46 protein-coding genes (2 of these 46 cut by a window edge) are annotated in these 57,671 nt (G+C 35.9%); 29 read left to right on the top strand and 17 right to left on the bottom strand.

From position 1 onward, the window contains the following. The 7 genes from sufB to AAC601_RS08135 all read left to right on the top strand — a co-directional run. Positions 1-187: the end of a Fe-S cluster assembly protein SufB gene (sufB, locus tag AAC601_RS08165; RefSeq protein WP_303268640.1), read on the top strand. Its footprint begins 1,259 nt before the window's first position; 187 of the gene's 1,446 nt are visible here — the last part of the coding sequence; its start codon lies off the left edge, out of view; its stop codon occupies positions 185-187. A gap of 71 nt (positions 188-258) precedes the next feature. Then, on the top strand, positions 259-1,014 hold the full coding sequence (sufC, locus tag AAC601_RS08160; protein ID WP_303268638.1) for a Fe-S cluster assembly ATPase SufC: 756 nt from the start codon (positions 259-261) through the stop codon (positions 1,012-1,014). Positions 1,015-1,032: 18 nt separating this feature from the next. After that, positions 1,033-2,358 (top strand): Fe-S cluster assembly protein SufD, encoded by a 1,326-nt coding sequence (sufD, locus tag AAC601_RS08155; protein ID WP_303268636.1) that lies wholly within the window; start codon positions 1,033-1,035, stop codon positions 2,356-2,358. Positions 2,359-2,702: 344 nt separating this feature from the next. Continuing rightward, the gene (locus AAC601_RS08150; protein ID WP_303268634.1) at positions 2,703-3,941 is read left to right on the top strand and encodes a cysteine desulfurase; all 1,239 of its coding nucleotides are present in this window, start codon (positions 2,703-2,705) and stop codon (positions 3,939-3,941) included. Positions 3,942-3,951: 10 nt separating this feature from the next. Beyond that, complete coding sequence (locus tag AAC601_RS08145; RefSeq protein ID WP_303268633.1) at positions 3,952-4,395, top strand: SufE family protein; 444 nt, start codon at positions 3,952-3,954, stop codon at positions 4,393-4,395. Between the two features lie 11 nt (positions 4,396-4,406). Further along, positions 4,407-4,748: an SUF system Fe-S cluster assembly protein gene (locus AAC601_RS08140; protein WP_303268631.1), complete on the top strand. Its 342-nt coding sequence runs from the start codon at positions 4,407-4,409 to the stop codon at positions 4,746-4,748. A gap of 195 nt (positions 4,749-4,943) precedes the next feature. Next, complete coding sequence (locus AAC601_RS08135) at positions 4,944-5,360, top strand: BrxA/BrxB family bacilliredoxin (RefSeq protein ID WP_303268629.1); 417 nt, start codon at positions 4,944-4,946, stop codon at positions 5,358-5,360. A 173-nt stretch (positions 5,361-5,533) separates the two neighbouring features. On the opposite strand, the gene AAC601_RS08130 is transcribed toward AAC601_RS08135, so the two are convergent. Then, a complete protein-coding gene (locus tag AAC601_RS08130; RefSeq protein WP_303268627.1) occupies positions 5,534-7,177 on the bottom strand; it encodes an amidase family protein in 1,644 nt (547 codons plus the stop codon). Positions 7,178-7,567: 390 nt separating this feature from the next. On the opposite strand from AAC601_RS08130, the gene AAC601_RS08125 reads away from it, so the two are divergent. Both AAC601_RS08125 and AAC601_RS08120 read left to right on the top strand, forming a co-directional pair. Continuing rightward, complete coding sequence (locus AAC601_RS08125; RefSeq protein WP_303268626.1) at positions 7,568-8,023, top strand: nuclear transport factor 2 family protein; 456 nt, start codon at positions 7,568-7,570, stop codon at positions 8,021-8,023. A 204-nt stretch (positions 8,024-8,227) separates the two neighbouring features. Then, entirely contained in the window at positions 8,228-10,051 is a 1,824-nt protein-coding gene (locus AAC601_RS08120) for a DEAD/DEAH box helicase (RefSeq protein ID WP_303268625.1), read from the top strand. A gap of 85 nt (positions 10,052-10,136) precedes the next feature. On the opposite strand, the gene AAC601_RS08115 is transcribed toward AAC601_RS08120, so the two are convergent. Then, on the bottom strand, positions 10,137-10,976 hold the full coding sequence (locus AAC601_RS08115) for a hypothetical protein (RefSeq protein ID WP_340152980.1): 840 nt from the start codon (positions 10,974-10,976) through the stop codon (positions 10,137-10,139). Between the two features lie 235 nt (positions 10,977-11,211). Here AAC601_RS08115 and AAC601_RS08110 point away from each other — a divergent pair, with 235 nt between their 5' ends. Beyond that, positions 11,212-12,702: a Gfo/Idh/MocA family oxidoreductase gene (locus AAC601_RS08110; protein WP_303268621.1), complete on the top strand. Its 1,491-nt coding sequence runs from the start codon at positions 11,212-11,214 to the stop codon at positions 12,700-12,702. Positions 12,703-12,937: 235 nt separating this feature from the next. Then, complete coding sequence (locus tag AAC601_RS08105) at positions 12,938-13,750, top strand: DUF1080 domain-containing protein (protein ID WP_303268619.1); 813 nt, start codon at positions 12,938-12,940, stop codon at positions 13,748-13,750. A 63-nt stretch (positions 13,751-13,813) separates the two neighbouring features. Here AAC601_RS08105 and AAC601_RS08100 read toward each other — a convergent pair whose 3' ends face one another. The 3 genes from AAC601_RS08100 to AAC601_RS08090 form a co-directional block, all read right to left on the bottom strand. Further along, the gene (locus AAC601_RS08100; protein WP_340152979.1) at positions 13,814-14,713 is read right to left on the bottom strand and encodes a sugar phosphate isomerase/epimerase; all 900 of its coding nucleotides are present in this window, start codon (positions 14,711-14,713) and stop codon (positions 13,814-13,816) included. Between the two features lie 73 nt (positions 14,714-14,786). Next, complete coding sequence (gene mscL / locus AAC601_RS08095) at positions 14,787-15,209, bottom strand: large-conductance mechanosensitive channel protein MscL (RefSeq protein WP_303268615.1); 423 nt, start codon at positions 15,207-15,209, stop codon at positions 14,787-14,789. Between the two features lie 197 nt (positions 15,210-15,406). Further along, complete coding sequence (locus AAC601_RS08090) at positions 15,407-15,952, bottom strand: DUF2911 domain-containing protein (RefSeq protein WP_303268613.1); 546 nt, start codon at positions 15,950-15,952, stop codon at positions 15,407-15,409. Between the two features lie 216 nt (positions 15,953-16,168). On the opposite strand from AAC601_RS08090, the gene AAC601_RS08085 reads away from it, so the two are divergent. Both AAC601_RS08085 and AAC601_RS08080 read left to right on the top strand, forming a co-directional pair. Further along, on the top strand, positions 16,169-16,651 hold the full coding sequence (locus tag AAC601_RS08085; RefSeq protein WP_303268611.1) for a dCMP deaminase family protein: 483 nt from the start codon (positions 16,169-16,171) through the stop codon (positions 16,649-16,651). A gap of 96 nt (positions 16,652-16,747) precedes the next feature. Next, positions 16,748-17,218: a lipocalin family protein gene (locus AAC601_RS08080; RefSeq protein WP_303268610.1), complete on the top strand. Its 471-nt coding sequence runs from the start codon at positions 16,748-16,750 to the stop codon at positions 17,216-17,218. Between the two features lie 27 nt (positions 17,219-17,245). On the opposite strand, the gene murB is transcribed toward AAC601_RS08080, so the two are convergent. Next, the gene (murB, locus tag AAC601_RS08075; RefSeq protein ID WP_340152978.1) at positions 17,246-18,271 is read right to left on the bottom strand and encodes a UDP-N-acetylmuramate dehydrogenase; all 1,026 of its coding nucleotides are present in this window, start codon (positions 18,269-18,271) and stop codon (positions 17,246-17,248) included. Between the two features lie 114 nt (positions 18,272-18,385). Here murB and AAC601_RS08070 point away from each other — a divergent pair, with 114 nt between their 5' ends. Continuing rightward, complete coding sequence (locus AAC601_RS08070) at positions 18,386-19,192, top strand: tetratricopeptide repeat protein (RefSeq protein ID WP_340152977.1); 807 nt, start codon at positions 18,386-18,388, stop codon at positions 19,190-19,192. Between the two features lie 9 nt (positions 19,193-19,201). Here the strand turns inward: AAC601_RS08070 and xseB are convergent, their stop codons facing one another. From xseB to dnaG, 5 genes are all read right to left on the bottom strand, one after another. Beyond that, positions 19,202-19,405: an exodeoxyribonuclease VII small subunit gene (xseB, locus tag AAC601_RS08065; protein ID WP_303268607.1), complete on the bottom strand. Its 204-nt coding sequence runs from the start codon at positions 19,403-19,405 to the stop codon at positions 19,202-19,204. Positions 19,406-19,510: 105 nt separating this feature from the next. Next, complete coding sequence (gene surE, locus AAC601_RS08060) at positions 19,511-20,293, bottom strand: 5'/3'-nucleotidase SurE (protein WP_303268606.1); 783 nt, start codon at positions 20,291-20,293, stop codon at positions 19,511-19,513. A 13-nt stretch (positions 20,294-20,306) separates the two neighbouring features. Beyond that, positions 20,307-20,999, bottom strand: a complete 693-nt coding sequence (locus tag AAC601_RS08055) for a hypothetical protein (protein ID WP_303268605.1) — start codon at positions 20,997-20,999, stop codon at positions 20,307-20,309. Then, a complete protein-coding gene (locus AAC601_RS08050; protein ID WP_303268604.1) occupies positions 20,938-22,161 on the bottom strand; it encodes a bifunctional 3,4-dihydroxy-2-butanone-4-phosphate synthase/GTP cyclohydrolase II in 1,224 nt (407 codons plus the stop codon). Before AAC601_RS08050 ends, AAC601_RS08055 begins: the two co-directional genes overlap by 62 nt. A 93-nt stretch (positions 22,162-22,254) precedes the next feature. Next, a complete protein-coding gene (dnaG, locus tag AAC601_RS08045; protein ID WP_303268603.1) occupies positions 22,255-24,177 on the bottom strand; it encodes a DNA primase in 1,923 nt (640 codons plus the stop codon). Positions 24,178-24,314: 137 nt separating this feature from the next. Here dnaG and AAC601_RS08040 point away from each other — a divergent pair, with 137 nt between their 5' ends. The 9 genes from AAC601_RS08040 (at position 24,315) to AAC601_RS08000 (ending at position 40,216) form a co-directional block, all read left to right on the top strand. Continuing rightward, positions 24,315-25,409 (top strand): Mrp/NBP35 family ATP-binding protein, encoded by a 1,095-nt coding sequence (locus AAC601_RS08040; RefSeq protein WP_303268601.1) that lies wholly within the window; start codon positions 24,315-24,317, stop codon positions 25,407-25,409. Between the two features lie 12 nt (positions 25,410-25,421). Beyond that, entirely contained in the window at positions 25,422-25,697 is a 276-nt protein-coding gene (locus AAC601_RS08035; protein ID WP_303268599.1) for a NifU family protein, read from the top strand. A 117-nt stretch (positions 25,698-25,814) separates the two neighbouring features. After that, positions 25,815-28,766, top strand: a complete 2,952-nt coding sequence (locus AAC601_RS08030) for a M43 family zinc metalloprotease (protein ID WP_303268598.1) — start codon at positions 25,815-25,817, stop codon at positions 28,764-28,766. Between the two features lie 103 nt (positions 28,767-28,869). Beyond that, positions 28,870-31,554, top strand: coding sequence for a D-alanine--D-alanine ligase (locus AAC601_RS08025; protein ID WP_340152976.1), 2,685 nt, complete (start codon positions 28,870-28,872; stop codon positions 31,552-31,554). Continuing rightward, entirely contained in the window at positions 31,551-32,339 is a 789-nt protein-coding gene (locus AAC601_RS08020) for a PASTA domain-containing protein (protein ID WP_303268596.1), read from the top strand. Before AAC601_RS08025 ends, AAC601_RS08020 begins: the two co-directional genes overlap by 4 nt. Further along, on the top strand, positions 32,336-34,261 hold the full coding sequence (locus AAC601_RS08015) for a T9SS type A sorting domain-containing protein (RefSeq protein WP_303268595.1): 1,926 nt from the start codon (positions 32,336-32,338) through the stop codon (positions 34,259-34,261). The genes AAC601_RS08020 and AAC601_RS08015 overlap by 4 nt, the downstream gene beginning before the upstream one ends. Positions 34,262-34,350: 89 nt before the next feature. Beyond that, positions 34,351-34,755, top strand: coding sequence for a hypothetical protein (locus AAC601_RS08010; protein WP_303268594.1), 405 nt, complete (start codon positions 34,351-34,353; stop codon positions 34,753-34,755). A 47-nt stretch (positions 34,756-34,802) separates the two neighbouring features. Beyond that, complete coding sequence (locus AAC601_RS08005; RefSeq protein ID WP_340152975.1) at positions 34,803-39,122, top strand: CusA/CzcA family heavy metal efflux RND transporter; 4,320 nt, start codon at positions 34,803-34,805, stop codon at positions 39,120-39,122. Continuing rightward, entirely contained in the window at positions 39,119-40,216 is a 1,098-nt protein-coding gene (locus tag AAC601_RS08000; RefSeq protein WP_303268592.1) for an efflux RND transporter periplasmic adaptor subunit, read from the top strand. Before AAC601_RS08005 ends, AAC601_RS08000 begins: the two co-directional genes overlap by 4 nt. Before the next feature lie 183 nt (positions 40,217-40,399). Here AAC601_RS08000 and rlmF read toward each other — a convergent pair whose 3' ends face one another. Both rlmF and AAC601_RS07990 read right to left on the bottom strand, forming a co-directional pair. Further along, complete coding sequence (gene rlmF, locus AAC601_RS07995; protein ID WP_303268591.1) at positions 40,400-41,329, bottom strand: 23S rRNA (adenine(1618)-N(6))-methyltransferase RlmF; 930 nt, start codon at positions 41,327-41,329, stop codon at positions 40,400-40,402. Positions 41,330-41,629: 300 nt separating this feature from the next. Continuing rightward, positions 41,630-45,019, bottom strand: a complete 3,390-nt coding sequence (locus AAC601_RS07990) for a methylmalonyl-CoA mutase family protein (protein ID WP_340152974.1) — start codon at positions 45,017-45,019, stop codon at positions 41,630-41,632. A gap of 542 nt (positions 45,020-45,561) precedes the next feature. On the opposite strand from AAC601_RS07990, the gene AAC601_RS07985 reads away from it, so the two are divergent. Then, positions 45,562-47,790 carry a helix-turn-helix domain-containing protein gene (locus AAC601_RS07985; protein WP_340152973.1) on the top strand — a complete coding sequence of 743 codons (2,229 nt, stop codon included), beginning with the start codon at positions 45,562-45,564 and terminating at the stop codon, positions 47,788-47,790. A 203-nt stretch (positions 47,791-47,993) separates the two neighbouring features. On the opposite strand, the gene miaA is transcribed toward AAC601_RS07985, so the two are convergent. Next, positions 47,994-48,905, bottom strand: a complete 912-nt coding sequence (gene miaA, locus AAC601_RS07980) for a tRNA (adenosine(37)-N6)-dimethylallyltransferase MiaA (protein WP_303268588.1) — start codon at positions 48,903-48,905, stop codon at positions 47,994-47,996. Between the two features lie 55 nt (positions 48,906-48,960). On the opposite strand from miaA, the gene AAC601_RS07975 reads away from it, so the two are divergent. The 5 genes from AAC601_RS07975 to AAC601_RS07955 all read left to right on the top strand — a co-directional run bounded on the left by AAC601_RS07975 (position 48,961) and on the right by AAC601_RS07955 (position 55,317). Then, positions 48,961-52,239: a PAS domain S-box protein gene (locus AAC601_RS07975; RefSeq protein WP_303268586.1), complete on the top strand. Its 3,279-nt coding sequence runs from the start codon at positions 48,961-48,963 to the stop codon at positions 52,237-52,239. Position 52,240: 1 nt separating this feature from the next. Then, the gene (locus AAC601_RS07970; RefSeq protein ID WP_303268584.1) at positions 52,241-52,618 is read left to right on the top strand and encodes a response regulator; all 378 of its coding nucleotides are present in this window, start codon (positions 52,241-52,243) and stop codon (positions 52,616-52,618) included. Between the two features lie 89 nt (positions 52,619-52,707). Beyond that, positions 52,708-52,983 carry a hypothetical protein gene (locus AAC601_RS07965; RefSeq protein WP_303268583.1) on the top strand — a complete coding sequence of 92 codons (276 nt, stop codon included), beginning with the start codon at positions 52,708-52,710 and terminating at the stop codon, positions 52,981-52,983. Next, positions 52,980-53,741, top strand: coding sequence for an MBL fold metallo-hydrolase (locus AAC601_RS07960; RefSeq protein ID WP_303268582.1), 762 nt, complete (start codon positions 52,980-52,982; stop codon positions 53,739-53,741). The genes AAC601_RS07965 and AAC601_RS07960 overlap by 4 nt, the downstream gene beginning before the upstream one ends. Position 53,742: 1 nt before the next feature. Continuing rightward, entirely contained in the window at positions 53,743-55,317 is a 1,575-nt protein-coding gene (locus tag AAC601_RS07955) for an NFACT RNA binding domain-containing protein (RefSeq protein WP_340152972.1), read from the top strand. 152 nt (positions 55,318-55,469) lie between these two features. Here AAC601_RS07955 and AAC601_RS07950 read toward each other — a convergent pair whose 3' ends face one another. The 3 genes from AAC601_RS07950 to AAC601_RS07940 form a co-directional block, all read right to left on the bottom strand. Continuing rightward, positions 55,470-55,976, bottom strand: coding sequence for a hypothetical protein (locus AAC601_RS07950; protein WP_303268578.1), 507 nt, complete (start codon positions 55,974-55,976; stop codon positions 55,470-55,472). A gap of 241 nt (positions 55,977-56,217) precedes the next feature. After that, a complete protein-coding gene (locus tag AAC601_RS07945; RefSeq protein ID WP_340152971.1) occupies positions 56,218-56,724 on the bottom strand; it encodes a hypothetical protein in 507 nt (168 codons plus the stop codon). A 201-nt stretch (positions 56,725-56,925) separates the two neighbouring features. Continuing rightward, positions 56,926-57,671 carry the final stretch of a UvrD-helicase domain-containing protein gene (locus tag AAC601_RS07940; RefSeq protein ID WP_303268576.1) on the bottom strand. The gene runs 1,525 nt beyond the window's last position, so 746 of the gene's 2,271 nt are visible here — the last part of the coding sequence; its start codon lies off the right edge, out of view — the gene reads right to left on this strand; it ends in the stop codon at positions 56,926-56,928.

The following is a 57,671-nucleotide window of genomic DNA, read 5'->3' as shown; positions in this document are numbered from 1 at the left end:
GGCGACCACCTCTAAAATTGGCGAGGATCAGATATTCTACTGCCAGCAAAGAGGAATTGATGAAGAAAGTGCCGTTGCATTAATCGTTAATGGTTATTGTAAAGAAGTATTAAATAATCTGCCAATGGAGTTCGCAGTTGAGGCACAGAAATTACTCGCCTTGACATTGGAAGGTTCTGTTGGTTAATTCAAGCATTTTTAACGAGTGCAACAAAAAAAGAAAAGAAGAATAAATTTTTGAAATAAGCATATATCACAATGTTATCAATTAAAGATTTACATGCCTCGATTGAAGGCAAAGAAATATTAAAGGGAATCAATCTGGAAGTTAAGCCAGGTGAAGTCCATGCTATTATGGGGCCAAACGGCTCTGGAAAAAGTACCTTAGCTTCCGTATTAGCAGGAAGAGAAGACTATACAGTAGATTCTGGTGAAATCACATTCAACGGAAAAGATTTACTAGAATTGGAAGCAGACGAGAGAGCAAAAGAAGGTGTTTTCTTGGCCTTTCAGTACCCTATTGAAATACCAGGAGTAACTACTACCAACTTCATGAAAACGGCTTTAAATAAAATTCGTGAGCACAAAGGTTTGGAACCATTAGATGCTGTTTCTTTCCTAGGTCAGATGAAGGAAAAAATGAAATTGGTAGAAATCGACCAGTCGTTATTGAGTAGATCATTAAATGAAGGTTTTTCTGGTGGTGAAAAGAAAAGAAATGAAATATTTCAAATGGCCATGTTAGAGCCAACTCTTTCTGTCTTGGATGAAACAGATTCAGGTTTGGATATTGATGCCTTAAGAATAGTAGCAAATGGTGTCAATAAATTGAAAAATGATGATAATGCAACTATAGTAGTAACACACTATCAGAGACTATTGGATTATATCGTTCCTGATTTCGTACATGTTTTATTCAATGGAAAAATTGTTAAAACAGGTGGAAAAGAGTTAGCGCATGACCTTGAAGCAAAAGGTTACGATTGGATCAAGGAAGAAGCAGGAGTTGCATAATTTTAATCAGCAATACATATGAGTAAATTGATTAAAGAAGATATAGATAAATTTTTCGTAGAGCAATTTGAGTCTTTTGAAAACTCCTTAAATGGAGAAAGTAAAAAACCATTGCACGCGAAAAGGAAAACTGCAATTGATAATTTCAAAACAGTGGGATTTCCTCATGCAAAACATGAAGAATATAAGTACAGTAATGTAGCTAAGATATTTGGCAAGCTTTTTAATGTTGAAAATCTGTCAGATGATAGCTTTTCCTTAAGTATAGACGAAGCTTCAAAGTACTTTATACCTGACTTGGATGCAATACGTTTGGTATTTGTTAATGGTGTATTAGATAATAAATTATCTGATCTAGAGACCCTTCCGAAAGGTGTCCATATTCAAGCTATCAAGACAGCTGCTGATGACTATGCTGAAGATTTTGAAAAGCATTTCAATACACATGAAATAGAAGGTGCAGATAATTTTTCTGAATTAAATACTGCATTCACAAATGGCGGAATTTTTGTTAAAATTGATGCCAATGCTGTGGTGGAAACACCAATTGCATGCTATTACTTTAATGATGCGAAAAATGCCGATGTTATCAGTCAGCCAAGAAATCTGGTAATTGCAGAGAAGAACAGTGAAGCCTCATTGATTGAGTCTTATATCACTTTGGGTGAGAACACTAGTTTTACTAACGTGGTGACTGAAATTGTTGTAGAAGACGACTGTAATTTCAACTATTACAAATACCAGAACGAATCAGATCAGGCTATTCAGATTGGTGCTACGATGGTGCATCAATTAGGAAAATCTGTTTTCAATGGAGTAACTTTAAGTTTGAACGGTGCAATGCTTCGTAATAACTTAAGTATTGCCATCCATAAAGAGCATTCAGAAACAAATATGTTCGGATTGTATTTGTTAGATGGTAAAACACATGTTGATAATCACACAGTAGTCGACCATAAAGTAGCTAATTGTGACAGTAACGAAATGTACAAAGGCATTTTGGATGGTCACTCAAGAGGTGTTTTCAACGGTAAAATCTTTGTAAGACAAGATGCTCAGAAAACCAATGCATTTCAGTCAAACCGAAATGTAGTGCTTTCTGATGACGCTGAGGTAGATACAAAGCCACAATTAGAGATTTGGGCGGATGATGTGCAATGTTCACATGGTGCCACAGTAGGCCAGTTAGATTTAGACCAATTATTTTACTTGAGAGCTCGAGGAATTGATAAGCAAACAGCAAAATCAATGTTATTGAATGCTTTTGCTTCTGATGTTCTGAGCAATATTAAAATCGAAGCTTTCAGAACACTAATTGAAAATAAAATTAACGAACGACTATAACTTTCAATAGCGAGAACAAACCTATCGTATCCCCGTGAGGATTATAGGGATGTTTTAAAAGATTGGATTATAACATTTTAAGTCAAGGAAATTTGCTTGACACATTTTTCGCTAAAGCGAAAAATCTTTTGTTTTCTTTTGTCTCTTTTGTGATAAGAATTTGCTAACGAGCATATTTACTAACAAATATTTTTTTAAACCACAAAAGAAACAAGAGAACACAATAGAAAATAACCAAGGTTATTTTTTTAGGATTGTAGTGGGATGAGGCTTCAAAACTTAACTGAACAACTTGGTAGTATTATTCCTTAAAGGATAATAGTAGATGAATAAATATAGTTAATATGAGCACAGCAGTAGCGCCAAATTTGGATATTCAAAAAATAAGAAAAGATTTTCCTATCCTTGAGCAAAAGGTAAACGGAAAACCTTTGATATATTTTGATAATGCTGCCACTACTCAAAAGCCAAACTCTGTAATCAATGCGATTTCGGAGTATTATAGTGGCTATAATGCCAATATTCATAGAGGATTGCATTCATTAGCTGAAAAAGCTACTACGGCCTTTGAAGACACGAGAACGGTTTTTCAAAAATTCATCAATGCTGCAGAGGTAGAAGAAGTAATTTTTACCAAAGGGACCACTGATGGTATTAATTTAATTGCTAATGCTTACGGAAGAAAATTTCTTCAAGCAGGTGATGAGATTTTGATCACTGCTATGGAGCACCATTCTAATATTGTGCCTTGGCAAATGATAGCTGAAGAAAGGGGTGCTGTATTAAAGGTCGTTCCTGTAAACAGTAAAGGAGAAATTTCACTTGATGAGGTGGAGAAATTAATTACTGATAAAACTAAAATTGTATCAGTAGTTTATGCTTCCAATTCGCTAGGGACAGTAAATCCAGTGAAGGAAATAGCAGCATTAGCACATGCTAAAAATGCTGTGATGGTTGTGGATGGGGCTCAGGCTTCTTCTCATTGCGTGGTTGATGTGCAAGATTTAGATTGTGATTTCTATGCTACTTCAGGTCATAAAATGTACGGACCGACCGGATGTGGTATTTTATATGGCAAGAGAGCCCTTTTGGAAAAAATGACTCCCTACCAAGGTGGTGGCGAGATGATTAATAATGTGAGTTTTGAGAAAACCACTTATAACGATATCCCCTATAAATTTGAAGCAGGAACACCCAACATTGCCGATGTAGTTGCATTAAAATATGCAGCAGAATATATTGACAATATTGGAAAAGATAACATCATGGCGCATGAGCAAGCTTTAACGCAACATGCTCATGATCGACTATCAGAAGTACCAGGAATAAATTTCTACGGGACAGCAGATAATAAAGTAAGTGTAGTTTCATTCACGATCGCCAATGTGCATCCTTACGATGCAGGTATGATGCTAGATGCAAAGGGCATTGCTGTGAGAACTGGGCATCATTGTACGCAGCCTTTAATGGATCATTTCGGCATAGAAGGAACAATTAGGGCTTCATTCTCTGTTTACAATACGATAGAAGAAATAGATTTTTTTGCAGACTCATTGAAAGATATAGTTGCAAAATTTAGCTAAAAATTAGTCAATGGCTGATAATACAATCAACACAAGACAAGACGAGATTATAGAGAAATTCTCCATGCTAGACGGAGATATGGAGATGATGATCGGCTATTTGATGGAGCTGGGTGAAAAGCTACCTGAAATGCCGGAATCATTAAAAACAGAAAATAATATAGTGAAAGGTTGCCAATCTAAGGTATGGTTAACTGCCGATGAAAATGATGGTAAACTACAGTTTCAAGCTGACAGTAACACCGCCATTACAAAAGGATTGGTAAGTCTGTTGGTTTCTGTTTTAAACCAAGGGAAAATAGAAGATATTTTAAATGCTGATTTATATTTTGTTCATAAAATCGGCATGAATCGCTTCATCGGCACGCAGCGATCAAATGGATTCTTAGCTATGATAAAGCAAATTAAAATGTTTGCCTTGGCCTATAAAACTAAATTAGAAAACGAAGCTTAAATTGATGCATTATGGCAGAAGAAACACAATTTGAAAAGAAATCAGAAGTACCCAATTTAAGAGATAAAGTACTAGAGGCTATAAAATCAGTTTATGATCCTGAGATTCCTGTAGACATATACGAATTAGGATTGATTTATGAAGTGAATGTATATCCAGTAAATAATGTATATATCTTGATGACCTTAACTTCTCCCTCCTGCCCTGCCGCTGAAGAAATTCCTAGCGAGGTAGAGATGAAGGTGAGATCAATTGAAGGAGTAAGCGATGTGAAAGTGGAACTAACTTTTGACCCACCTTATTCACAGGAAATGATGAGTGAAGCCGCTAAGCTGGAATTGGGGTTTATGTAGCCCCCTAACCCACAATGGAGGAATTGGAATCAAGAATCTAGAATTAAGACTTTGAATATTAGTGATTTTAAAGAAAGAACCTGGAGTCTTGAAGAAAAATAAAAGAAGAATAAATAGTTGTTAAAATAAATGATTAAAAAATGCCTAGACATTATCAGTCTTACATCTTTAATCTAAAATCTAAAATCTAAATATATGTATCCTGAAGAATTAGTAGCACCAATGCGTGCAGATTTAACTGAAGTTGGTTTTGAAGAATTGAAAACAGCTGATCAGGTGGCTGAGCACCTAAAAGACCATAAAGGAACTTCTTTAATGGTTATCAATTCAGTATGCGGTTGTGCTGCTGGAGCGGCTAGACCGGGTGTTAAATGGGCTGTACAACAAAGTCCTAAAAAGCCTAATAATTTGACTACTGTTTTCGCTGGTGTTGACCAAGAAGCAGTGGCTAAAGCTAGAGAGTTAACGGCTCCTTATCCACCATCTTCTCCTTCTATCGCTTTATTTAAAGACGGTGAATTGGTTCATTTCGTAGAAAGACACCATATTGAAGGACGAACTGCTGAAATGATTGGAAATCATTTGGTGCAAGTATTTGAAGAGTATTGTTAAGAGACGCTTGATTCTAGAATCTAGAATCAAGATAAATGAAAAAGGTTGCTGGTAATCCAGCAACCTTTTTTTGTGTGGAGAAGTCGTAAAATCAAAGTACAATATCAATTTAACTTCGATCCTAGCTCCTTCCGTCATCCCTGCGAAGGCAGGAATGATGATCTTATCTAACATTACCGATAATCAGCTGGAATCTCCCGTGCTTTAGTTTTCTTTTCAAAAGTATAGGCTAATTTCAATAACTTTTCCTCTGAAAATGGCTCAGCAATAAAAGTAATCCCTTTTGGCTGGCCACTTTTCTCATAACCCATGGGAACTGTCAAGGCTGGATGATGAGCTACAGCAGCGTAACCTGCACTCCAGTTATTGATAGATAAAATAGCATCTAAATTGTTTTCATTGATCATTGTCTCAAAATACTTTCTTCCTTCACTCATTAAGCGTATTTTCAAGCTATCAAATTCCTGCACTGAAGTAGAATCATTTACAATTCCTTCAAATCTGGCTTGCCCATAAGGAATTCTGGTTGCTGTATCTTCTAAGTTAAAATCAATAATATCCTTAACTGACTGGTATTCTATGCTAGGGCCTGAATATTTTTCAAAATAGTGAAGCAAATCTGCTTTCATATCTAAATTCAGTAAAGTCAAAAAGCCTGATAAATTCACTTCTGGTGCTTCAACTTCAACCAATTCTGCACCTAATTCTTCGAGTTGTTTTATATTAGATTTATATAAAGAATCCTGCAAAAAATCTTTCATCACTCCAAGTCTCATACCTTTCAAATCACTCTTACCAAATGATTTCCAATAATCCTTATTAGGAGAATTACCTACTGTCACCTGGTCTTCAGCATCCTCACCTACTAGTGCTGAAAGCAAAATTGCATTATCCATTACATTTCTAGTCATCGGGCCAGGAGTATCTAAAGTGCTGGAAATTGGCACTATTCCTCCTCTGCTCAACAAACCAACTGTTGGCTTTAGTCCTACAATGGAGTTTGAACTTGACGGAGATAAAATAGAACCGGAAGTTTCTGTCCCAATGGCTCCAGCAGCATAGTTTGCTGCTATAGAAGATCCACTACCTGAACTGGAACCGCCTGTATCAAACTCCCCTCTTCCATAAGGATTCAAAGTTTGACCACCGATTGCATTGTACCCATTAGGACAACCGTCACATAGAAAGTTTGCCCATTCACTTAAACTTGATTTACCTAAAATAATGGCTCCGCTATTTTCTAAACGGCTGACTATATGTGCATCATCGGTATAATTATTCCGTAAAGCAACTGCTCCAGCAGTAGTAGGAATTCCTTCAAAATTGATATTATCTTTTAATAAAATAGGCATTCCAAAGATTGGATGATCCTCATCAGATCTCTTTTCATCTTTGGAAATTGCTTCCTCAACTACCTTAGGATTAATTGAAATAATATTGTTTAAGGTTCTCAAACTGTCATTTTCAAAAAGTACTATTCGATACAGATACCATTGTGCCAGCTCTTTATAGCTAAGTTTCCCTTCTGATACTGCATTTTGAATGCTCAACATATCCTGCTCTAATATCACAGGCGTTAAACGCTTATAATCCTCATCGCCAAAATCACTAATTTGAGGTTCTATTTGCTTCCATAAGTCATTTCGGTCACTCACTTTTGACTGAATCAATTTGTATCGCATCTGCTGAGACTCATGATCAGCATTTTTAGCTATAATGGCAGTTTCATCATAAGGAACCCAAGTAGCTATCTTCGTTTCTTGCTTTTCACTGCAAGCCCAAAGTCCTAAAATCAGTAAGTAAAATAATTTTCTCATGTTGTGATTTTTTGTTGTTTAATTAGATCAATCTACAATATAACCAATTTGAAAGGCTTTCAGATAGGATCATTTCAATTTTACAGGATTGGTTAGATAAATATAAAAGGCATAGTTGACAACAAGAGTAATTTATTGAGCAAATGCATATGATTAGTTCATTTACAGCAGCACCACTTTTACACACTGAAATAATAGTCATCATAATAGCGATGCAATTCATTCCTCTGAATTAAATCTGAAAATGTCCAAAATAAAGTAATCCATGTCGTAACTCATTGAGGCTATAATTAGTCAATGCAAAAAAACTTAATACCCATTTGCTAAAAATAAAAGCTTCAATTGATTATACTTGTATGAAGATCTCTAACATCATTTGAACTTATTTTAATGAAAACTACCTTAATTCTAATTCTTGGATTGACTTTCTATTTTCCATTAAACATTAACGCACAAAAAGCAGAAGGTGATAAGCAGTTAGAACAAATGCTACACACCTTTATGGATGGGGCTTCAAAAAATGATTCACTTATTCATGCTAATTTTTGGGCGGAAGATCTGATCTATACTAGTTCCAATGGAACTAGATTTGGTAAAAAACAAATTATGGATGGTTTCAAACCGAATGAACAAACCCAAACTGAAAACTCTACAACGCGTTATACAGCCGAGGACATCATTGTTCAGCGATATGAAAATATGGCCATTGTAGCTTTCAAAATGAAAGCAGATAGTGAGACTAGCGTTCAGTATTACTTAAACAGTGGTACTTTTCTCAAGCGAAATGGAAAATGGCAGGTAGTAAATTGGCATGCTACCATAAGTGGACAACCCATAAAAAAATAAAAATATCAAATTCAGACTCGCAAATATTATCTTGACACAAAATAATATTTGGTTATTTTTAATAAAGTAGTGGTTTATCAAAAATTTATTTCTACCTTTGCATCACAATTACAATCCTAGGCTACTCGAAAGGTTCGAAAATGGCTTGGGTTAAGCCAGGGAATAATCGAGAGTCGCTTTAATGCAATAGGCTGCTAAGCAGTCATGTCACAACATATCCCTGATATTGTATTAAATTTTTTACAACAACGCATGTTAACATTCGAAGAATTAGGCCTTAAGCCTGAAATCCTTAAAGCTATTTTAGAAATAGGCTTTGTGGAACCAACTGCCATTCAGCAGAAAACTATTCCACATTTATTAAATACTAAGCAAGATCTTATTGCCTTAGCTCAAACAGGTTCTGGGAAAACTGCTGCCTTTGGATTACCTGTCATCAATCAAATTGATGGTGATTCTAAAAAGACACAATCATTGGTATTATGTCCAACTCGTGAGTTGGCCATTCAAATTGCTAATGACTTTAACGCATATACCAAATACACCAAAAAACTAGATGTATTACCGGTTTATGGTGGTTCAAGCATTGAAACTCAAATAAAAGCCTTAAACAAAGGTGCACAGATCGTAGTGGGTACACCTGGACGAGTTGTGGATTTGATCAAAAGAAAGAAATTAAAATTAGAAGACATTGAATGGGTAGTTTTAGATGAAGCCGATGAAATGTTGAATATGGGTTTTAAAGATGATTTAGATTTCATTTTATCTCATACGCCTGACCAAAGACAAACCCTATTATTCTCTGCGACTATGTCGAAAGAGGTTTTAAGGATTTCCAACAACTACATGAACAGTCCTGAAGAAATTTCATCAGGAAAAAGAAATCAAGGTGCTGATAAAGTAGAACACTTTTACTTTGTCGTAAATGGAAGGGACAAGTATTTAGCTTTAAAGAGAATTGCGGATATTAACCCTAATATTTACGGAATTATTTTCTGTAGAACCAAAAGAGAAACACAAGAAATTTCTGACCAATTAATGGCGGATGGCTATAATGCTGACTGTTTGCATGGTGATTTATCACAAGCGCAAAGAGATGCAGTAATGGGGCGTTACAGGAAAAAGAATTTACAAATGTTGGTTGCCACTGATGTAGCTGCCAGAGGTTTGGATGTAAATGAAATCACGCACGTCATCAATTATAATATCCCTGATGATTTGGAAACTTATACGCACCGAAGTGGTCGTACAGGCAGAGCTGGAAAAGCGGGTATTTCAATGGCCATTATTGGCCCAAGAGACATCAATAAAATCAAGCAATTAGAAAAGATTTTAGGTAAAACTTTCACCAAATCTGAAGTTCCTGCTGGTAATGCAGTAATTGAAAAGCAGTTGATGGCTTTTATTGAAAAAGTAAAAGCTTCTGAGGTAGACGAAAAACAAATGGAGCCTTTTATCGAAAGTATTAGTGCGGAATTTGAAGATCTAAGCCGCGAAGACTTAATCAAGAAATTCGTTTCTTTAGAATTCAATAAGTTTTTAGATTACTACAAGAATTCTGCAGACTTAAATCAAAAGGCCAAAGCAGGAAGAGATTCTGATAGAGGCGAACGAGGCGGCAGCAGAGGAGATAGCAGACGAAAAGACGGTAATTTCAATAAATTATTCTTGAACATAGGTGAAAAGGATAATTTGAATGCTGGTACTTTATTGGGCTGGATCAACGGTTTACAGAGCGTTCCAAACGGAATTGAATTTGGTAAAATTGATGTTCAAAGAAGTTTTACTTTCATGGAAGTAGAAAGCCAGCATGAGCAAACTATTTTAGAGGCTTTGAACAAAAGTGATTTTGATGGACGAAAAGTGGTGGCAGAACCGAAAACAGGTGGTGGACCAAGAAAATCAAGCAGACCTGAAGGTAAAAGAAATAGTGGAGGCGGAAGTGGATTCAAGAAAAGAAGTGGCGATAGAAAACCAGGTGGAAGAGCTAGAGTGAAAGCTGGTTCTGGTGGTGGAAGAAGAAGATAGTAGTTTGAAGTAACGCTATTTCAGGACTAGACATTAAAATCAAAAAAGCCTTTCTGCAGCGATGTAGAAAGGCTTTTTTGTTTCGTTATTCACAAGAATAAGCTAAATCAATGATCAATGTCTTAAGTGATTCTTCCTCTTCTAAACTATACCACTGTTGTATATATTCAGTAATATAACCAGCTTCATTAATAGAATATTCATGATAAACTTCCAGATAAGGGGTACCATCTTTTAAAACCCTTTCAGATAGATTAGCTAATCGAGAATCCATTAGCATAGTATAATAAATATCCCTATCAGAAAACGCAGCCAAAATAAATTCGGAATTCTGATTGTTCGGCCTACCATCTAAGTAAGTAAAGTAGTCAGTATATGCTAAAGTAACGATCTTCTTAAGTAACTCGTCCTCAAATTCCAAAGTGAAGTTTTCGACTAAATTATAGCTTCCTGACCCTGAATTTAATATCTGTAGTAACTCATTATCCATCTCCCGATTATATAGTATTCCCGAACTGATCTTGCCCTCACTATATTCAATTTCTAAATCTGTTTCCCTTTCACCTTCCGAGTAGCCGACAGTTTCAATTTTTCTTATTCTGCCCATACTATCATATGAATAATAATAAATTGTTTGTCTAGAAGTATGGTAATATTCTGTCAATAAATTTAGATCATTGAAAACTAGACTATCTGTGTACACTGAAGTATCATTTTCCAGACTGATCTCTTTGAATATAACTTCTGTTGGAATACAATCAACTGCTCCAGCAACCTCTCGAACAGACTCAAAGGGGTCAATATCCGTTTCATTTTCTAATTCATCATCTTGATCCGTTTCAACTATTTCATCCTCCTTGCATGAAAATATCAAAATTGAAAAAAACAACCCAAAAATCAAGTAGCTTGTGCATTTGTACATCATATAAACAATCAACTTTTAAAAGATATAGGTTACATTAAAAGATAATTACCACTTATCCTAAAACGAAGCTAAGTGTAAAAATTACACTATCTTTTTTACCAAATTAACTCCTGTATTTCAGGTAGTTAACCTCTATTTAAGTTTAAAGACCTCACCTTTAACCAAAAATTCTTATGTTTTATTCAAGAGATTTCCTAATTTCATTCCACTTAAACTCTTAAAAACACTATTTCATATGGACGACATGAATAAAGACAATCATTTAAACAGGCGAAAATTCTTGCGTAATATGGGTCTGGCGGCTGCTGGCATCACTATAGTGCCAAGCAATGTGATCGCAGGCTTAGGACACACAGCACCTAGTGACAAATTGAATATCGCAGGTATCGGTGTGGGCGGCATGGGACGTACTAATTTAAGAAATATGAATTCCCAAAACATTGTGGCTTTAGCTGATGTGGACTGGAAGTATGCTGATAAAACTTTCAAAGACTATCCTAAGGCTAAGAAGTACAAAGATTACCGCAAGATGTTAGAAGAAATGGACAAGGATATTGATGCAGTGATGATCAGTACACCTGACCATACGCATTACGTTTCTGCAAAAGATTCAATGAATGCCGGAAAACATATCTACCTTCAAAAACCCCTTACACATTCAGTGTACGAATCAAGAAAGCTACGCGAATTAGCAGATAAAACCGGTGTGGCCACTCAAATGGGTAACCAGGGAAATTCATCTGATGACATGAGGAAAGTTTGTGAATGGATATGGAATGGTGAAATTGGTGAGGTAACAAAAGTAGATGCCTGGACGGACAGACCAATCTGGCCTCAAGGATTAGAAAGACCAAAAGAGAAAATGGAGGTGCCAAGCACATTAGATTGGGATCTTTTCTTAGGCCCAGCTGCTGAAAGACCTTATCATGAAGCATATACTCCTTGGAATTGGAGAGCTTGGTGGGATTTCGGAACGGGTGCATTAGGAGACATGGCTTGTCATATTATGGATCCTGTTTATAAGGCATTAGAATTAGGATACCCTTATGCATTTGAGGCTACATCTTCACAAGTTAATACAGAAAGCGCCCCAATGGCAGAAAAAGTGACTTACTACTTTGGTGAGCGACCAAAAAAAGGGAAAATCAATATGCCGGGAGTAGAATTTACCTGGTACGATGGAGGATTAAAACCTGACAGGCCTGAGGGCTTGAAAGACGGATGGTATCCTGGTGATCAAATGGGCTGGGGTGGAGCCATTTTCTATGGTACTAAAGGAACATTAATTTGCGGTACTTACGCCATGGAACCATTTATTATCGGCAGAGAAGATAATCCACCACCTGTAACCAATGAATTAAGGAGAATTCCAAAAGCAATGGAAGGTGGACACGAAATGGACTTTGTTAGAGCTTCTAAGGAGAATAAAAAATCCAGAGTAGAATGTAGCTCTAATTTTGCTTATGCTGGCCCATTGAATGAGGTGGTTGTATCTGGAAATTTAGCTGTTAGACTTCAGGATTTAAGAAGAAAGCTTGACTGGGATGCTGAAAATATGAGAATCACCAATATTGGAGATGACGAAGAAATCAGGGTCGTAAGCACTGATAGTTTCACTGTTGTTGATGGTAATCCTAGATTTGATACAAAATATCAAACCATAAATGCTAAAAAAGCAGCGGAAGACTATATCAAGAGGCCTTATAGAAAAGGGTGGAATTATTGATTGATAATTAGTAATTAGAGAATTAATAATTGAATTAAGCTGTTAGGTCATGACCTCAGCCCCCACTGTTTCGGTGTTTTCACCGAAACTTTGGCAGTTCACGGCTTAAAATAGCGTTGCAAAGGCTTGCAGGAGAAAACATCTGCAAGAGGTATGTAGTATCTTGAACCAACTGGTTTTAACATAGTAACAAAACATAAACAATTTTAATCATAAAACTCAAAATCATAGAACAATGAAGAAATCAATTTTTATAGGCTGTTTGGCGATGTTTGCGATTTACGCATGCGACAGCAGCAAAAAATCAAGCAGTGAAGAAGAAAGTGACAGCACAGCTATTGAAGAAGTTGTAGAAGAAGTGGCAGAAAAAATTACAGGTCCTAACACTTTGACTGCAAAGGAAAAAGAAGATGGATGGAAGCTTCTATTTGATGGCAAAACCACAGATGGTTGGCGTGGATATAAAAAAGAAACTTTCCCTGCTGCATGGAATATAGATAAAAACTCACTTCATATCCAAGGTTCTGGTAGGGGTGAAGCTGGAGCACAGGACGGTGGAGATATAGTATATGACAAAGAATTTGCTGATTTCCACTTAAAATTAGAATGGATGGTGGATAGCGCTGCTAATTCTGGAATATTATATCGTGGAAAAGAAGAGTACGATTACATCTGGAAAACCGCTCCTGAAATGCAAGTTTTAGATAACAAACACCATCCTGATGCGAAGCTAGGCAAGAATGGCAACAGACAAGCAGGATCATTATATGATCTTATTGCGGCAGATCCGCAAAATTTCAAAGGTCATGGAACTTGGAATAAGGCCGAGGTTATAGCAAAAGGAAACAACATAGTTCACATCCAAAATGGTGATACTGTTGTACAGTACACGATCGGATCTGAAGAAATGAAAAGCTTAATAGCCAACAGCAAATGGGCTGACATAGGAAATGAAAATTGGGGTGATATTGCTCCAAAGGGATATTTTGCCCTTCAAGATCATGGTGATGATGTGTGGTTCAGAAATATTAAGATTAAGGAAATGTAAGTAGTTGGATGAAGGATGATGGATGAAGGGTGAAAACCTAATACATCCATCATCCAACACCCATCACCCATCTCTCTTAATACCCTTCAAATATTCATAGCTTTTAGTGATTTCTATGAACGGCTTTCCGCTTTTAGTTTGGTCTTGCTCAACAAAAAACTGTTTTAAGCCAGCTTTTGATGCATGATTAAAAATTCTTTGCCAATCAATTACTCCTTCCCCAACAGCAGAGAAAAATTGCTCCTCTCCTTCTCCCATATCTTTCACATGCCATAATGGAAATCTACCCTCGTTATTTTTAAAGTATTCCACAGGATCTACTCCTGCCCGTGCTGTCCAATACAAATCCAATTCGAATTTTACCAAATTCACATCACATTGGGACAACAATAAATCATAAGGGATATTACCATCAAGTGCCTGAAATTCAAAATCATGATTATGATAGGCCATTTGCAAGCCGTACTCCCTGGCTGTTTCCCCACAGGAATTCAACAAATCTGACAACTTTTTATAATCATCAATGCTTTCACGCTCAGAATCAAAAAGATATGCACAAGCAATATGACTTTGCCCTAGTTCTGCAGCATCAGCTACTGTTCTTTCCCAATCATTCGTCATAGTACCAACATTCTCAGGCATAGCCCAACCCGTTAGCACGTGACTACTCTTTGCTTTCAAACCAAGATCATCAATTATTGACTTAACTTCCTTAATACTATTACCGAAATACTTACCATCAGAATAATTAAAAAATTCAAGATTTTTATATCCGATTTTAGAAACTTTTTCTATAGTACCCTTAAAGTCTTCCTCCAGTGCTTCTCTCAGAGTATATAATTGAAGCCCAGCTTCACTAGCAACTCCTTGAATTTTAGGGCTACAAGAAGAAAGAATTGAAGATGGAATAAATGCAAGTGCAGAGGCCATACCTGCATGTTGTATAAATTTTCGTCTGTCCATAGTGTTATAGTTTTGATATTGGAATTTAGCAATAATTGTACATACATGGAAATAAGAATGCTAAAAACAACACCTATTTCTTTTCCTTCAACAAATCCCTGATTTCTGCCAACAGTTCAATATTACGAGGAGTGGAAACAGTCCCATCCTGCTCATTCTCTGATTTTTTCCTCAGCTTGTTAAACATCCTTACAACTAAATAAATACAAAAGGCGATGATCAGAAAATCTATGGTGACTTGAATCAGATTTCCGTAATTAATGGTAATGGCAGCACTTAATATATTGCCATTTCCATCCAACTTAGCCTCCTTAAAAACATAAGCTAAATCCTGAAAATTTATTTTTCCAATGAAGATACTTAGTACTGGCATAATTAGATCAGCCACGATGGAATTCACAACTTTAGTAAATGCAGAGCCAATGATAATACCAACTGCCATATCAAAAACATTTCCTTTTATGGCAAATTCTTTAAATTCTTTGAAGAAAGTCATAGTATAGTAAGTTTGTGAAACTAATTGAATTTTCAAATTACTGTTAAAGCAAAAAAGCTACAAGGATTATTTTCCTCATAGCTTCCTTCTCATAGAAAGAGTAAGTTTTCTCTTGTGTAAAATCCGAAATAATTGCTTAAGTCCTTGGATAAAAGACATCTAAATTTAAGCAAACCACTGATAAAAATACGCGTGTCCTAAAATTCGATCGGAATACTTACCATTGTGTTCGCCCAAATCATCTGAAGACTTACCTCACCCTCAACTTGATCAAACCTGATGGTAAAAGGTTCAAACAATTGGTCGGATTTACTTACTGGCACTTCAAATCTCAATAGATCTTTTTCTTCATCATATTTATATGCCCCCCATTGACCTACGTCTTTGTTTAAAATTATAGTCCAGCTTTTAGCTCCTGGAATCGTAAATACAGAGTAGGTCCCCGCTGGAACAACTTCACCAGCCATGTTTATTGTGTCAGTAACTGTGATTTCAGTAGCTTCATTAGCCCCAGTTCTCCAAACTTTACCTAATGGAGCAAGTTCTGATGTAGCTGTAAAAGACTCTCTTCCTCTAAGATGTGGTCTTCCATAAGTTACTTTTACATAAGTATCCTCAAAAGAGTAAGTCACCATTCCCAAAGGGCTTGGCTTTTGTTTTAAAGCTTCTTGAGCCTGCGCATCAAAACTTAATAAAACAAGCATTGCAAAGCAAGCAAAGATTGTTGAGATGATTTTTTTCATAATTTCAAGTGTTTAGAAATATTTTAAATTGCCACATACCCCCTAGGGATCCCTAGGGGAGAATAGTCAAAGTTAAAAAACCTAATTAAACAACCTTCAAAAATACGTTCTATTCATTTCGGTTGTTAGACAGGATTAATAACTATTAGCTGTTTTTATTTGAAAGCAATTTACAATTTTATTAATCATCGCACTATATTCCATTATATTTGTTTCATGGAAAAACCACAATTTGACGATATTTTCATGGAGTTAGCCGTAAACTTGGCCAAACGTTCTCATTGTATCAAAAGGCATGTTGGAGCTGTCCTAACCAAAGAAACTAGAATTATCTCCATTGGATATAATGGCCCTCCAGCCGGCACACATAATTGTGATGAAGAATTCCCGGGAAAGGGCTGCGGACTAGATTCTAAAGGAAGCTGCATGTTGGCCATTCACGCTGAACAAAATGCTATTATGTATGCAGTTAAAAATAATGCCTCTGTGGAGAACTCAACACTTTACGTGACCCTTTCTCCTTGCTTGGCATGCGCACGAATTATCTATAGCATGGGTATTACAAAAGTGATTTTTCTTAATTCCTATGCTGAATACAAAGGTTTGGATCGAGATGAGGGATTAGACTTTCTGGAAAAATTCGGAGTAGAAGTGGCGAAGTATCAGGGTAACTTGGAGAATGTAACACATATGATTTAAAAAATCATAAATTTTAAATATTCCATACCTATTCTTTGTGAAAGTTATTTTCTTAAGAGAATATACTTACTTTTGTTCTTAAACAAAATATTAAAAATGAAAAATTTCAAATTACTAGTAGTATTATTTATTGGATTGTTTATCCTTCAAGGATGTAACAAAGAAGATGACGAAAATTTGTCTAACACAGCGGACTTAATTGGATTATGGACCTCCACAGAGGTGGAAATAACATTTTTAGTAGATGGTCAACCGTATACTGATAATGATTTAGCACCGCAGTTTGAGGGACAAGGTCAGACGTTGGTCTTCCGAGAAGATAATACCTTTACATCAAATGAAGGTACTGCTGATGAAGATAAAGGAACTTGGTCTTTGAACGCTGAAGGTAGCATCATCACATTCAATAGTGATAGTGGAGAAAGTTACGAATACGAAATTCTATCATCCTCGGATAGTCAACTGAAAATCAAATACGAACAAGATATCACAGCTTTAGCAGCATTTTTTGGTGTGGAAGTTCAAGAAGAGTTTATCCTTGAAGGTGAAGTAATCTTAGTGAAATAAATAGCACTTTAGTATAATTTCAAATACTTAAACAAAATTCACCTCAGGACTCAGTTCAACACCAAATTTGTTTTGAACTGAGTCCTGAATTTTTTTGGCCAAATTCATAATATCTTTTCCTGTTCCATTACCATAATTCACTAGTACCAAAGCTTGCTTTTGGTGCACTCCTACCCCATTTTCACTATAACCTTTCCATCCTGCTTTTTCAATTAGCCAGCCGGCTGCTAATTTAATTTGACCATTATCCAATCCATAGGAAGGCAATTCAGGGAATTCTTCAATTAATTTATTAAACTGTTGGAAATTAATAACAGGATTTTTAAAAAAGCTACCCGAATTACCAATCTTAGCAGGATCTGGGAGTTTTGACTGTCTTATTTCGATCACTGATTCACTTACATCCTGAATGGAAGGACTTTTGATACCTTTCTCTTTCAAAACATCTTGAATAATTCCATAGGACATTTGCAATCTGTGAAAACCGTATCTATCCAATTTAAAACTAACGGAACTTATAAAATACTGTCCTCTATACTTATGCTTAAACACGCTTTCCCGATATCCAAAATCACAATCAGCAGCAGTAAAAACTTCTATCTCAGCAGTTTGAAGATTAACTGCCTCCAGTGAATGAAATGCATCCTTTATTTCAACTCCATAAGCACCAATATTCTGCATGGGTGCCGCTCCCACTGTGCCCGGTATTAATGACAAATTTTCTAATCCTCCCCAGTTCTTCTTCAGTGTATAAAGTACAAATTCATGCCAATTCTCGCCTCCACCACATTTCACAACAACTGATTGATCCTCTTCTTCTAGAATTTCAATACCAGTAATACAATTCAGAATTACCAAACCATGAAAATCTTCGACTATCAGGACGTTACTCCCACCCCCCAAAATAAGATGCTTATTATCTCGCCACTCCTTACACTTTAGCAGTTCTTGAAATTCTTCAGTTGTATTTATTTTAATAAATAAATCTGCTTTAATATTAAATCCAAAAGTGTTGTAAGCCTTTAATGATTGCGCTTTTAAAAATTTCAACATACTGCTATGTGTGGACGGTATTAATCTAAATGTATCAAATAATATAAATTAAATGTACAATTTTTTAATTAAATACTATTTTATTAGTTTAGTGATCTAAGCGATAAAATTACAATGAAAAATTTATTCATCATAAGTATAGTCATATTCATTTTCACAGCTTGCACTGATCACAAAGAATTAGGTAGCCAATTATTTGAAGAAGGTAATTATGAGCTTGCCATAACACATTTTGAAGAAGTGCTGGAACTTGATCCACGAAATGAAATGATGCTTTATAATGCTGGGAGATGTTATGAGGAGATGGGACTATATGAAAAAGCGATTGAGAAATATGATAAAAGCATTTACTACCAAAGAGATTTAACCATTGCCTACTTAGGAAGAGGAAGGTCATATTTCAAAAGTGAAAATTACAAAAGTGCAGTGATAGATTTTAAAAATGCACTTTACTACGATGAGAAAAATGAAGATGCACTTTATTACGGTGGGCTCAGCTTAATGAAAGATTCGATTTACAGCAAGGCACAAAAAGCATTTACTGAGTTATTGGAGATGAACCCGGATCATTATAAAGCTAGATACAATAGAGGTGTCCTTTATGCCATTCAAGCCAATACTTTATTCGCTTTATCAGACTTCAATAATTTAATACGAAATAAAAAACTACTTAAAAACGCCTACTTTAACAGAGGAATGATCTATCAGTACATGAACAACTATGACGGTGCAATACATGACTTTTCCAAAGCACTTGACCTTGGCTTAGAGAACGAAAACATTTATTTAAAAAGAGGAGAATGCTACTCAAGTATTCAACAAACTCAGAATGCCTGTAAGGATTACGAAGAAATGGCGAAATACAACAAGTCAAAGGCAAAAGAATATCTAATGAAATATTGCAATCTAGTCAATCTCTAGGATAAAGCGCTACTCTTCTAAATCGCTAAAGGCAATGTCAACTTCCTTTTCAGCTCCTTTAAGCATAGATTTACAATTCTTTAACAAATTCATTGATTCCTTGACTAATTCAGTCAACTGGTCAATTGGAATTTCTTCATTCTCCACTTTCTTCAAAATATCCTCTAGTTTTTGGAGGGATTCTTCATATCCCAATTTTTTGCTTTTCGCCATGACAATGTAGAATCTAAATTAACAGTAAATATAATCTCAAATTTGACAGCTAGTTAGCTGATGACTAACCTAACGCTTCATTATAAACATCACAATCAACCCTTTCTAATCAATTTCAATATCCCATTCATCATTTAACATACTAATGGTATGATGTGCAGTCAAATCAAATTGACAAGGGACTACAGAAACAAAATTATTAGCAATAGCCCATTCGTCATTATCTTCTCCTTTGTCAAAGTTCACAAAATTCCCTGCCATCCAAAAATACCTTCTGCCATTAGGATCGAACCTCTGGTCGAACTCCTCTTCCCATTTCGCTCTTGCTTGACGACAAATTTTTATTCCCTGAATTTTCTGATTTCGCTTGGGTGGAAAATTCACATTTAAAGTGGTGTATTTAGGCAAGCCGGTCGCTAGAACTTGTTTCGCAATCGCTTTAACATATTCAAGAGCGTGCTCAAATTCCGCATCCTGTGCATAATCACACAAGGAAAAACCGATTGAAGGACAGCCTTCAATGGCCCCTTCAATAGCTGCCGACATAGTTCCAGAATAGAGTACACTAATTGATGTGTTACTGCCATGATTAATTCCACTAACAATTAAATCTGGTGTTCGATCTTTCAAAACATGATGTTTCGCTAGTTTTACACAATCGGCTGGAGTACCGGAAGACTCATAGGCTAAAATATCATCCCCAAAAATATCAGTTCTATCTAATCTTAAAGTGTTTCCAATTGTAATCGCATGTCCCATACCTGACTGCGGGCTGTTAGGAGCTACAACAACAACTTCCCCCAACTCCTTCATGCACTCCACTAAATGACGAATACCTTTACTCGTTACTCCGTCATCATTACTTACTAAAATCAATGGTTTCTCCATAATAAATTATCGATTATCTCGATGAAACTAATTCGTTATAATAATTCATAATAATAACCAAGTCACCTTGCCTATCTACCTTCAATCGTTTGTCCTTTATATAGTCTTTCATCTGCGGCTCCAGTTTTCCAAAAAATGGCATCAGGTCCTTTTTCTTTTCAGAGAATTTATGAATTTCACCATCATCTGTTAACAAAAAATAATCATAGGTTAATATTTCTCTTCTTCCAAACCCTCCTCTCGTCCTATACATTGGATTACCAAACCTATTATTATTCTCTATGGTTACATACTCTCTGGCCATCAAGGTGATTTTTCCCTCTTCTAAAATCTCAAAGAAAACAGGCGTCTTTACCCTACCCTTCAATTCATAAGGAATGGAATAAATCAATCGCACACGTTTAAAGAACTGGCAATGAATTTTAAAGAAAAGAATTTTCTGAGATGTAAAAGTTTTGACGGTCTTACTTGTAGTATATTGTACTAAATTTGATTCAAAATCATATTGTATTTTTCCTTGTAACGTATCCTCAGAATCCAAAACAATAAAGCCTGGATGCCACATTTCTTGCGGTAAATTTTGACTTAAGGATGTCGAGGAAAAGAGGAATAATGATATAGTACAAAAAACAACAACCTTCACATTAACTGTTTTTAAGAATGCTATGTCCCATTTTGTCTCGCTTGGTTCGTAAATAGTTTTCATTGTGTTTATTTGGTGGAATCTCTAAAGCAACATTCTCCACAATTTCCAAGCCATAACCAAGCAAGCCAGCTCTTTTTGTTGGATTATTTGAAACTAATCTGATTTTTCTAACACCTAATTTCCGTAATATCTGGGCACCGACCCCGTAATCTCTTTCATCCATCTTAAAACCTAAAGCCACATTAGCCTCTACTGTATCCATGCCCTGTTCTTGTAGTTTATAGGCTTTTAATTTATTCATCAAACCAATTCCTCTTCCCTCTTGATTCATATACACAATAACTCCTTTTCCTTCCTTCTCAATCATCTCCATCGCCTGATGTAGCTGTGGGCCACAATCACACCTACAAGAGCCAAAAATATCACCTGTTAAACAAGAAGAGTGTACGCGGACCAAAACAGGCTCATCTTCTTCCCATTCTCCCTTTACTAAAGCCAAATGGTTATCTTTAGTAGTGGTTTGTTCAAAGGCTATTAATTTGAAATCACCAAAATCAGTCGGCATTTCAACGTCTACCTTTTCCTCAACCAATGACTCATTATCTAACCTATATTCGATTAAATCTTTAATAGCAACTAACTTCAAGTTAAATTTATCAGCTACCACTCTCAAATCGGGTAAGCGAGCCATGGTCCCATCTTCGTTCATTATTTCCACCAAAACTCCACCTGGGATTAGTCCTGCCAATCTAGAAAAATCGACTGCCGCTTCAGTATGACCAGTTCTTCTTAATACCCCACCTTGTCGTGCTTTGAGAGGAAAAATATGGCCTGGTTTACCTAGTACCTCTGGTTTTGTATCTGGATTTACTAAGGCCTGGATTGTTTTAGAACGATCGCTAGCTGAAATCCCAGTAGTTGTTCCCTGTCCAATCAAATCAACTGAAACTGTAAAAGGAGTTTCGAATTGCGCAGTATTTTTGCCTACCATCAATTCTAATCCAAGCTCATTACATCTATCTTCCGGAAGTGACGCACAAATCAATCCTCTTCCGTGTTTGGACATAAAATTAATAATTTCAGGGGTTACCTTTTCAGCAGCACAAATGAAATCACCTTCATTTTCTCTATCTTCATCATCTACAACAATGATAATTTCCCCGTTTTTGATCGCTTCAATAGCCGATTCTATAGTATCTAAATGGATTCTTTCTGATGACATAAATCTTTGAAAAATAATAAATCACAAAGGTAGCCATTATTTCATGATTACCCGACAAAAATTAAACGAATGCGTTCTGCAAGTGTTTGAATATTATTTCACAACCACCATACCCAATAGATTACCAATCTCCATTTTTGCTTGATTAAGTTGCATTAAATATTGCAGAATAACATGCTCATCGTCTTGAGATTCAATATTTTTCAATTCTTCGGTATTTTTTTCCATCAAATGCAGTATCGATCTATGTTTCAATCGCAATACATGAGTATAGATAGAGTCATTTAGTATATGACGTTCATGGGAAGTGAATATTTCAAACTTTTTCTCCCAGTTTTCACTCAATTCATATCTATCAGTGTAAAGAGAGAAAATCACTTTCCTTACTGCTTCTGAACCGTTCTTAATAAAGTGAGACTCGTTTAAAACCACCCCTTCCTTTAAATGGGCTACAAAATCCTTTAGTATTTCAGCATAAACAGGATGAATGAACTCAGTGTCAGCCAGTTCTTGAAGCAAATAATCGATTACTAATTTATCTTCTCCTAATGGTAACTCAGCATAGGTTAATAACAAACGAATACTTTCCTTTTCTTGCAGCGCAGCTACTTCAAAAGGACTATATTGCTTTTGTATTTGTTCGGGCGCCTGATTAAAGCTTTCGCTCAAATAGTTTGCTTGGCGCTTGGTGATATCCCCCTTGCTCTGTTTGTCACGAAGAATTACTTTATTTTGCTCAGCAATTAAAATACCCTCATCTATTTCGAGTATATCGCTACATTCTTTAATATAAATTGCTCTCTTTACAGGGTCGGGAATCTTAGAGATAGAGCGCACAATATCTTGAATAGTCTCTGCTTTTCTAATTGGATCCTTCTTTGTCTCTTCTAACAACAAATCGGATTTAAAGCGGATGAAATCCTTTGCATTTTGATCTAGGAAAGCTTTAAAGGCCTCATCCCCCATTTTTTGGGAATAACTGTCCGGGTCTTCACCATCAGGAAAAATGACAACTTTAACATTCAGCCCACCCTCCAAAATTAAATCAATCCCACGCATAGCAGCTTTTAATCCTGCCGCATCACCATCAAATAAGACCGTCACATTTTGGGCATATCTTCCAATGAGCTTTATTTGCTGAGTGGTTAATGATGTTCCAGAAGACGCTACAACATTTTCAACACCCGATTGATGTAGCGAGATTACATCAGTATATCCTTCTACTAAATAGCAATTTTCTTCATCTCTTATGCTTTTTTTCGCTTGGGAAATTCCATACAACACCTCACTTTTGTGATATACATCCGTTTCCGGGGAATTGATATACTTCGGTTGCTTTTTATCATTTATTAGTATTCTGGCCCCAAAAGCAATGGGTTTTCCAGAAATGGAATGAATAGGGAAGATTACACGGTTACGGAATCTATCGTAGGTCTTGTCTTCTTTTTTAATAATCAAACCTGCTTTTTCCAAAATCTCTTCACTGTGCCCTGCTTTTTGGGCTGCTTTTATTAGACCATCCCATTGATCTAAAGTGAAGCCTAAATCAAACTTGTCAATTGTTGCATTGGAAAATCCACGTTCTTTGAAGTAGCTTAAACCTATAGATTTACCATCTGGGTGATTATGCAATAAATCCTTAAAATATTCTGAAGCAAAATTTAAAACAATATATAAGCTCTCTCTTTCATTAAATGCTTCTTCCTGCTCAGGTGAAGATTCTGTCTCCTCAATCTCTATGGAATATTTATCAGCCAATTGCCGAATGGCTTCAGGGAAATTAAGGCCTTCCAACTCCATTATAAACTGTATAGAATCTCCTGCTTTACCGCACCCAAAGCATTTATATATTCCTTTGTTTGGAGCAACAGAAAATGAAGGGGTTTTCTCCTCGTGAAAGGGACAGCAAGCCCACAGATTTTGTCCCTTCTTTTTAAGCGGTACATAATCGCCAACTACCTCCTCTATTTCTGCTCTGTCTTGAACATCTTGTATCGTTTTCGGACTTAAACCCACTGATTTTTAATATTTTTTAGTGTTTATTTAAACTAATTCCAACTAATTTCCTTAATGAATTGTTAGCTAAATTGATAAAGTTTAACTTGCATCAAATTCAAAGTAAAAGTAAGATTTTTTAATTACAAAAGATATATATGGCTGTTACTAAAGATAGCATTATTAAAGCACTAAGCACAGTGGATGATCCAGATTTTAAGAAAGATTTGGTGACTCTTAATATGATCAAAGATGTTAGCATTGATGGAAATGCCGTTTATTTTACGGTAGTGTTAACTACACCTGCCTGTCCATTGAAAGAAGTAATAAAAAATGATTGTATCAATGCAATCCACAAACTTGTGAATGCTGATTTACAAGTGTTTCCAAATATGACTTCTGACGTTACTTCTACTAGAAGCAGTGCTCCCTTATTACCAAACGTGAAAAATATCATCGCTATTGGATCAGGTAAAGGTGGGGTCGGAAAATCAACTGTAACAGCAAATTTGGCCGTTTCTTTAGCTCAAGAAGGTGCAAAAGTAGGTTTAATCGATGCCGATATTTTTGGCCCATCAATCCCAACAATGTTTAATTGCGAGGCAGAACAGCCAGAAGTTAGGCAAGTAGACGGTAAAAATATAATTGTTCCAATTGAGCAGTATGGCATAAAACTTATTTCAATTGGATTTTTAACTCCGCCAGATAATGCAGTGGTTTGGAGAGGGCCAATGGCAAGTTCAGCATTAAAGCAATTTATTGGCGACACGGACTGGGGTGAGTTGGACTATTTGTTAATTGATTTACCTCCAGGAACAAGTGACATACATTTGACCCTGGTTCAGACTATTCCAGTAACAGGTGCAGTTGTAGTGACCACACCTCAAAAAGTAGCTTTAGCAGATGCCAAAAAAGCAATTGGAATGTTCAAGCAACCTCAGATAAATGTACCTATTTTAGGGCTAGTTGAAAATATGGCTTATTTTACACCTGCAGAACTTCCAGATAATAAATACTTTATATTTGGAGAAGGGGGTGGCTACAAGATGAGTGAAGAATATAAAATTCCTTTTTTAGGTCAGATGCCATTGGTGCAATCAATACGTGAAAGTGGAGACTCAGGCTATCCAACTGCAATGAAAGATGGGCCATCAGCCGATGCTTTTAAAGAATTGGCTCAAAAACTAGCCCGACAGGTTGCAATTAGAAATGCAGGCATGGAGGGGACCAAAATAGTAGAAATGACGAGATGAAATCAATAAATTATGGATGTTTTAGATAGAATAGAGAAAGCATTAGATTCCATTAGGCCTTATTTAGAAGCTGATGGTGGTAACGTGAAAATTTTAGATTTAAATGAGGGACTCTTGCGGCTGGAATTGTTAGGTGCTTGTGGCAACTGTCCTATGTCCACGATGACATTAAAAGCAGGCGTGGAAGAGGCAGTTAAAAAAGCAGTACCGGAAGTAACAGCAGTTGAGGCTATAAACATCACTTCTGCAGATGACCCAAACGCTGAACTACCAGAAACAATGCGTTAATATTATTTTGAATTAACATTAAATTCAAAAGAAAATTATGCACTGAATTAAGTTATAACGTAATCCTTGGTTTTAATTTAGAGTCTAATTAAATTTAGACAAAACTACTTAGACCCAATGAAAAAACTATACCACTCTTATTTCAAATTAACCATTGGGAGTGGTATTTTTATTTTATTTCAATTAATCAACATGCCACTGCTATCTGCCCAAGAAAGATGTGCAGTTCCAAAAATTTTAGAGGAGAGAGAAAAAAAATATCCAGAACTCAATACCGAGAATTTTGAAAACTGGATAGCTAATCAGAAAATCGCACTAGATGTCAGTTCTCAAAGGCAACAAAATGTAGTCCAAGTTCCAGTCGTATTTCATATTATTCATAATGGAGAACCTGTGGGTGTAGGAGGAAATCTACTTAAAAGCAGAATAGATCGTCAACTCGAAATTTTAAATGAAGACTTTAATCGGCTGAATGTAGATGCAAGTGAGACCTTAGAGCAATTTCAGGACCTTGCTACTTCATTCGAAATTGAATTTATATATGCCAAACAAAGTCCCGATGGCTTTGAAACTAACGGAATTGTGAGGGTACCTGGTAGTCAAGCAAGTTACAGCTACCAAGAAAGGGCTGTACTAAGTTCAGAAAGTTATTGGCCCGCAGAAGATTACCTTAATATTTGGATTGCGGACTTAGCTGGAGGTAGCTTAGGTTGGGCAGAATTTCCAGTCTCAAATCTTGCAGGCTTAGATGCGGCTAGTAATAACCGATTAATTGATGGTGTAAGCATCGATTATGTGTACTTTGGTGAAAACCCGGACAGCCCTAGTTTTGAAAGTAAAGGAAGAACTGCAACTCATGAAATGGGCCACTTTTTTGGTTTACGCCATATTTGGGGTGATGGAGGATGCTCTATCGATGATTTCTGTGAAGATACCCCTCCTTCAAATAGTTCGAGTTCAGGATGTAACCTTAGCAAGACCACATGCGGGAATTTGGATATGGTTCAAAATTTCATGGACTATACTAATGATGCATGCATGAATATTTTTACTTTGGATCAAAAATCCAGAGTCCGAACTGTAGTAGAAAACAGCCCAAGACGGAAAAGCCTTACTGAATCAAAAGGGTTGGAGGAACCTCCAATCTTCAATCGTGATTTGGGCCTGTCGGAATTAAATTCTCAATTTAACGGAAGTTGCAGCGGCAACTTCAACCCCCAAATAATCATTAAGAACCAGGGAATATTTCCAGTTGAGGATTTTACAGTTCAATTGTTTATTGATGGGGTTTTGGAAGAAACATTGGAATACAATGAAACCTTGGAAAGTGGTGAAGAAAAAATTGTCTACTTTTCTTTACTAAATTTTGAGGATACTGGGCAGTATTCTCTATTTTACAGAGTAAATTTGGAGGGAAGCTTTGAAGATGAGCGGCTTGAAAACAACCAAAAAATAGAATATTATCAAAAACTGGAGGCCGCAAGTCTCCCTTACGAAAAGAAATTTCAAAATAACATTATCCCTTGGTTTGTAAGAAACCCAGATAGCGAGGAGACCTGGCAGCTATTTGACGCAGGCTTAGGAATACCTTTCTTTGATAACCGTCAAAATTTTGGTGAAATTGACCAAATTGTTTCCCCAATTTTTGATTTCACCACTATTGATGTGCCTGAACTTAGCTTCATTTTTGCACAAGTAGGTGATTCCATTCCAAACAAAATTAGTATATACGCATCCTATGATTGTGGACGAACTTTCAATGACCTAATCTTCACCAATAGCATAACGGATATATCTACAGCCTATGAAATTGACTCTCTTTTCACACCAAAACACCGTCTAGATTGGGACACCTTAAAAATTGATCTTAACAGACTTAAAAATGAAGAATCTGTCAGTTTTAGCATTGTAGCTGAAAACAGATTATCTAATAATTTTTACATCAGCGAGTTCAAAGTTGAAGAGTCTAGCAAAAAGAATAAAGAAATAGAAATTATAAAATGGGACGACATTAATCCACTTTTCTGCGATGAGATATTGGCAGGGAAATTGACTGTCAAAAATGTTGGCAGAGAAAACATTAATAATTACAAAATCGAAATACGAAATCAAGATGAGATCGTAAAAGAATATATTTTGAATAATGAAGTTCTAATTTCCGGGCAGGAAAGCATAGTGGATATATTGATTGCACAGCCAGAGCAAAATATTGGAGAATATGAAGTTCGGGCCATTACTAACGACTTGGAAGAAGAAGTTGTTAATACATTCTATTTGCCTTTTGAGAATAATTGTTTTGAAGAATTGCCTCCTTTGAGATTAAGTTTAAAGGATAATAATAATGACAATTGGTTTGATTTTAATCCTGATAAAGATGCTGGATGGACGTACAGTAGTAACAATCTTGCCGTAAACAGTAATTCTTCTGCAATTACGAAAGAAGATTCTGAAGATTGGTTGATAAGTCCTCTTATGGATGTAAGCAATACCAATTATCTAGGCCTTATTTTCGATATATCCTATAGAAAAGCATTTAGACAAGCAGAAAAATTTGAGATATACATTTCAGATATCAATGGGAAAAATTTCAATACTTTAATTTATAGTAAATCAGGAGATTCCTTAGCTACATCTTTCGGTAATGATGTTTCGAATCAATTAATATGGAGAAATGAATTTATTGATCTATCGCCTTATGTATTTAGAGAAAAAATTCGTTTAGCATTCAAAGTAACTCATGACAATGGACATAATTTGTATTTAAAAAACATTACCTTCTTTGTAGGTCAGTCTCCCCCACCTCCGTATCCTAACACTGCCAAGCCTTTTGTGATTTATCCCAATCCTGCTAAAAACGACCTAAATTTACATTTAAATCTGGACGTTGCGGAAGAAGGTTTTTTCCAGATTTTGGATATGAGAGGAAAGGTAATGTTAGAATTTACTGAACCAAAAATCTTAAACCAATATATCAACTTTAATATTTCACAATTGGCAGACGGCATGTATATATTGAGACTCAATACCAAAAGAATGACAGCTAGTGAAAGGTTTATCATCCAAAAATAAGGCGCTAAATAAGAAAACATCAAAATTAAATTCACTATTCGTAAATCATGAGGTAAATTCTTAATTGATATGTTATTTTTACATTTCAGTAAAACAACATTAAATGAGAATTGGAATTTTTTTTGGAGGTCAATCACGAGAACGAGAAATCTCTTTTGCGGGTGGTAGGACCGTCTATGACAACCTTAACAAATCAGTATTTACTGCCGTTCCTATTTTTATAGATAGCAAAGGTCATTTCATTTTGTTAGATTGGCAGTACATATATAAAGGCACAATCAGAGATTTTTATCCTCCAGTAAATTCTTTACCAAAATCCGAACTCCCGATTCAAATTTATGCTGAATCTTTAAGAAATATTTCAAATGAGCAATGGGATAAGCTTATCTCTGAGGTTGGTCGAAAAATAAATCCATCCGATTTTCATAAATACATAGACTTTGCCTTTCTATCTCTCCATGGGCCCTATGGAGAAGATGGTAATATTCAAGGGATTTTAGAGTGGTATGGTATCCCATTCAGTGGCGCAGGGATTTTGCCTTCCTCAATTGGAATCAGTAAGATTGCTCAAAGGCAATTTCTACAGCAAGCTGGATTCGAAGGGCCTAAAAGTATTATTTTAAACAAAGCAGATTGGGATATTCAACCACATGAAATCATTTTTCAAAAACTGAAAGATGACATTGGCCTTCCATTGGTAATTAAAGCACCTCACCAAGGATCTTCCATTGGCGTCAGTATACTTGATGAAGATAATTTATCACGCTTTGAGAGATTGATTCAAAAAAGCTTCTTTGAGCTAGAAATAACGACTTCAGATTGGGCTCAATATAGCCACGAAGATAAAGTAGGTTTCATAGTTAAATTGGTAGATATTCGAGAAGGAATCGGTCTTCCAGTAATCATAGAAGAAGAAATTATTTACACACCTAACGAACTGCTTCAGTATTTAAACAATAGCATATCATCAAAAAAGGAAAGAATATTACTAAAAGCTATTGATTCTGAAGATTCCTTATTAATTGAATCTTTTATTGAAGGGAAAGAATTTTCTTGCATCGTTATTCAAGATGAGAATGGTCGTCCCATAGCCCTACCTCCAACAGAGATTAGAAAAGGAAAAGATGTTTTTGACTATCGATCCAAATATTTACCCGGTATCAGCAGAAAAATCACTCCTATCAACGCTCCTCAAGATATTATAGAGAAAATCAGAACGAAATGCTCAGACTTATTTAAAGCACTACAAATAGATGTATATGCAAGAATAGATGGCTTCATTACGGATTCAGGAAAGGTGTTTTTAAACGATCCTAATACTACTTCAGGCATGCTTCCTTCTTCATTTTTCTTTCATCAGGCTGCAGAAATCGGACTCAACCCCTCTCAGTTTTTAAGTTATATAATAAGGACTTCATTACAGGCGAGATTAAAGACCGGAAAGCATCATTTTGAACTTCAAAAAATGATTAAACAGTTAGACAAAGCTCTGGAAGGATTGAAAAATGAAGCACAAAAGAAAATCAATGTAGGGGTTATTATGGGTGGCTTTTCTACTGAAAGACATATATCAGTAGAAAGTGGTCGAAATATATATGAAAAACTTTCCTCTTCAGAAAAATATTTACCGATCCCAATATTCCTAAGTGGAAATGAAGATCAGCATGAACTTTATGTGTTGCCAATAAATATAATGTTGAAAGACAATGCGGATGACATAAAGGATAAAATTAAAGATTATCATATTCATCCCATTATTGCCCAAATCAAATTTGAAAGTAATGAAGTCACTGAAAAATATGTAGCTTCAAGCGTAACGGAATTCCAAAAAATATCATATCAAGATTTACCAGAATTGATAGACGTGGCTTTCATAGCTTTACATGGAAGACCGGGAGAAGATGGTGCGGTACAAGCTAAATTAGAGAAATTAAACATCCCATATAATGGATCTGATGTAGAAAGCTCAAAAATTACGATCAACAAATACGACACCAATGAAATCTTGAGGAATGCTGGGATATTAGTTGCTGACCATCGTTTGGTTTATGAAGAAAAATGGCACAGCAATCACACGACTGAACTTGAGGCCATAGAAAAGCAGCTTAGGTATCCATTAATTGCTAAACCAGCAGATGATGGTTGTAGTTCAGCAGTTAAGAAAATAAAAAATAGAACTGAATTAGAAGCTTTTGCAGGCATGATGTTCAGACCAAAGGCTGATTTTATTGAAGACCTAGCTAATATCTTAAAATTAAAGAAGAACGAAGAGTTTCCACAAAAGAATTTCTTTCTACTTGAAGAACTTATTGAAAAGAAAGACGCTAAATATTTCCTGGAAATCACTGGAGGACTATTAACGCATTTTCAACAAGATGGAAGTATAGAATATGAAATATTTGAGCCGTCAGAAGCGTTAGCAGGTGGTGAAGTCTTAAGTTTAGAAGAAAAATTCTTGGCTGGTGAAGGGCAAAACATAACACCAGCGAGATATACTCCAGAGCATGAACATTACAAAATAGTAGCTGAGCAAGTAAAAAATACATTAAAGAAAACAGCAGAGGTACTTAATATCACAGGTTATGCGCGTATTGATGCTTTTGTAAGAGTTTATGAGGATTTAAGTGCAGAAACTATTATTATTGAAGTTAACTCGTTGCCGGGCATGACTCCGGCAACTTGTATTTTTCATCAAACAGCAATCAATGGCTACAAGCCCTATGATTTTATTGATAAAATACTGTCTTTTGGAACTGAAAAAATGAAAAAACAAACAATAGCAAAATGAAGCTAAAAGCTAATTCTTTAAAAGATCTATTTCTGCACCTGGGCCTGATCGTGGGCATAGGTTTTGTCATCATATTAACTTTTTTCTATATCTATTTACCTGTTACTACTCATCATGGTGAAAGTATTACCGTGCCTAAACTTGAAGGAGTTCATTTGGATGAATTAGATGAATTTTTACTAGAAAGGGATTTAAGATTTGAAGTCACAGCAGATTCAGGCTTTTCAACGGAATATCCACCTTTGACCGTATTAAGTCAAAATCCTAAAGAAGGAAAGAAGGTGAAAGAAAATAGAAAGATTTACGTTTCTCTGAATGCGACTAGTCCACCAAATGTGAAAATGCCGAAATTAGTTGATGGCTCTTTGAAAAATGCTCAAATGGTATTGGAAAGCTATGGCCTTTTGTTAGGTAAAATCACTTATGAACCGCACGAATTTCAAAATGCAGTTTTAAAACAAAAGGTAGATGGAGAAGAAATTGCAGCCGGTGCAGATATTCCTAAAGGCTCAACAATAGATTTGGTAATTGGTAATGGTAACGGAAGGCCATTCTCTATGCCCGAGTTGGTTGGGAATAATAAAGAGGACGCTGAATTTATCATTATTGGAAGCGGATTGCAGTTAGGTAAAGTAAGAACGAGAGAGGATGATGAAAAAGCAGGGGGAATAGTCCTCCAACAATATCCAGAATCAGGGACTTCAGTTAGGACTGGAAATACTGTTGATATTTGGGTAGTTGCTCCCAAAAACAAAGACGAAATATTGACACCTGATGAGATATGAAACTCAACTGGCTGCAAAATTTTTATATCATTGGTCTTGTTTTCTTTTCATTCATGAGTGCAAATGCTCAAATAAGCGAAAAGGCAGTTCCTCATTATGAAAGTCAAAACACCCCTTCTCTAGAGCAAAGAATAATTGAAATAGATACTATTTCCTTGCCGTTCTGGGATGATTTTTCAAATCATAGTAGTTTTCCTGATAGTAGCCTTTGGATAAATAGTCAAAATGTATTTGTAAATAGCGGCTATACCTACTTGCCCCCTTCCAATAAGGTGGCAAGTTTGGACGGTTTTGATGGCCAAGGGTTGGCCTACAATACTGATGCTGGAGACAATGGTGTAGGTGATAGCCTTGTATCTCAACCTATTGATCTCTCAAATTTCACCCTAAATTCAAACGTTAACCTAAGCTTTTTCTGGCAAGAAGGATTTGGGGGATTTGCACCCGACAACCAAGACTCCCTGAAGTTAAGCTTTAAGAATAGTGAAGGAAAATGGATTCAAGTACATGGATTTAGCGGCAATGCAAGAATTGAACCTTCATTATTCTCTCAACATTTTGAAAGAGTAAATGATAGTAGTTTTTTTCATTCTGGTTTTCAATTCAAGTTTGAAGTCTCAGGCAACTTGGCTGGTGACTTTGATGTTTGGAATTTAGATTACATTTATTTAAATGAGGGAAATACACCCGTTAATACTCAGGATAATGCCTACGATTCTTACGAAGACCGAACCTTCTCACGAAAAGCAAGTACTCCTTTTAAGGATTATAACGCCATACCACTCCATCATTTAGAAGCTGAATGGTTGGATGAAAACCTTCAAACTTCAGAATTCATTTACAACAACCTTTGGGCTGGAAACGCGAACAATTTTTCTTTTGGGACAGAGTTTTTCAGTGTAGTATTCGACACTTTAAAGCCTAATGTAATAATCGATTCCTTGGATGTGAATGGAGTATTTTTAACTGATTTACAAGATACCGCAAGATTCACTTTTCAAGCACGAAATAAAACTGACTTTATCAATTATTTATTGACAGAAAAAGAAACTGAGGATTCAGTCTATCTAAATTTCCAATTTAATTTAGGAACAAATGACAGTCTCTTTTTTGAAACCATAGACGGTGTTGCCAGATACTATCCAGACCTTAGTTTTAGGCAGAATGATACCATCTCAACCATTATCCCTCTCCATGACTATTACGCCTATGATGACGGAACTGCAGAGTCTAGAGTTCAGTTGAATTCAAGGAATTTTTTACTAGCTCAAGGGTATGAAATGATCGGAGAGCAAATACTGACAGGAATTGACATTTATACACCCAATATAGCTCAAAATGCATCTACACAAAATATCACACTATTAGTTTGGAACAATCTTAGCACTAGTACAGACGATATTTTACGGGCTCAAAATGTCCTTCTAAACCAAAGTACTGCAATCAATCAGTTTCAACGATTTGAATTTGATAGACCGGTCATGTTAAGAGGAGATTTTTACATTGGGTACAGAGAAGAAAATGACGATCCACTTTCAATCGGTTTTGATAAAAATACGAATAGTGCTAATAATCTTTTTTATAATCGAAGCGGCTCGTGGGAACCCAATACTGTTTTACAAGGTAGTGTGATGATTAGGCCGGTTTTCAATAAATCAAGAATTACAGTGTCAAATAAGAAACCATTAGATAATGAATGGAATATTAAGGTCTACCCAAATCCAAATAGAGGTAAATTAAAATTTACTGACAGCTGGGATGAGATTAAAATCTATGATCTACAAGGTCGTCTACAATTCCAATCTAACAATTTCAATCAGAAAGGTGAGTTAGATATCAGTGCACTATCCGATAATTTGTACTTGGTCCAAATTAGAAAAGGAAATATGATGTCGACTTTAAAACTTTTTTTGGACAAATGAGTACATAAAGTGAAGAGTGAAAGTTTATTTAGACAACGAACCGCATGAAGAATTGCTAAGTTTGTCTAATTCTTTTACACCTTTTAAAAATGAAAAAGTTTGTTAGCATATCGCTCATTAGTATTGCAGTAAGTATTTTACTGTTGCACAGCTTTGTACCACATCACCACAGCAGTGAAAAATTTGATATTCAAGAAATTATAGAAAAGGAACCGATTCAGTCTCCACTAGATTTATTAAAAGTCGGTTTTCATATTAATTTAGGTGCTAATCATCTCGATAATTATCAAAACAACAATTCAGCATCAGCTAAACACGCTAATCAAAGAAGCCTGAGTAGTAATGATATATTGTTCTTCATTCCTGCAATTACTGATTTTGATTTCTCACAAGTTGGAAATGATATATTAACACAAGTTCAGGTTGACGATGAAGTTATTCAAACTTTATTCAACAGTAGCTTCTCTTACCGCGGTCCCCCTTCCCTTATTTAAGAATTCGTTTACATTTATTTTATTCTTAAATAATCAAATAACATTTCATGTTTCAAAAAATTATTTCTTTCTCCATAAAGAACAAATTGATAGTGTTCTTTGGAGTAATCGCTTTAATTGGTGGCGGTATATATTCCATGAGTCAGCTGTCCGTTAATGCTGTTCCAGACATCACCAATAATCAAGTACAGGTAGTTACAGTAAGTCCATCATTATCAGCACAGGAGGTGGAGCAATTTATCACCTACCCCATTGAAATATCAATGGCAAATATCCCAATGGTTGAGGAGATTCGCTCTATTTCAAAATATGGGCTCTCTGTTGTTACCATTGTTTTTGAAGAAAGCGTACCCATTTTGGATACGCGGCAATATGTGCAAGAGCAAATCAATATTGTTGGCGGTGAAATCCCAGCGAAGTTAGGAGCTCCCGAACTTATGCCGATCACGACAGGCTTAGGTGAAATTTATCAATACACCTTAGAAGTAGATGAAGCTCATAAAGGAGAATACTCTGCTATGGAGCTTCGTACTATTCAGGATTGGATAGTGAAACGACAACTCTCAGGAATTAAAGGAATTGTAGAAGTAAGTTCCTTTGGAGGTTTTCATAAGCAATATGAAGTGGCGGTCAATCCTACCTTAATGGCTCAACATCAAGTGACTTTTCAGGAGGTGACTATTGCGTTGCAAGCTAACAATGAAAACTCAGGAGGAAGCTACATTGAAAAAAATCAGAATGCCTACTATGTGAGAACCGAAGGTATGATGATAGATTTAGAAGATATCCGCAATACATTGGTCAAAGCTGATTCGAAATCGCCAGTTCTAGTAAAAGACATTGCAACGGTACAATTTGGCAATGCCAAACGCTTTGGTGCCATGACGAAAGATGGACAAGGAGAAGCAGTTGGCGGCATTACACTCATGTTAAAAGGAGCAAATTCATCCCAAACATTAGATCTTGTAAATCAGCGAGTAGAAGAAGTACAGAAATCATTACCAGAGGGGGTTCAAATCAAACCCTATCTAGACCGCTCTGATTTAGTGGGCAGAGCAATCAATACCGTAAAAACCAATTTATTGGAAGGTGGGGTCATTGTAATTTTAGTACTTATTCTCCTTTTAGGAAACTTCAGAGCAGGTTTGATTGTAGCTTCCATTATTCCACTATCCTTGCTATTTGCTTTCATCATGATGAACATTTTTGATGTGTCTGCTAATCTGATGTCATTGGGAGCCATCGATTTCGGAATAGTGGTAGATGGAGCGGTGATTATTGTAGAAAGTATTCTCCATATTCTCTTCACTGTCCATATTGGCAAGCAACTGAGTCAATCGGAAATAGATGATATTGTAATCGATGCTTCTCAAAAAATCTATAAATCTGCTGCCTTTGGTGTTTTAATTATCTTGGTTGTTTTCTTACCCATTTTATCCTTAACAGGAATCGAAGGGAAAACTTTTAGACCTATGGCACAAACCGTCAGTTTTGCCATTTTAGGTGCCATGATTCTTTCTATGACCTACGTACCCATGATGACGGCTTTATTCTTAAAGAAGAATATTAAGGAAAAAGTCACTTTTGCAGATAAGGTGATGAACAAATTCAAAGCTGCCTATAAACCTGTTTTGAATTCATCATTGAAAAACCCTAAAGTAACGATTTCACTTTCAGTGGTTTTATTGGCAATTGCCTTATTTATCTTCAGCAGAATGGGGTCTGAATTTATTCCACAATTGGAAGAAGGCGATTTGGCCATGCAAATGACATTACCTCCCGGTTCTTCATTGGAACAAAGTATTGCAACAAGTACGAAAGCTGAAAAGATTTTATTAGATAATTTCCCTGAAGTCAAGTCAGTGGTTTCTAAAATAGGTACTGCTGAAGTACCGACAGATCCTATGTCGATTGAATTGGCTGATATTATGATTATCCTCAAACCAAAAGATGAATGGACGACTGCGGATGATCGCTTTGATTTGATTGAAAAAATGGAAGAAAAATTAGCTGTCATTCCTACTGCTATTTTTGAATTTACTCAGCCCATTCAATTAAGGTTCAATGAATTAATTACAGGTGCGAAATCCGATATAGCCGTGAAAATATACGGTGAAGATTTGGCTAAACTGGCAGATTATGGTCAACAGGCATCTGATATTATAAAAGAAGTACCTGGAGCTGCGGATGTAAAAGTAGAGCAAACGGAAGGATTAGCACAATGGGTAATCAGCTACAATAGAAAAAAAGCAGTTCAATATGGTGTTTCCATTGAAGAATTGAACAGCATCATAAGAGCTGCATATGCAGGTGAAAATGCAGGATTCATATTTGAAGGAGAGAGGAAATTTGAATTGGTAGTTAGATTAAAGGAATCATTCAGAAATTCAATCAATTTGGATAAGCTGACTATTAAAAGTCAAAACGGTCAACTTGTCCCTTTATCAGAAGTAGCTAATTGGAAATATCAAGAAGGCCCATTGCAAATTTCCCGAGATGACACCCGTAGAAGAGTGGTGGTGGGCACTAACGTCAGAGATCGTGATATTGCGGGACTTGTGAAAGAAATAGAATCCAATTTGGATAGTAAATTGAAAATGGATCCCGGCTATTCAATAAAATATGGAGGGCAGTTCGAGACGCTAGAAAAAGCCAGCAAAAGGTTAGCTATTGCTGTTCCTGTTGCACTTCTACTTATTTTCATCTTACTCTATTTCGCATTTGGGAAAGTAAAATATGCCTTGCTAATCTATTCTGCGGTTCCTCTGTCCGCGATTGGTGGTGTATTGGCCTTATGGCTCCGAGACATGCCTTTTAGTATTTCAGCTGGGGTGGGATTTATTGCACTTTTTGGTGTAGCCGTATTGAATGGAATCGTTTTAATCAGTCATTTGAATGATTTAAAAGAAGAAAAGGATATGGATTTATTACAGCTGATTAAGCTTGGAAGTACCGACCGATTAAGACCGGTATTAATGACCGCCTTGGTTGCTTCCTTAGGATTTCTCCCAATGGCACTTTCTACTTCAAGTGGAGCTGAAGTACAGAAACCTTTGGCTTCTGTGGTGATTGGAGGTTTAATTACTGCTACCTTTCTAACCTTGGTGGTTTTGCCGTCTCTATATTATTTGATGAATAAAAATAAAGGTAAATCAGGTTCCAAAGTAGCTACTATGCTGGTATTGATACTGTTTAGCTTTTTCGGCTTTCATCAAAATGCAAAGGCTCAAGATCAAAATCATGAGCCTAAAACATTAAAGATGATGATTCAAAACGCAATGGAACAAAACCCGCAAATTCAAAATGAAAAATTGAGAATTGAACAAGCAGAAACATTTAAAGCACAAGCTTTTCAGATCCCATCAACTAATATCAATTATCAAAGAGGGCAAATAGATGGGCCTGAAATAGACTATAGTTGGAATATCCAACAATCCCTAGGAAATATTCCTGCTAATTTCAGAAGGCAAAAGATGGCAACTGCACAAATTGATTTGGCACAGCAAGAATATCATTTAGCTAAAAAAGAAATGTCTAGTGAAATTCGAAAAGCATGGAACGAATGGGTCTTTAGCTTAAAGCAAGTAGATTTTCTGACAGCGCAAGCAGAACTTCTAAAGAAAAGTATGAGCCAAGCTGAAGAAATGGTCGAGAAAGGAGAAAGCGGAAAACTGGAAACTTTAAGTCTATCAGGACAATTAATGACTATTGAAAATGAATTAATCAAAAGCCGGAAAATGCTAAATGATAATATTCATACACTTAAGCAATTATGCTTTTGCGATCAATTACCTGATTCTGCCTCGGGCTACAGTCGTTACGATTGGACTTCTTCATTAGATTCTTTGACTTTAGACCCTGCTTTTACCCAAAGAAACGCGCAACAACTTTTAGCTGCAGAGAACAATATCAAAGTGGGTAAAGCTCAGTATTTTCCCAATGCTTATATTGCTTATGTGAACCAAAGTTTACAAAATGTAACAGGTTATCAGAGCGTGCAAGTAGGCATTAGCATCCCCATAGTTTACAATGGAGTAAAAGGAAAGATTAAGGAATTGAAAATCGAAAAAGACATTCAAGAATCCACTTTGGATTGGGAAAATAATGAAAGGAACCAAAGGTTAATAAGCGCTAAGAAGGACTATGAAAATTATACTGCGCTCATTGACAAAAGCGCTTCCATGATGGAGGAACTGGATGAATTAGAATCATCCTCGGCTGATGCACTCCAAATTGGGGAACTGAATTTTTATGAATTTGTGCAGAATTTAACAGCACTTTATAATATTCAAAAAACCAACCTAGAACTTCAAAAAGAAATTGCCAATATTTCAATTGAATTACAATATTTAACAGAAAGAAAATGAAAATAATCAATATATTAATCATATCATCCTTACTAGCTTTTGGGGCTTGTAGCGGATCAGAAGAAACTGTTGCTGATGGGCAACAAGACACTAAAAATGAAATTTCCCTATCTGAAAGCCAGATAAAGAACACCAATCTAAAGGTAGCAAAATTAGAAAAAGCTCCATTGGACAAAAAAATAACGACATTTGGCGCTTTAGCTGTTGCACCGGAAGATATTGCAGAATTACATCTAGTGCATCGAGCTTTTATAGAAGGTACTAAAATTTTACCTGGTGAGGCCGTTCAGAAAGGTCAGGTCTTGGCCAGCTTTTCACATCCCGACATACTTACATTACAAAGCAATTATTTAGCAGCTGTTAATAACCTAAAGCAATTGGAGGCCGATTATCAAAGGAAAAAAACCTTGGTAGAAGATCAATCTATCTCACTCAAAAGTTTTCAGGCAGCTGAAGCTAAATATTTTGAAGAAAAAGTCAACATCGATGCTAAAAAGAGCATGCTTCAAAAATTAGGGATTAATATAGCCAACTTACAAAAAGGAAATTTGCAGAATGTTTTACGCTTGAGAGCACCCTTTAATGGCGTGATTACGGAAGTGAATATTAGTAATGGAATGATGGTTGAACCAAAAGAGAGTCTTTTTGAGCTGATCAATTTGGATGAAATGCATTTGGAATTCAATATTTTCCCGAAAGATGTAGATCAACTGAAAGAAGGACAAAGAGTGACGTTTAAGCTCCCAGAGGGAAATAAATGGTATGAAAGTTCCTTGCATTTCATTAATAAAAAGGTCAACGACAATAGTGTTTTAGCACATGCTGATTTGCCTGAAGCAGTAAATCTTCCATTAGGTGCGCAACTTGAAGTAGAGGTTCACATTACAACAGATAGTCTGATACTGATACCAAAAAAAGGAATCCTGCGAAAGGGGAAGGAAACCTATATTTTTGTTGAAACTTCTCAGGGAAGCTTTCAAAAAAAGCAAGTGCAGGTAGCAAATGAAAATGAAGAATTTATAGGAATTGATCCAAAAGATTTAGATCAAAGTAAAAAGTATGTGGTTGAAGGCGCGTATTATTTAAACCAATAAATGAGTAGACAAAAACTATAATGATTTGAGGCACTAGAACGCCAATATTAAAGCTCTTAAGCCTCAAATCTTGTTTTTTATACGAAGACAACATCCCAAAGCAATTAAAAAGCAGCGCTAAATTTTTAAAAAATAGGTTTTAGTTTCAACGAAGCGAAGGTTTAAGATGCTTGGCCAAAGAACCTAGCTTCTAGTTCTCATAGGAGATAAAAAGGTCCAAGCCACTATCCTACTCGTTTTATTTCCATGGCTCATTTCAATCGTTTCAATCTCCTTGGCACCAGCTTGTTTGATGGCTTCATAAATACGTTTCAGATTTGAAGATTTTGAGACTAAGGTGGTAAACCAACGAACAGAATGAGAATGGTATTTACTTTGAACAGCCATATTCGTAATAAACTTTAATTCTCCTCCTTCAGTCCACAACTCATTACTCTTACCCCCAAAATTTAAAGTGGGCTTCTCCCCTTTTCTATATTTTTTGAGGTTTTTCAGCTTTCTGGTGGTTCCTTTTTCAGCTTCTTCAGCTGAGCTATGAAAAGGCGGATTGCAAATACTCACATCATAGTATTCATGCTTTTTGACAATGCCTTTAAATATATCTGAAGATTTGTACTGCTTCCTAATTTCGACTTTCCCTTCCAGCTTAGGATTCTCAGCAATGATTTTTTCTGCTGAAGCAGCCGCTTTGGGATCAATTTCTGAAGCCACAAAATTCCAACCAAATTGCTGTGAACCCAAAATCGGATAAATACAACTGGCTCCTGTTCCGATATCAAGGCATCGTATTAAATTGCCCTTTACCTCAACTCCTTTCCTTTTTTTAGTGAGGAATTCATCTATATGAAATAGGTAATCTGCTCTTCCCGGAATAGGTGGACATAAATATCCATCTGGAATATCCCAATATTTCAAGTCATAATGCTGGAGCAACAAAGCTTTATTCAAAGCCATCACTGCCTTAGGGTCAGCAAAATCAATCGTTTGACTATCATATTGATTGGTGAAAGTAAAAGCTTCTAATTCCGGAAGCGTCTTGGCTAAACTTTCCAGATCATATCTTTTATTAAATGGATTATTTGGGTGTAGGCTGGGCTTTTGTGGAGTGGGCATTTGTGATCTTTAATGAATTTATGACAAAGATAGGCTTAATTAATGGAGGATCTACTTAAAAGCCTTTTTGAATATCTACATGCAAATCTTTTGTTCTGCTTAGTAAAATGCTGGAGGCATATAGTATTCAACACTCGTGTGACACGAGCGCTAGCAAAGGGAAACTTCGTTTCAAAAAGACAAGTTTCCCTTCCTTAATGGAATGACTCCCCGATGAAGTTTTGTTTTCAAAAAAAAGCACGACTCTCACCGTGCTTTTCTTTTATCTATAATCTAGGTTCTAGACTCTAATATCTAAACCTACATATTGCGTCTATACTGCCCACCAACTTCAAACATCGCATTCGTAATCTGACCTAAAGAACAGAATTTAGTGGCTTCCATCAGTTCAGCAAAAAGGTTTTCGTTTTTGATGGCTGCATCTTGCAATCTATCCAGACTCTCTTTGGCTTCTTTCTCAAATCGGTCATTTAATAACTCCAATGTCTCAATTTGATACTCTTTCTCTTCCTTGGTCGCTCTGATTACTTCACCAGGCGTTACGGTAGGCGAACCTTTAGAATTCAAGAAAGTATTTACGCCAATGATAGGGAATTCACCCGTATGCTTCAGCATTTCATAATGTAAGCTTTCTTCCTGGATCTTGCCTCGCTGATACATGGTTTCCATGGCGCCTAAAACGCCTCCTCTTTCTGTAATTCTATCAAATTCAGTCAAAACCGCTTCTTCCACAAGATCAGTCAACTCTTCAATGATGAAAGACCCTTGAATTGGATTTTCGTTCTTCGCTAAACCTAACTCCTTATTGATGATCAACTGAATCGCCATTGCTCTTCTTACTGAGTTTTCAGTTGGTGTAGTAATCGCTTCATCATAAGCATTGGTATGCAGAGAGTTACAGTTATCGTATATCGCATAAAGCGCCTGTAAAGTCGTTCTGATATCATTGAAATCAATCTCTTGGGCGTGCAGCGATCTACCTGAAGTCTGGATGTGGTATTTCAACATCTGTGCTCTGGAATTTGCTCCATATTTCTGCTTTAAGGCTTTTGACCAGATTCTTCTGGCTACTCTACCGATCACTGCATATTCAGGATCAATACCATTTGAGAAGAAGAAAGATAAGTTTGGACCAAATTTATTGATATCCATTCCTCTGCTCAAGTAGTATTCTACATAAGTAAACCCATTCGCCAAAGTAAAGGCTAACTGTGTAATCGGGTTCGCTCCTGCTTCTGCAATGTGATATCCTGATATCGATACCGAATAGAAATTTCTAACCTGATTTTCAATAAAATATTCCTGCACATCTCCCATCAATCGCAAAGCAAATTCGGTCGAGAAGATACAGGTATTTTGCGCCTGATCTTCTTTCAAGATATCAGCTTGAACGGTACCACGAACTACCGCCATGGTATCTTTCTTAATCTTTTCGTAAGTGTCTCTAGGTAAAACTTGGTCACCGGTTACACCTAGCAACATCAAACCTAAGCCATTATGGCCTTCTGGAATTTCTCCTCTATACTGAGGCTGAGTAGATCCCTTTTCTTTAAAAATCTTGTCGATTTTTTTCTTTACTTCGGCTTCCATGCCATTTTCTTTGATGTATTTTTCACATTGCTGATCGACAGCAGCATTCATGAAAAATCCAAGCAACATAGGTGCCGGGCCATTGATGGTCATCGACACAGAAGTCATGGCATGCGCCAGATCGAAACCAGAGTATAATTTCTTGGCATCATCCAAACAGCAAATACTAACCCCTGAATTCCCGATTTTCCCATAGATATCTGGTCTGTAATCCGGATCATTTCCGTAAAGCGTTACCGAGTCAAAGGCAGTAGATAAACGCTTAGCGGGCATCTCCATACTTACATAATGGAAACGCTTATTGGTACGCTCCGGTCCACCTTCGCCAGCAAACATTCTCGTAGGATCCTCCCCTTCTCTTTTGAAAGGGTAAATTCCTGCGGTATACGGAAATTCGCCAGGTACATTTTCCTGTAAATTCCATCTTAATAAATCTCCCCAGCTTTTATATTTTGGTAGAGATACTTTTGGAATTAGAGAATGAGATAATGACTCTGTATGCGTATCTATATTAATTTCTTTATCTCTCACTTTGAAAGTATAAACCGGGTCTTTGTAAGTTTGTACTTTAGCTGCCCATTCTTCAATCAAGAGCTTATTCTTCGGATCAAAATTCAACTCTTCTTTGGCATAGGCCTCTTCGAGTCCTTTGATTAAACGGTCTTTATCTTCTATATCCGAATCTTGTAAAGTCTCTATAGATTTACGATATCCATATAATTTGTCCGCAACTGCTGCTTGCTCTTCTACCCACTCATCGTAACCTCTGTTATTTTCTGAAATCTCAGATAAGTAACGCGTTCTTTTTGGTGGAATAATGAATACCTTTTCAGACATTTCATCCGTGATTTCAAAAGTAGATTTCAAATCAGCACCTGATTTTTCGGTTACTTTGGCCATCAATTCCTTATAAAGTGAATTCATTCCTGGATCGTTGAATTGAGAAGCAATGGTGCCATAAACCGGCATATCGTCTGGTTTCGATTCCCACAATCCATGGTTACGCTGATACTGCTTTTTAACATCTCTCAATGCATCCAAAGCTCCTCTTTTATCAAACTTATTAAGGGCAATAACGTCGGCAAAATCCAACATATCAATTTTCTCCAGCTGAGTGGCAGCACCGTATTCTGGAGTCATCACATAAAGTGAAGCATCAGAATAATCCAAGATCTGCGTATCCGACTGGCCAATTCCTGAAGTTTCTAAAATGATGAGATCAAAATTAGCTGCCTTCAAGATCGAAACTGCATCTTTCACATATTTAGAAATTGACAAATTACTTTGACGAGTTGCCAATGAACGCATATAAACTCTATCATTGTTTATAGCATTCATCCGGATCCTATCTCCTAAAAGAGCACCACCAGTTTTTCTTTTAGATGGATCTACCGAGATGATTCCTATATTTTTATCTTTAAAATCAATTAAGAATCTTCGTACGAGCTCATCAACCAAAGAAGATTTACCCGCTCCACCTGTACCTGTAATTCCTAAAACCGGTACTGACAAATCTTTTGCTTTCTCTCTTATTTTATCTAATTCAGCATTACTTTCTTCCGGGAAATTTTCTGCTGCCGATATCAGTCTTGCAATCGCTTTTACATCTTTCTTATCTACGCGACCTACTTCACCATTCAAATTCTGGCCAGTAGGATAATCACTTTGCTCCACCAAATCATTGATCATGCCCTGTAATCCCATGGAACGGCCATCATCAGGAGAATAGATTCGAGAAATACCGTAATCATGCAATTCTTTGATTTCTTCTGGTAAGATTACTCCTCCTCCGCCACCGAAGATCTTGATGTGGCTAGAGCCTTTCTCTTTCAATAGATCATACATGTACTTGAAATACTCAGTATGGCCCCCTTGATAGGATGTCATGGCGATGGCTTGTGCATCTTCTTGAATGGCAGTGTTTACCACTTCTTCAACAGCACGGTCGTGACCTAAGTGAATAACCTCACAACCAGTAGATTGGATGATTCTACGCATCACATTGATGGCTGCATCATGCCCATCGAATAGGGAGGCAGCAGTGACAATACGAACGTTATTTTTAGGCTTATAAGGAGCTACAGTTTGATGTGCAGACATATTTTTTAGTCGTTTAATTCGAATTACGAAATTACAACAATAAAGCTAAAGAATAAAGTCATTAGCGAACATTCGTTAGGAAAGGATATTGTAAAAATTATATTTTATGAGGTTGGGATTTGAGTTGTGGTTTTGTGGTGGTTTGGAAAATATTATGCGGTTTTGTTCTGCGATAGAATAGAGAAAACATGTGTAAAATGGGTGCAAATTTCAATTTATACCAGAGAGAAATGATGAAAAGCTTGATTCATTTGCTACAACTCACTATTTCATATTTTAACTTTAGGTTAAAATCAATTGATCCCTGTCTTCACAGGTATGACGCACAGATTTATATTGGCAAGTGTAGAAACACTAAGCATTCATTTGGATCATTTTTGATGAAAGACATTGGTACTTTTAATAGCTAAACATCCGATTGCAAATGAATCCTTTAAAAAGAGGAATTTCATCAATCCAAAAATTTCCACCTCCCCTATTTTTCTAAAAAACCCATTTTTCCTACTTTTACACTTAAACTAGAACCAAAACCCACAAATAATATGTCCCAACACAAGCTAACCGATATTGCCAAAATTGCCGTCCGCTATGTAAACACTACCAATCGCTTGATCTTTTTAACAGGTAAGGCTGGTAGTGGAAAAACTACTTTGCTGCGCTATATTATAAACAATACCTACAAAAATGTAGCCGTAGCTGCCCCTACCGGAATTGCAGCAATAAATGCAAAAGGAGTAACTTTACATTCCCTACTCCAACTTCCATTTGGCACTTTCATCCCTGAAGATAATGGAGTAGATTTCAGCCGAACCACTGAACAAATTAATACGCCAAAAACATTCCTGCAACAATTTAAAATGTATGGCAATAAACGTCAGATTATCAAAAATCTAGAGTTACTGATCATAGATGAGGTCAGTATGTTAAGGGCTGATATACTGGATTGCATGGATTTGATCTTACGAATGGTGAGAAAGAACCATCAACCTTTCGGTGGCTTACAAATCATGTTTATTGGGGACTTGAATCAACTTCCGCCCGTGATTCGCCAGCACGAATGGCAATACTTAAATAATTACTATAAAACAGGCTATTTCTTCGAGGCTCTAGCTTTACAGAAAACGGAAATGGTCTATATTGAACTGGACAAAATCTTCCGGCAGTCTGACCCTGAATTCACGTCCATTTTAAACCGATTACGAGATAATCATCTCTCTGACACTGATATCCAAATGCTTAATCAGCACTACGAGAAAGACGTGGAAGGATCCCAAAGAGAGGGCTACATCCATATCACTACTCACAATCGCAAGGCGGATCTACTCAATGAAAAGTCGTTAAAGTCTCTTGATGGAGAAGAGCAAAGTTACACAGCTGAAATCGAAGGTGATTTCCCCGAAAATATGTTCCCAATCCCTGATAAACTAAACTTTAAAATCGGGGCTCAGGTCATGTTCATAAAAAATGACAGCAGCGGAGAAGCAAGGTACTTCAACGGGAAAATCGGTGAGATATCCGAGATGAATGAAGAAACAATAAAAGTAAAACTGAAAGATCCTAAAGATGAAGTAACAGTAGAAAGATACGAATGGATGAACCAGCGATATAGTTTGGATAAGTCCACCAATGAGTTACAAGAAAAGTGGCTAGGAACTTTTAAGCAGTTCCCTTTAAAATTGGCATGGGCAATTACAGTTCATAAATCGCAAGGCTTAACTTTTGAAAAGGCCATCCTAGATTTATCCGATAGCTTTGCACCTGGGCAAATGTACGTTGCACTTTCAAGATTAACTGGTTTAAATGGATTGATTCTATCAGAACCCATAAGTAATATTCCATTTGAACTAGACAAAAATCTTCGTCAATTCGAGGACAATAAAAAAGATCCTACAGCCCTTAATCAGAATCTAGAATCAGACAGAAAAGCATTTTTGTTCAGTAAAGCAAGAGAGACTTTTGATTTTCAAAGCTTAATGAAGGAGCTGAATATTCATTTGGGCAGTTTCAACAAAAGTGAGAATCGGTCCTTAAAACAACAATACGCCAATTGGACAAGAGAAAAAAAGGAACAGTTAGAAGAGCTCTCCACCGTGGGGCTGAAATTCCAAAGTTCATTAGCTCATTATGAAGCCAAAGACGACTACTTGTCTGAGTTAGCTGAGAGAGTCAATAGTGCAGAAGACTATTTCAAACCTAAAGTCAAAGATTTGTTTGATTCATTTAAAGCACATTTGATTGACACCTCCAACCAAAGTAAAGTCAAATCTTATCTAAAGGAGCTAGAAAGCATTACGGAGCAATTGAAATCACAGCTTCTACAAATCAGTAAAACCGCCATGCTGGTAAAAGCAGCTGCAGAGAACCGTATTTTATCTAAAAAGGATTTACATCAGTCTTCGACCTTTGAGGAACAGAAAAAAGAATCTAAGTCAAAGAAAAAGAAAGCGAAGAAAGATAAAACACCCACAGCGGAAGTTTCATTTTCCTTATTCAAGGAAGGATTAAGCATTGATGAAATTGCAGCTAAGAGAGATTTCGTTCATGGAACGATCTTAGGACATTTAGCTCAATATATTGAAAGTGGAGATATTGATGCAACTGATTTAATGGATGCTACCAAGCTGGACCAAATATGCCAAGTGATGGCACTGGATGAGGTAAAAGGAAGTGCAGATGTAAAAGCTAGATTGGGTGATGAATTCACTTACAATGAAATTAAAATCGCATGGGGTCACTTCAAGAAAAATAATCAGAAGGAAAAAGCCCCTTAATCTCCAAAGGAGAAACAATCCATCACCTTTGAACACATGACCTGTGTGGAATGATAGATGGGATATGAACGCAACAGCGTTCCATGCTGGGGGTCGGTCATTTGAATTCTTGAAAACTCGAAACTAACTGCTCAGTTAAAAAAAGCATAAAACTAGTTGAGTTCAGTTGAAAGCCTGCCAATTTGTAATCACGTCAATCTAGGTCAGCTCATTTTTTGAAGAAAAGCGATCACTGCATCTTTTTCATCTGCCGAAAACCAAGTGAATTCTGGATCTCTTTTAAACCAAGTTAATTGCCTTTTAGCATATCTCCGGCTATTTCTTTTTAGCAATCTCACTGCTTCTGCTCTATCATATTCTCCTTCCAGATAACCAAATATTTCAGAATAGCCCACTGTTTGCATTGCATAAAGATGTTTGTATGGGTAAAGTGCTTCAGCTTCTTCAAATAATCCTTCAGAAATCATTTGATCCATTCTTAAATTAATTCTATCGTATAGTTCTTCTCTAGGGCGCTCTAAACCTATTTTTATGATATTAAATGGTCTATCAACTGCATTTTCTTGGGCTCTATAAAAGCTCATGTTCTTGCCAGTTGCACGATAAAGCTCTAAAGCTCTAATTAATCGTTGCGGATTATGCTGGTCTACAATTTCATAATATTCCGGATCAGCTATTACCAGTTCATTTTGCAAATGTTCAATTCCCTTTTCAGCATATTCTTCATTGAGTTCCTCTCTAATTTCTGTTGGAATTACAGGCATTTCATCAATTCCCTCGCAAAGAGCTTTTACATAAAGGCCAGAACCTCCGACTACCAAAATCAAATCATGTTTCATAAATAAGTCGTCCAATAATTTCAAAGCATCCTTTTCAAATTGTCCGACATTATATTCATCATGAATACTAAGCGAATTTATAAAATGATGTGGAATTCCGTCCATTTCTAGCTGAGTAGGTTTAGCTGTTCCAATCTCCATCTCCTTATAGAATTGACGAGAATCAGCTGAAATTATTTCAGACTTTAATCGTTTTGCCAAAAGAATAGATACTGAAGTTTTGCCCACTGCGGTTGGCCCTGCCACTATCACTATGGTTTTTGATTTTTTAGTCAAATTTGATATTTAAATTGATCTTAATGGTGTAAATTGAGATATAAAATTAAGAATTTTGGATTTACAAAAATACGATAAAGAACAACTAATAAAAGAAGTAGAGAAATTGCGCTTAGCACTCTACCAAAACAAATATTTGCTAAAAAATTCCAGACACCTGGAAAACAGCGTGTTCCCAGAAGAAGGAATTGATTTGAGTATGGAGTTCACTGAGGATGGTCGCATTGTAAAAACAAACAAAAATTGGCGCAAAAGTCTTGCCTATTCGAATCAGGATTTAAAACACATATTTATAAGAGATATTATTTTTCCTGATGATTGGCATAAGTTTCAAGATGCTGTTGAAAGAGTAATGCGGGATAAAAGCCAGGAGTTGGTAGAATTAAGGCTGAGCTCGAAGAATAATGATAAAATTCATGTTACAGGAATTTTGTTAAAAAATTTAAGTAACAGAAATGTAATTGCCAACTTTCAGGACATCACAAACCAAATCCATGCACAGAAAGCTCAGAATCTTTTCTATGAAATCACCAATCTGACCTTGAAAAGCGCTGACCTAGATGGACTATTTAAGGGCATCCATGAAAAACTAAAAGAAGCATTGGATGCAGATAATTTTTTCATTGCTCAATTCAGGTTTGAAAAGCAAGAGTTGTTCTTCCCTTATATTCATGATGAATTTATTGAAGACTCTCCTAAATCCACATCCTTTGGGTACAAAAAGGGGCTCTGTGAGTATATCTACCATCAGAAAAAATCAGTTCTCATGAAGGAATCCGACATAATGGATTTGATTCTTGAAGGAAAAATCAATCAATATGGTACAATTCCGAAAGCATTTCTAGGTGTCCCCTTCCAAACCGAAAAAGGAACACCTGGAGTTATCGGTGTTCAAAGCTACAGAGATGAAAATGCATTTCAGAACCGAGATTTGAAATTACTAAACTTCATTTCCAATCAGGTATTGCTGTCGGTAGAAAGAAAATTTATTGAAGAAAAAATCAGTACGCAAGCAGCTCGACTCCAATCAATCTTCAACAGCAGCAACCATATTATATGGTCTATAAACAAAGACTTTAGATTAACTTCATTTAATGCAAATTTTGAATACGAGTTCTTAAAATATTTTAATTTTAAACCTAAAATAAATTCTGATCTAACTGGTAAGTTCATCAATTCTATGATCCCTTTAGAAGCCTATGGGTTTTGGGAACAGAAATTCACTCAGTGTTTAAACGGGGAAACTTTAAATTTTGAGATAGAACTTCCTAATACGCAGGAAAACGATGCCGTTTGGAAAGAAATTTATCTTAATCCAATTTTTACTGAAAGTGGCGAAATCACAGGACTATCAGGAATTGCCCATGATATTACAGAAAAGAAAATTAACGCGCTAAATATTCAGAAAAGTGAATTGAAATTCAGAAATATTTTTGAATCCTTTCAAGATATTTATTTTAACTGCCGATTCAATGGTGAAATTATTTTAATTAGCCCCTCAGTAAAAGAAAATATTGGATATGAGCAAGATGAAGTGACGGGAAATAATGTAACCAATTATTACCTGTACACTAAAAAAACGAAAGATTTATTAAAGAAATTAGTATCCAGGAGAAGAGTGCAAAACTTTGAAGCCACCTTAATTACTCGAGACGGGAGACTGATAAATTGCATTTGTAACGTACGTCTTGTTCGGGATAAAGACAGTAGAGAAGTGACAATTGAAGGTGTGGCACGAGATATTACTAAACTAAAGCAAGCCAACAGAGAGCTATTACATGCTAAAAATGTTGCTGAAAACTCATTAAAAGTAAAAGAACAATTTCTTGCTAATATGAGTCACGAAATAAGAACTCCCATGAACGGTGTCATTGGGATGGTAGATTTGCTGTCCCAAACTCAGCTGAATCCTGAGCAAATGAACTTTGTATATACTATTAAGAAGTCATCAGAGACCTTACTGACGATTTTAAATGATATATTGGATTTGAGCAAAATTGAAGCGGGTAAAATGAAAATACAAACTCATGTTACCGATGTCAAATCCATTTTTGAGAAAGTCTTAAATCTTTTCAGCCAACAAGCCATGCAAAAATCAATTGATTTAAGCTTTAAAATCGATAGTGAAATTCCCAAATATCTAAAAATAGATGAAACAAGGATCATCCAAATTGTTTCTAATTTAACTTCGAATGCATTAAAGTTTACGGAGAAGAAGGGACGAGTTTTATTACATATTTCTAAGGAGATCAAAGATAATTTATACAGAATTGCTGTTGAAGATACTGGTATAGGGATATCAGAAAATGACCAACAACAATTATTCAAACTCTTTACTCAGGTTGACAATTCCAGTACCAAATCGTTTAGCGGGACTGGCTTGGGACTTGCTATTTCAAAACAATTAAGCAGTTTAATGGGCGGACAAATCGGAGTCAGTTCAGAACCGGATGAAGGCAGTGTATTCTGGTTTACCTTAATGGGAGAAGAACCAAGCGTTGCAGAAATTGAAGAATTTGAGAACAGTAAGCAAAATATCCCTAAGAGTTCAAGATTGACTTTTGAAAGTAACAATGCCCCTAAAATTTTGATTGTCGATGATAACACCATCAACAGGCAAGTTGCCAGCCAAATCCTTATGAAATCGGGCTTCAAAACCGACCTGGCTTTCAGTGGCCCTGCAGCTATAGAGAAGGTTAAAAATAATGAGTATGATCTGATTTTAATGGATATTCAAATGCCTATTATGGATGGAGTAACTGCTACAAAAGAGATTAAGAAACTTTCAAAAGCGATTCCGCCAATAGTGGCTATGACTGCTTACTCGATGAAGGAAGACCGTCAGCGATTTTTAGATATGGGCATGGACGATTACTTAGCCAAACCCATTGTCTCTAGTATATTATTGGATGTTATTCAACAGAATTTACCTGGATTCACGTCTAAAAGTAGTAATTCTGAAGAGAATACACCAAAAACGAGCAATGGTAATGAACTTGAATTAATAGATAAAAAAACGCTTCAGCAGCTTAGCAAATACGCTGACAAACCGACTATCAAATCCTTCTTTGAAGAGTTTGAAATTGAAGCAAAAAGTTTGATATTAGAGAGTATAAATGCAGAAAAGACCTCGGATATGGAGAAAATATTAAATAATTTGCATACACTTAAAGGAAATGCTGGAACATTAGGTATTCGCTCCTTAGAAGAACAGGCAAAAAAAATAGAATCCGACTTAAAAAAAGAAAAAACCGAAAAGCTAATGAAGGACTTAAATCATTTGTTAGATAATTTTAATAAATTTACCAACAATTATCAGTCAATATTAAAATAAGATGGCAGAAACTAAGAAAGTACTTATTGCAGAAGACAGCTCGGTAATCCAAAACCTTACCAAAAAAATTCTAATGATGCAAAATTACAGCATCCATTCCGCTAAAAACGGGGAACAAGTATTGAAGGCCTTAGAGTCAGATACTTTCGACATTATTTTAATGGACATTAATATGCCTAAAATGGATGGAATGGAATGTACTAGAGCGATTAGAGCATTGAATGACAAATCAAAATCCTCGATCCCAATAATAGCTATTACTGGTAATGCGAAAAACTACAGTATTGAAGATTTTAAAGAAGCTGGCATCAATGAGTATTTGCAAAAACCACTGAATTTTGACCAATTGGTAGAAACTGTGAAAAAATTAACCAATTAATCATGCTTTAACTGAACAAACTTATTATTAATTAGATTGTAATTAGTACATAGGTTAAAAGGTGTGTAATTAAATTTTAAACTTTAAATATGCAGGTCAAATACACAAAATCATTCCTCAACAAATTAGAAGATGTGTTTTCAGAATCTGATTACATGTTAAGATATGAAAAAGGAAATTTCAAATCTGGTTACTGTGTATTGAAAGATCAAAGCATCGTCATTATCAATAAATTTTTTGATACAGAAGGCAAGATCAATTGCTTAGTGGATATCCTTAAAAATATTGAATTAGACACCAAGACACTAGGTGATAAAAACAAAAATTTCTATTTAGAACTGCAACAAACAGAACTAGCACTTTGAAGGTAACATTTCTAGGAACAGGAACATCGCAGGGGGTTCCCGTAATAGCATGTGATTGCGAAGTATGCCAATCACTAGATTACCGGGATAAAAGATTAAGAACTAGCATTCATATTGAAATAGAAAACAAAAGTTTCGTTTTCGATACTGGCCCTGATTTTAGGACTCAAATGCTTAGAGAACGAATTAATCACTTGGATGCTGTTGTGTATACCCATGAACATAAAGATCATACAGCAGGTTTAGATGATGTTAGATCATATAATTTTAAGCAAAAAATGGATATGCCAGTATATGGCAGAAAGCAAGTGTTAGAACAAATTCAGAGAGAATTTTCATACATCTTTGCCAAGAATAAATATCCAGGAATACCTAAGGTTCAACTGTGCGAAATTGAAAACAAGCCATTTCAAATTGAAGGAATAGACATCGTACCCATTAATGTGATGCACCATCAGCTTCCGGTTTTTGGATATCGAATCAAGGATTTCACCTATATTACTGATGTTAACCACATCCCAGATGAGGAAAAGCATAAAATTAAAGGAAGTAAAGTAGTTGTGTTAAGTGCATTGCAGAAAAAAACACATCTTTCGCATTTCAATCTTGAGCAAGCTGTAGCTATGGTCGAAGAACTGGAGATTCCACAAGCCTATTTTATTCATATGGGTCACAGAATAGGTTTGCATAAAAATGTAGAAGAAGAACTACCTGAGGGTATGAAATTGGCTTATGATGGACTTCAAATAGAACTTTAAAATGCATAATAACTATTATGTGTTTCGACAATTATCAAAAGAATTAGAGGCTAAAATAAGCAAGACTGAATTATTGGCTTGTTTTAGTCAGAGTCGAGATGAATTAATTTTAGGGTTCAGTAATGTATCAGGAGATTTTTACATCAAGGCCTCCTTACTACCTGAGTTTTCTTGTTTAAGTTTTCCTAATCAATTTGCCAGAACAAAAAGCAATAGCGTGGATTTATTCCCTGAGTTTATTGGCAGGAAAGTAGAATCTATACAGCAATTTGAAAATGAAAGATGTTTTGCAATCCACTTTGAAGACAACTACGCATTATTATTTAAAATGCATGGGAATCGCTCAAATATCATTGGTTTTGAATCAGAAAAAGCATTTGAACTATTTAGAAACAGCTTTCCACAAGATTTAGAACTTCAATTAAATGAATTAGACAGGCCTATTGATCAAGTAAAGGAGGCTTTCTTCCAATTTGATGGTAACTACCAAAAGCTATTTCCGACTTTCGGAAAACTCATTAAACAATATTTTCAAAGTATTAGGCTCAATGAAAAAGAATTAGAAGAGCAATGGGAAATCATTTCTTTACTAGAGTCAGACATTAGAAATCCTAATAAATTCTATACCATTTTATGGAATGATGAAATTCATTTTTCACTATTCAAACTTGGAGATATTATAAAAGAAGAGGATAGTTGCTTAGAAGGTATCACTCAATTCTATTATACCTACTCCAAAGAAAATTTCATACGAAAAGAGAAAAAGCGACTTGCCAAGCAGTTGGAAAAGCAAAGGAATCAGAGCATTAACTACATCAAAAAATCAAACCAAAAGCTCGAAGAAGTGCTTGAAAAACCTGGCTATAATCAATTAGCTGATATATTAATGGCAAATATGCATCAAATCCCACCACACGCCAAAGAGGTTGAGCTTTTCAATTTTTATACTAATCAAAATATTATAATACCTCTAAAATCGCATTTAAGTACGCAAAAAAATGCCGAAAACCTTTATAGAAAATCAAAAAATCAGAAAATTGAACTCGAGCAGCTAGAAGCTTCCATCAAACAGAAAGAGTTAGAATTGAAAGAAGTAGAGCATAAGTTATCTGATGTTAATGCTGCAGAGGACATCAAATCTATCAAGAAATTAATTAAACAAAATCCGCAGAAGGAAAGAGCTCAAGTTGAATTAAAAGTACCTTACAAAAAGTTCGAATATGCCGGATTTACCATTTTAGTTGGGAAAGGGGCTAGAGAAAATGATGAACTGACTTTAAAATTCGCCAAGAAGAATGATTTATGGCTGCATGCCAAAGACGTTACAGGTTCTCATGTGGTTATCAAACAACAGAGCAGTAAACCATTTCCTCCGTTAGTTGTAGAAAAAGCCGCACAAGCTGCCGCATTCTACTCAAAAAGAAAATCAGATAGCTTAAGCCCAGTCATTGTAACGCCTAAGAAATATGTTAGAAAGCCTAAAGGCCTACCTCCAGGTTTAGTGCATGTGGATAAAGAAGATACGATTTTAGTAAAACCCGAAGCTTGGTGGATTGAAACCACAAAGAAAAATTAGAGTAAAAGCAATGACCAAAGGCGTACTTATCAGGCCTAAAAACTCCACAAAAAAGAAATGGTATCAAAGTATCTCTGATGCCATTTAAATATTTTTTCTATTGTACAGTTGTAAAGCTATTTTAGATAGCCCCAGATCAATCACTAAAAAAACTATTCCCTCTCTATATTTATTGCTAAATCATTACTCACAGCATCAAATACAAAATCCTGATAAATATTTTTAACATGATGATTATAATCCAATAATGCTCTGGTTTCATCCTCAGAAGCCACTAAGATCAAGCTCTCAGCATCTGGATTTTGAATATTTAAATTAACTCCAATTAGTTCAAATACCTCTCTAATGTTTTGCTTTTCCCATTCTGCACCCATGTAAAAGTAATATCCGCTACTGCCATCAGCAACATATACCAATTGATTAAATACCGCATCTTTTATAGAATTCAATTCCTCAATCTTAACTTTCGGAATTATTATGTCATAATCATAATCCACCAATTGAACAGTAATGGAATTATTGATTTTTTCAACACTATTAGTTAATAATGTACTTTGAGCATTTGCTTTCAGCGTTAAACCAAACAAAGTAATCATAACTATGATTCCTACAAGTACATACTGCTTAACCGGCTTTAAGATATTTGGATACGTTTTCATAACAATTGAATTTTGCTTTTTTATTTATATTCAAATGTCACAAGATTCCCACTGCCAAACATTGGGACAATGCGGAAATTTAGATTAGGTGATTTACCTAATTTCTACCAATGATAGCTATTTAACACCTCTGTCCATCGTTTTAAAATCTTGAAAACACCAGAAGGAATTAACTACAAGGCACAAAAAAAGTCAATGCGAGATCTCGCATTGACTTCTAAAACCAACAAAAAATAAAAAACTATTCTCTCTCTAAATTTATTGCTAAATCATTACTTGCAGCATCAAATACAAAATCCTGATAAATATTTTTAACATGATGATTATAATCCAATAATGCTCTGGTTTCATCCTCAGAAGCCACTAAGATCAAGCTCTCAGCATCTGGATTTTGAATATTTAAATTAACTCCAATTAGTTCAAATACCTCTCTAATGTTTTGCTTTTCCCATTCTGCACCCATGTAAAAGTAATATCCGCTACTGCCATCAGCAACATATACCAATTGATTAAATACCGCATCTTTTATAGAATTCAATTCCTCAATCTTAACTTTCGGAATTATTATGTCATAATCATAATCCACCAATTGAACAGTAATGGAATTATTGATTTTTTCAACACTATTAGTTAATAATGTACTTTGAGCATTTGCTTTCAGCGTTAAACCAAACAAAGTAATCATAACTATGATTCCTACAAGTACATACTGCTTAACCGGCTTTAAGATATTTGGATACGTTTTCATAACAATTGAATTTTGGTTTTTATTTATATTCAAATGTCACAAGATTCCCACTGCCAAACATTAGGGCAATGCGGAAATTTAGACTAAGTGATTTACGTAGAAAGAATTTAAAACTTATAATGTACAATTGCGGGATATGGTATGGAAGAGAACCATCAGGACCAATTAAATACTTTCGCAATCGATCTTTTTAAAGCTACCTCAATCCTCCAAAATCCGTAGTTTAGCAAAAGTCAAAAGAAGTGTTTTTTCGCCAAAATTCTCAAATTCGATTGTGGCTTTTCTATTAGCTCCCTGAACATCCATTTTCTTAACTTCACCAAAACCAAATTTAGGATGTTCGACTTTCATACCGGCATCTAAAGACCTAGTATCACTGGGTGCGAAATCGGGTGATGGAGTATGCAGTTTCTTGCCAGGCGGAACTGCCTTTCTTTCCGTCTTTCGTTGGGCAACCAAATTCTTGGCGTATACGCTATTACTACTGCCGTTATTCAAATTGCCCATTGGTTCGGAACGGTTGAACTTTCTATCTACCTTAACGAATTCTGGGTCAATTTCTTCAATAAAACGGCTAGGTTCACAATTTTTCAATCGACCAAAGCGATAACGGGTTAGAGCGTAGCTTAAAGTGACTTTCTCCATTGCCCTTGTTAGCGCAACATAAAACAACCTTCTCTCCTCCTCTAGGTCTGCACGGCTGTTCAACATCATTTGTGAAGGAAATAAATCTTCTTCCATTCCCACGATAAATACGTGTTTAAACTCTAAGCCTTTAGCAGAGTGAATAGTCATTAAATTAACATGATCATTATTTTCTTTATCCTCATTATCAGCATCTGTGAGTAAAGCAACATCTGCTATAAATGCTTCTAAGGATTTATCTTCCTGCTGCTCGTCATCCACAAACTCTTTAATAGCATTAAGCAACTCTTGAACGTTTTCGT

This window comes from uncultured Marivirga sp., assembly GCF_963974845.1.
Lineage (GTDB): Bacteria > Bacteroidota > Bacteroidia > Cytophagales > Cyclobacteriaceae > Marivirga > Marivirga harenae.
This window is presented reverse-complemented; position numbering and strand designations above follow the sequence as displayed.

Bases quoted from the DNA above. Each gene is read 5' to 3' on its own strand.
- sufC (WP_303268638.1), top strand. From the start codon at position 259: ATGTTATCAATTAAAGATTTACATGCCTCGATTGAAGGCAAAGAAATA.
- sufD (WP_303268636.1), top strand. From the start codon at position 1,033: ATGAGTAAATTGATTAAAGAAGATATAGATAAATTTTTCGTAGAGCAA.
- AAC601_RS08150 (WP_303268634.1), top strand. From the start codon at position 2,703: ATGAGCACAGCAGTAGCGCCAAATTTGGATATTCAAAAAATAAGAAAA.
- AAC601_RS08145 (WP_303268633.1), top strand. From the start codon at position 3,952: ATGGCTGATAATACAATCAACACAAGACAAGACGAGATTATAGAGAAA.
- AAC601_RS08140 (WP_303268631.1), top strand. From the start codon at position 4,407: ATGGCAGAAGAAACACAATTTGAAAAGAAATCAGAAGTACCCAATTTA.
- AAC601_RS08135 (WP_303268629.1), top strand. From the start codon at position 4,944: ATGTATCCTGAAGAATTAGTAGCACCAATGCGTGCAGATTTAACTGAA.
- AAC601_RS08130 (WP_303268627.1), bottom strand. From the start codon at position 7,177: ATGAGAAAATTATTTTACTTACTGATTTTAGGACTTTGGGCTTGCAGT.
- AAC601_RS08125 (WP_303268626.1), top strand. From the start codon at position 7,568: ATGAAAACTACCTTAATTCTAATTCTTGGATTGACTTTCTATTTTCCA.
- AAC601_RS08120 (WP_303268625.1), top strand. From the start codon at position 8,228: ATGTCACAACATATCCCTGATATTGTATTAAATTTTTTACAACAACGC.
- AAC601_RS08115 (WP_340152980.1), bottom strand. From the start codon at position 10,976: ATGATGTACAAATGCACAAGCTACTTGATTTTTGGGTTGTTTTTTTCA.
- AAC601_RS08110 (WP_303268621.1), top strand. From the start codon at position 11,212: ATGGACGACATGAATAAAGACAATCATTTAAACAGGCGAAAATTCTTG.
- AAC601_RS08105 (WP_303268619.1), top strand. From the start codon at position 12,938: ATGAAGAAATCAATTTTTATAGGCTGTTTGGCGATGTTTGCGATTTAC.
- AAC601_RS08100 (WP_340152979.1), bottom strand. From the start codon at position 14,713: ATGGACAGACGAAAATTTATACAACATGCAGGTATGGCCTCTGCACTT.
- mscL (WP_303268615.1), bottom strand. From the start codon at position 15,209: ATGACTTTCTTCAAAGAATTTAAAGAATTTGCCATAAAAGGAAATGTT.
- AAC601_RS08090 (WP_303268613.1), bottom strand. From the start codon at position 15,952: ATGAAAAAAATCATCTCAACAATCTTTGCTTGCTTTGCAATGCTTGTT.
- AAC601_RS08085 (WP_303268611.1), top strand. From the start codon at position 16,169: ATGGAAAAACCACAATTTGACGATATTTTCATGGAGTTAGCCGTAAAC.
- AAC601_RS08080 (WP_303268610.1), top strand. From the start codon at position 16,748: ATGAAAAATTTCAAATTACTAGTAGTATTATTTATTGGATTGTTTATC.
- murB (WP_340152978.1), bottom strand. From the start codon at position 18,271: ATGTTGAAATTTTTAAAAGCGCAATCATTAAAGGCTTACAACACTTTT.
- AAC601_RS08070 (WP_340152977.1), top strand. From the start codon at position 18,386: ATGAAAAATTTATTCATCATAAGTATAGTCATATTCATTTTCACAGCT.
- xseB (WP_303268607.1), bottom strand. From the start codon at position 19,405: ATGGCGAAAAGCAAAAAATTGGGATATGAAGAATCCCTCCAAAAACTA.
- surE (WP_303268606.1), bottom strand. From the start codon at position 20,293: ATGGAGAAACCATTGATTTTAGTAAGTAATGATGACGGAGTAACGAGT.
- AAC601_RS08055 (WP_303268605.1), bottom strand. From the start codon at position 20,999: ATGAAAACTATTTACGAACCAAGCGAGACAAAATGGGACATAGCATTC.
- AAC601_RS08050 (WP_303268604.1), bottom strand. From the start codon at position 22,161: ATGTCATCAGAAAGAATCCATTTAGATACTATAGAATCGGCTATTGAA.
- AAC601_RS08040 (WP_303268601.1), top strand. From the start codon at position 24,315: ATGGCTGTTACTAAAGATAGCATTATTAAAGCACTAAGCACAGTGGAT.
- AAC601_RS08035 (WP_303268599.1), top strand. From the start codon at position 25,422: ATGGATGTTTTAGATAGAATAGAGAAAGCATTAGATTCCATTAGGCCT.
- AAC601_RS08030 (WP_303268598.1), top strand. From the start codon at position 25,815: ATGAAAAAACTATACCACTCTTATTTCAAATTAACCATTGGGAGTGGT.
- AAC601_RS08025 (WP_340152976.1), top strand. From the start codon at position 28,870: ATGAGAATTGGAATTTTTTTTGGAGGTCAATCACGAGAACGAGAAATC.
- AAC601_RS08020 (WP_303268596.1), top strand. From the start codon at position 31,551: ATGAAGCTAAAAGCTAATTCTTTAAAAGATCTATTTCTGCACCTGGGC.
- AAC601_RS08015 (WP_303268595.1), top strand. From the start codon at position 32,336: ATGAAACTCAACTGGCTGCAAAATTTTTATATCATTGGTCTTGTTTTC.
- AAC601_RS08010 (WP_303268594.1), top strand. From the start codon at position 34,351: ATGAAAAAGTTTGTTAGCATATCGCTCATTAGTATTGCAGTAAGTATT.
- AAC601_RS08005 (WP_340152975.1), top strand. From the start codon at position 34,803: ATGTTTCAAAAAATTATTTCTTTCTCCATAAAGAACAAATTGATAGTG.
- AAC601_RS08000 (WP_303268592.1), top strand. From the start codon at position 39,119: ATGAAAATAATCAATATATTAATCATATCATCCTTACTAGCTTTTGGG.
- rlmF (WP_303268591.1), bottom strand. From the start codon at position 41,329: ATGCCCACTCCACAAAAGCCCAGCCTACACCCAAATAATCCATTTAAT.
- AAC601_RS07990 (WP_340152974.1), bottom strand. From the start codon at position 45,019: ATGTCTGCACATCAAACTGTAGCTCCTTATAAGCCTAAAAATAACGTT.
- AAC601_RS07985 (WP_340152973.1), top strand. From the start codon at position 45,562: ATGTCCCAACACAAGCTAACCGATATTGCCAAAATTGCCGTCCGCTAT.
- AAC601_RS07970 (WP_303268584.1), top strand. From the start codon at position 52,241: ATGGCAGAAACTAAGAAAGTACTTATTGCAGAAGACAGCTCGGTAATC.
- AAC601_RS07965 (WP_303268583.1), top strand. From the start codon at position 52,708: ATGCAGGTCAAATACACAAAATCATTCCTCAACAAATTAGAAGATGTG.
- AAC601_RS07955 (WP_340152972.1), top strand. From the start codon at position 53,743: ATGCATAATAACTATTATGTGTTTCGACAATTATCAAAAGAATTAGAG.
- AAC601_RS07950 (WP_303268578.1), bottom strand. From the start codon at position 55,976: ATGAAAACGTATCCAAATATCTTAAAGCCGGTTAAGCAGTATGTACTT.
- AAC601_RS07945 (WP_340152971.1), bottom strand. From the start codon at position 56,724: ATGAAAACGTATCCAAATATCTTAAAGCCGGTTAAGCAGTATGTACTT.